Origin of the sequence: Micrococcus luteus (genome assembly GCF_014138885.1) — a bacterium.
GTDB classification, from domain to species: Bacteria; Actinomycetota; Actinomycetes; order Actinomycetales; family Micrococcaceae; genus Micrococcus; species Micrococcus luteus.
Map to the genome: position 1 here is coordinate 2156733 of NZ_JACJIK010000001.1, position 57208 is coordinate 2213940.

Genomic DNA, 57208 nt, shown 5'->3' on the forward strand with positions numbered 1-57208 from the left:
GCAACCACCGGGAGCCGGACATGGAGCTGTTCGTCACGGCCGAGCCGGACGTCGTGTTCAACGGCCAGCGGTTCAACGAGCGCAAGGCCGAGATCGACGAGCTGACCGGCGACGCCGCCGTCGTGGACACGGACTTCGACGTCACGCAGACCCCCATGGACGAGGGCCTGAAGGAGCTGACCACCCTGCTGGGCGAGGCCACCGGCCACGAGGCCGATGCCGAGAAGCTCATCGCCGACTTCGACGCCGCCACCCAGCGCGCCAAGGACGCCTACAACCCCGAGCAGACCGTCATGGGCCTCATCGCCTCGGGCGGCGAGCTGTCGTACGTCGCGCCCAGCACCGGTCGCGCCATCGGCCCGTTCTTCGACATGCTGGGCCTGACCCCGGCCCTCGAGCAGTCGGGCACCGACAACCACCAGGGCGACGACATCTCCGTCGAGGCCATCGCGAAGTCGAACCCGGACTGGCTGATCGTCATGGACCGCGACGCCGCCATCGGCGAGGAGAACGCCACCGCCGCCGAGCTGATCGAGCGCTCCGAGGCCCTCCAGGACGTGACCGCGGTGAAGGAGGGCAACATCGTCTACCTGCCCGCCGACTTCTACGTCGCCGAGGACATCCAGAACCACACCACCGTCATGGAGGACCTCGCGAAGGCCTTCGAAGGCGCGCAGTGATCCTCGACGTGCGTCACCACGTCGCCGACGCCCCGCCCCGGCTCGAGGAGCCGGGGCGGGGCGACCGCGTGTGCTGGGTCCCGCCCGCCGTCCTGCGGCCCGAGCGCACCCGCTGGCAGCGCACCTGGCCGCTGCTGGTCGGCGTCGTGGTGACCGCGGCCCTCGTCGTGGTCTCGCTGTTCGTGGGCGTGTACGACGTCGGCGCGGAGGGCGGACGCGAGATGTTCGCCATCACGCGCGTGCCGCGCACGGTCGCCCTCGTGCTGGCCGGCGCCTCGATGGCGATGTGCGGGCTGATCATGCAGCTCATGACGCAGAACCGCTTCGTGGAGCCCAGCACCACGGGCACCACCGAGTGGGCCGGTCTCGGCCTGCTGGTGACCATGGTGCTCGTGCCGGGGGCGGGCCTGGTGACCCGGATGGCCGGGGCCATCCTCTTCGCCTTCGTCGGCACCCTCGTGTTCTTCCTCTTCCTGCGGCGTGTGCGCCTGCAGTCCTCCCTCATCGTGCCGATCGTGGGCATCATGCTCGGCGCCGTCGTGGGCGCCGCCTCGACGTTCCTCGCCCTCCAGACGGACATGCTGCAGCAGGTGGGCGCGTGGTTCGCGGGCTCGTTCACCTCCGTGGTCCGCGGCCGGTATGAGCTGCTCTTCCTCGTGCTGATCGTGTGCGTGGCGGTCTTCGTCATCGCGGACCGCTTCACCGTGGCCGGCCTCGGCAAGGACGTCGCCACGAACGTCGGCCTCAACTACGACGCCGTGATCCTCACCGGCGTGGCCATGGTGGCCGTGGCCACCGGGGTGGTCACCGTGGTGATCGGGGCCCTCCCGTTCCTGGGGCTCGTGGTCCCCAACCTCGTGTCCATGGTCCGTGGCGACAACCTGCGCACGAACCTGCCCTGGGTGGTCATGGTCGGCGTGTGGATCGTGATCGTCTGCGACCTGATCGGGCGCACCGTGATCGCCCCGTTCGAGGTGCCCATCTCGCTGATCCTGGGCCTCGTGGGCGCGATCGTGTTCCTCGCCCTGCTGCTGAGGCAGGCCAAGCATGGTTGAGCCGCTCGCGACCGCCCCGGGTCGCATCCCCGCCCCGCCCGGCGGCGCCACCGCGGCCGGGCCCGTCGACGCCGACGCCCCGCGCCGGTCCGGCGCGTTCGTCACCGCCGCCGACCGCCGGAGGTATGCGGTCGTCGTCGCGGTGCTGGCCGTCGTCGCCGTGCTCTCCACCGCCGGGGTCCTGCTCTGGGGCAACGGGGCCGAACCCGGTTCGCGCGCGTTCTGGATGATCGCGCGGATGCGCGTGGAGTCCCTGGGCGTGATCGGCATCGTGGCGCTGTGCCACTCCTTCGCGACCGTCAGCTTCCACACGGTGACGGGCAACCGCATCATCACGCCCTCGATCATGGGGTTCGAGGCGCTCTACACCGCCGTGTCGACCGCCGCCGTGTACGTGCTGGGGGCCGCGGGCGTCGCGGTGCTGACCGGGGTGGGGCCGTTCCTCGCCCAGGCCGCGCTCATGGTGGCGCTGGCGACGGCCCTGTACTCGTGGCTGCTCTCCCGGCCCTACGGCAGCGTCCATCTGATGCTGCTCGTGGGCGTGGTGCTGGGCGGCGGGCTGGCCGCGCTGAGCACGTTCATGCAGCGACTGCTGGACCCGAACTCGTTCGACCTGCTGAGCGCGCGGCTCTTCGGCAACATCTCGAACGCCCGGACCGAGTACGTGGCGATCGCCGCGCCCATCGCCGTCGTCGTGTGCGCGCTGCTGTGGCTGCGCTCCCGCCGCCTGAACACGGTGGCGCTCGGCGCCGACGCCGCGACCAACCTGGGCCTGCACCACCGGCGCGAGCTCATGGTGACGCTGCTGCTGGTCTCCGTGCTGATGGCCATGACCACCGCGCTCGTGGGCCCGATGACGTTCCTCGGCTTCCTCGTGGCGACGCTGGCGTACAGCCTCGTCGACACCCACGACCACCGGTTCATCCTCCCGGTGGCGGCGCTGGCCGGGTACGCGGTGCTCACGAGCGCCTACTTCGTGCTGCGGCACGTGTTCTACGCGGGGGGTGCGGTCACGGTGGTCATCGAGCTGATCGGCGGCATCACCTTCCTGGTCGTCGTGATGAGAAAGGGACGTCTGTGATCGAGCTGCGCGGCGTGGTGAAGCGCCACAGCGACGAGGTGTGCATCGGGCCCGTGGACCTGGACATCCAGGCCGGGGGAGTGACCGCGCTCGTGGGGCCCAACGGGGCGGGCAAGTCCACGCTGCTGACGATGATCGGCCGGCTGCAGGACGCCGACGCCGGGACGATCGCCGTGGGCGGGCACGACATCACCACGACGCCGTCCCGGAGGATCGCGCAGACCCTGTCCATCCTGCGGCAGGAGAACCACTTCGTGACGCGGCTGACCGTGCGACAGCTCGTGGGGTTCGGGCGCTACCCGTACACGCGCGGCCGGCTGACCCTGGAGGACGAGCGGCACGTGTCCGACGCGATCGACTTCCTCAACCTCGGCCCGTTCGAGAACCGGTACCTCGACCAGCTCTCGGGCGGCCAGCGGCAGCGCGCGTACGTGGCGATGGTGCTGGCGCAGAACACCGAGTACGTGCTGCTGGACGAGCCGCTGAACAACCTGGACATGCAGCATTCGGTGCAGATGATGCAGCAGTTGCGCCGGGCCGCCGACGAGCTGGGCCGGACCGTGGTGATCGTGCTGCACGACATCAACTTCGCCGCCCACTACGCCGACCGGATCGTGGCCATGGGCGACGGCCAGGTGGTGGAGACCGGCACCCCGGCCGAGATCCTGTGCCCTGAGGTGCTGGAGCGGATCTTCAAGACCCCCTGCAGCGTGGTGGACGGACCGCACGGGCCGCTGGCCGTGTACTACTGAGCGGGGCGACGGTGAGGCCGGCCCGGGTCGGTCCGGGCGGGGGTCGGGTGCCCGGCCGACGCGAGCGTTCCGTGGGCAGAACCCGCCGGGTCTCGCCTTCCGGGGGCAGAACCCGCGTGTTTCCAGGTTCCGTGGGCAGAAGCACCCTCGCTTCTGCCCACGGAACCCCTGCGCATGGACGGCAGGGCCATACGCGACGACGACGTCAGGCATCCCAGCCGTTCGAGACCTGTGCCCGTCGTCTGAGGACGGCCTCGATCACCCGCGCGTATCCCTCGCCGACGTCCCGGCTCGTGACGTGCAGGGTCATCTGCCCACGCTCCGCGTAGTACTGGTCTCGCCGGGCGTCCCGGGCGTGTTGCTCGGCACTCCGGTGCACCTCGCCGTCGTACTGGAGGACGAGCCGGCAGTCCTCGAACCACAGATCGGCCTCGGGGGCGTCCCGCCGCCCGGGGTCGAACACGTGCTGCAGCGTCGGCTCGCCCAGCCCCGCCTCGACGAGCGCCAGCCTCAGCCGGGTCTCCTGCGGCGAGTCGGCACCCACCCGTACGCGCTCGAGCGCCGCCGTCGCCCGCGGTCTTCCGACGAACCGCCCGAGCGGCCGCATCGCCTCGTGCAGCGCGGTGACCGTGGTGATGGGAGGCCGCCGGCCGCGCGGGGACCAGGGGTGACGGACCAGGTGGTCACCCGCCGACACGAGGGATGCCTCGTCCCAGGGGTGGCCGATCGAGCACAGATCGAGCCAGGTCCGTTCCGGCGTCGTCACCCGTAGCCCGAGCACGGAGGTGACGTGGCCGGCGGGCAGGGGTCTGCGGTGCTCCATGACGCCGGGGATCCGCGCCCGTGCGGTGCCGCGGTGCAACGTGATCTCGACGGCGGCGCGTCGCGTGGCCCCGCCCGGGGGAAGCGGGAGGCCGTGGAGGTGCGCCGCCGTCTCGTGGGAGAGAACGGCGTCGGGACGGGACCGCAGGAGGGCGGTCAGCAGGTCGAGGCCGACCCCGTGGTGCGGCGGCGGGAGCCCGGCAGACTCCCAGGTGCGCAGCGGCATGTCACGGCGACGGTGGATGCCGCGGGCGAGGCGGAGGACGTCGGACCGCCGCACCCGGCTGGGCGGCAGACCGCGTTCGAGCACGTCGCGGGTGGTGAAGACGGGGACGAGGGGGAGATCGGGGGCGAAGGACATGGGTCGACCTTGACGCGGTCGGCCTGACGACGGCCGGGCGGGCCGCGTGTCTGTGCACACCGGCGCGGGGTGGGCCGGCTGTGCAGGACTCGGCGGCGGCCGGTTGTCCCGCCGGGACGACGTCGTCATGGCTCGGTGGGCAGAACTGCGAGGAGTTCCGCCCACGCAACATCCGTGGGCAGAAGAGAGGGCGCTTCTGCCCACGGAGATCGAAAACCTGCGGATGCTGCCCACGCGATGGGCGGGGGTGTGGTTTCTGCCCACGGAGGGGGGAGGGGGGAGGGCGGGGAGTGGGGGAGGGACAGGTTGCGGGCCGCAGTCGTGACCACTCCGTATGCTCCCGGGCCCGGGCCCGGAACCCGCCCCGCCCGCCGCCCCACGGCATCCCACCGCACCGCGCCCCGCGCCCTCCGCCCACGGCGGACGGCGGGGACACGGCTGGCACTCATGTTGAAGGAGTGCCAGAACCCGGAGTAGAGTGGGCACTGGCACTCGGGGGTACCGGGTGCCAATGCCCGAGGTGGACCGTCCGGCACCGCGACGACGGAGGGTCTGACGCCCGTGGCGCACCCGCAGACCACAGCATCAGCGGTCCGGCGAGCCCGCCGGAGCCGCACGTCGACGAAGAAGGAGTGTGCAGCATGTCTGTCTCCATCAAGCCCCTTGAGGATCGCATCGTTGTCCGCCCCCTGGAGGCCGAGCAGACCACCGCGTCGGGCCTCGTGATCCCGGACACCGCCAAGGAGAAGCCGCAGGAGGGCCAGGTCGTGGCCGTGGGCCCGGGCCGGGTCGCCGAGAACGGCAACCGCGTGCCGGTCGACGTCGCCGAGGGTGACGTGGTGCTGTACTCCAAGTACGGCGGCACCGAGGTCAAGGTCGGCGGCGAGGAGTACCTGGTGCTCTCCGCCCGCGACGTGCTGGCCGTCGTCACCAAGTGACCCCGCCGCGACGGGCCCGGTGAGCGGCGCGCACCGCACCGGTGCGCGCGCCCCGGGCCCCTCGCGTCCCCGCACCCCCTGACTCCCTGAACGAAAGGAGCGTCCGTCATGGCCAAGCAGCTGGCTTTCAACGACGACGCACGCCGCGCCCTCCAGGCCGGCATCGACAAGCTCGCCGACACCGTCAAGGTCACCCTCGGCCCCAAGGGTCGCAACGTGGTGCTCGACAAGGCGTGGGGCGCCCCCACCATCACCAACGACGGCGTCACGATCGCCCGTGAGGTGGAGCTGGAGGACCCGTACGAGAACATGGGCGCCCAGCTCGCCAAGGAGGTCGCCACCAAGACCAACGACATCGCGGGCGACGGCACCACCACCGCCACCGTGCTGGCCCAGGCCCTCGTGAACGAGGGTATGCGCCAGGTCGCCGCCGGCGCCGCGCCGGGCGAGGTCAAGAAGGGCATCGAGGTGGCCGTGGCCGCCGTCGAGCGGCGCCTGCAGGAGAACGCCCGCCCGGTCGAGGGCCAGGAGGTGGCCCACGTGGCCGCCATCTCGGCCCAGAACGACGAGGTCGGCGAGCTGCTGGCCCGCGCGTTCGACACGGTCGGCACCGACGGCGTCATCACCATCGAGGAGTCCTCCACGACCTCCACCGAGCTGGACGTCACCGAGGGCATGCAGTTCGACAAGGGCTTCCTGTCCCCGTACATGGTCACCGACGCCGAGCGTCAGGAGGCCGTGCTCGAGGACGCCTACGTCCTGATCAACTCGGGCAAGATCTCCAACGTGCAGGAGCTGCTGCCCCTGCTGGAGAAGGTCCTGCAGGCCAACAAGCCGCTGTTCGTGATCGCCGAGGACGTCGAGGGCGAGGCCCTGTCCACCCTCGTGGTCAACAAGATCCGCGGCACCCTGAACGTCGTGGCCGTCAAGGCCCCGGGCTTCGGCGACCGCCGCAAGGCCATGATGCAGGACATCGCGATCCTCACCGGCGCCCAGGTCGTCTCCCCGGACCTCGGCATGAAGCTCGAGCAGGCCGACCTGGACGTGCTCGGCTCCGCCCGCCGCATCACCGTCACCAAGGACGAGACCACCATCGTCGACGGCGGCGGTGCGGCCGAGGACGTCGAGGCCCGGGTCGCCCAGATCAAGGCCGAGGCCGCCGCGACCGACTCCGACTGGGACCGCGAGAAGCTCCAGGAGCGCCTCGCCAAGCTCTCCGGCGGCATCGGCGTGATCCGCGTGGGCGCCGCCACCGAGGTGGAGCTCAAGGAGCGCAAGCACCGCATCGAGGACGCCGTGTCCTCGACCCGCGCCGCCCTCGAGGAGGGCATCGTGGCCGGCGGCGGCACCGCGCTCATCAACGCGCTGACCGCGCTCGACACCGACGCCGACGTCCAGGCCCTGACCGGCGACGCCGCCGTGGGCGTGGACATCGTCCGCAAGGCCCTGAAGCAGCCGCTGCGCTGGATCGCCCAGAACGCGGGCGAGGACGGCTACGTGGTGGTCTCCAAGGTCGCCGAGCTGGAGCCGAACCACGGCTTCAACGCGAAGACCGGCGTCTACGGCGACCTGATCGCCGACGGCGTGATCGACCCGGTCAAGGTGACCCGCTCCGCGCTGGCCAACGCCGCCTCCATCGCGGCCCTCGTGCTGACCACCGAGACCCTCGTGGCGGACAAGCCCGCCGAGGAGGACGAGGCCGACCACCAGCATTGACCCCTGAGTCGGCCTTGACGCGGCCGGTCGACGACGACGGCCCCTCGCCCGCCCGGGTGAGGGGCCGTCGTCGTGCGGGCGGGAGACGACCGCCGTCCGGGGCGCCCTCTATGGTGTGCCCATGGATACACCCACGCCGCCCCGTCCCACCGGGTCCCACACGACCCGGACCCCGGCCCGGCCACGGCTGCGCCGCTTCGTCCGCGAGTTCTCCTATCCGCACGGCATCCACCCGGCCCTCGTGCCGGGCGTGTCCGTGGAGGACCGCCGGGTGCGCTACGGCGTGGACCGGGTGATCCTCGCCGTCGTCGGCCTGCTGGTGGTCGGCTTCGTGGTGTGGGGCGTGCTGCAGCCGGACGCCGTGCTGGCCGTCTCGAGCGCGGCCCTCGACTGGGTGATGGTCCACGCCGGCTGGCTGTTCGCCCTGCTGGCCATCGGGATGGTGGTGTTCCTGCTGGCCCTGGCGTTCTCCCGGTACGGCGAGATCCCGCTGGGCCTGGACGGGGAGAAGCCGGAGTACTCCACGGCGAGCTGGTCGGCCATGCTCTTCGCGGCCGGCATCGGCATCGGCATCATCTTCTTCGGCCCGTACGAGCCGCTGACCTACTACCTGGCCCCGCGCCCGGGGGCGTACGAGCCGGCGAGCGAGGAGGCGGTGACGGGCGCGCTGGCCCAGGCCGCGCTGCACTGGGGCGTGAACGCGTGGGCGATCTACGCGATCGTCGGCCTGTCGGTCGGCTACGTGTCCTACCGCCGGGGCCGGGTGCCGCTGATGAGCTCGATCATCGCGCCGCTGTTCGGCGACTCCCCGCGCAGCGACTCGGTCGGCGCGCGCCTGATCGACGGGCTCGCGATCATCGCCACACTGTTCGGCACGGCGGCCTCGCTGGGCATCGGCGCCCTGCAGATCGGCCGCGGCGTGGAGATCGTCTCGGGCTGGTCGGCGCCGGGGAACACCGTGGCGCTGGGGATCATCGTGGTGCTCACGATCGGCACCATCTTCTCGGCGGTGTCCGGTGTGGCCCGCGGCATCCGGTGGCTGTCCAACATCAACATGCTGCTCGCCCTCGGCCTAGCGCTGTTCTTCTTCGTCGTCGGCCCGACGGCGTTCCTGCTGAACATCGTGCCCGGCGTCCTGATGGACTACGTCTCCTCCGCCCCGGACGCCCTCGGCGCCTCGATGGCCCAGGGGGAGGACATGCAGGAGTTCCTCTCCAGCTGGACGATCTTCTACTGGGCGTGGTGGGTCAGCTGGGCCCCGTTCGTGGGCGTGTTCATGGCGAAGATCTCGAAGGGTCGGACCATCCGCCAGTACGTCCTCGGGGCCCTGTTCATCCCGGCCGCGGTGATCGTCGGCGCGTTCACGATCATCGGCGGCACCACCATCTGGCTGCAGCGGACCCAGGGCTCCGTGGCGCCGGACGGCACAGCCGCGTCGCTGCCCGCGCCGGCGGAGATCTTCTGGGTGGTCCTGGACCAGCTGCCCGGCGGCGGGCTGGTGGCCCCGGTCGTGATCGTCATGCTGGCGGTCTTCTTCATCACGACGGCGGACTCCGCCTCGATCGTGAATTCGCAGCTCTCGCAGCGCGGCGCCCCGGCCCCGCGCCGCACGATCACGGTGTTCTGGGCACTGTGCATGGCGGGCATCGCGGTCGTGATGCTGCTGACCGGCGGCGACACCGCGCTCACCGGCCTGCAGAACCTCATCACCATCACGGCGCTGCCGTTCACCGTGGTGCTCGTCCTCATGGCGGTCGCGCTCCAGCGCGAACTGGCCAACGACCCCTTCGCGATCCGTGACCGGTACCAGCGGGCCGCCGTCGAGAAGGCGACGGTGCGGGGCCTGGTGGAGTACGGGGACGACTTCGCGTTCACGGTGGAGCGCACCCCGCCGGGCAGCTGGTACGCGGCCGGCGAGGGGTTCGACTCCACCGCCGCGGAGATCACCGACTGGTACCGCCGCACGGACGAGGACGGGAACCCCGTGGACTACGACTACGTGCTGGGCGAGTACCTGGACGAGGGGGACGGGGACGGCGCGGACGGGCCCGCCGGAGCAGGCCCGTCCAGCCGCTGACTCAGGCGCGCGGCTCCGGGGTGCCGACGAGCTGGGCGCGGGAGTCGGCGGTCGCGTGGGCGCGGGCCTCGACGATCTCCTCCTCGTCCTCGCCGAAGATGTCGCCGCGCGGGGCGTCGTAGCGGTCCCGGTCGAGGATGCCCTCCTGGGAGGCCACGAGGGCGGGGATGAGGGCCTGGCCGGACACGTTGAGGGCGGTGCGACCCATGTCCACGATCGGGTCGACGGCCAGGAGCAGGGCCATGCCCTCGAGGGGCAGCCCGGCGGTGGACAGCGTGAGCGTGAGCATCACGGTGGCGCCGGTGGTGCCGGCGGTCGCGGCCGAGCCCAGCACGGACACGAGTGCCACGAGGGCGTACTGGCTCAGGCTCATGTCGATCCCGTAGAACTGGGCGATGAACACGGCGGCCACGGCCGGGTAGATCGCGGCGCAGCCGTCCATCTTGGTGGTAGCGCCCAGCGGGACGGCGAAGGAGGCGTAGCCGGTGGGCACGCCGAAGTTGCGCTCGGCCACCCGCTGGGTGACGGGCAGCGTGCCGAGGGAGGAGCGGGAGACGAAGCCGAGCTGGAACGCCGGCCACACGCCGGTGAAGAACTGCTTGACGGAGAGCCCGTGCAGGCGCGCCAGCACCGGGTACACCACGAGCATCACGAGGGCCAGGCCCACGTAGATCGCCACCACGAACTTGGCCAGCGTGCCCATCGTGGACCAGCCGTACGAGGCCACGGCGTTGCCCAGCAGGCCGATGGTGCCGATCGGGGCCAGGCGGATGATCCACCACAGCAGCTTCTGGATGATCGCGAGCACCGAGCGGGAGAACGTGAGGAACGGGGCGGCCTTCTCGCCGACCTTGAGCGCGGCCACGCCCACGACGATCGCGATCACGAGGATCTGCAGCACGTTGAACGTGGGGGAGGAGGCGAGCGCGCCGTCCTCGCCGGCCGTGGTCTTGACGGTCAGGCCGAGGAAGTTCGCCGGCACCAGGGAGGTCAGGAAGTCGAGCCAGCCGACGTCCTTGGCCTGGTACGACGCCGGCGCGGTCTGGCCGGTGCCCACGCCCGGCTGCAGCACGACGCCGACGGCGAGGCCGATGAGCACCGCGATCAGGCTCGTGATGGCGAACCACAGCAGGGTCTTGGCGGCCAGGCGGGCCGCGTTGGTCACCTGGGCCAGGTTGGCGATGGAGGCGACGACGGCGAAGAAGACCAGCGGGACGACCGTGGCCTTCAACAGGCTGATGTAGATGCTGCCGACGGTGGCCAGCGTCTCGCCGAGCCAGGTCGGGTGCTCGGAGGTGTGCCCCGTCGCGCGGGCGATCAGGCCCAGGACGAGGCCGAGGACGAGGGCGGCGGCGATCTGCCAGCCGAAGTTCGACGTCCAGGCGGGAAGCCGGCGTCGGGGCGCCGGTGCGGGGGAGGACTGTGCGGTGCTCATCCGGGGAGGTTAGGCGCTCTAATACCACGACGTCGAAACGGATTGCGCCATGTGACGTCGTGGTGACGCCCGTCTCGCCCTCGCGTGGCCCAGCGCGAGGGCCCTGTGACGTGGCCCGCACCCGGGTCGCCGGTTTGACCCCCGGGCATAGAATCGCGGAAACACCCGTCCCGAAAGGCGCCTTCGTGACCAACACCAGCACCGGTCCCAGCCCCGAGCCCGTCCACTCCTCCTCGGATCCCTTCGGCTTCTTCGGCCTCACCTATGACGACGTCCTGCTGCTGCCCAACGCCACCGACGTGATCCCCGCGGACGCGGACACGGGCACCCGGCTGACCCGCAACATCCGCTTGAACATCCCCATCGTCTCCGCGGCGATGGACACCGTGACGGAGGCCCCGCTGGCCATCGCCATGGCCCGCCAGGGCGGCATGGGCATCATCCACCGCAACCTGTCCATCGAGGACCAGGCCCGCCACGTGGACACCGTGAAGCGCTCCGAGTCGGGGATGATCAAGGACCCCGTGACCATCGGCCCCGACGCCACGCTCGCGGACCTGGACGAGCTGTGCGCCCAGTACCGCGTCTCGGGCCTGCCGGTGGTGGCCGAGGACATGACGCTGCTGGGCATCATCACCAACCGCGACACCCGCTTCATCCCGCGCGAGGAGTGGGCCACCCGCACGGTGGACACCGCCATGACCCGCATGCCGCTGGTCACCGCGCAGGAGGGCATCTCGCGCGCCGAGACCATCCGCCTGTTCTCCCAGAACCGCGTGGAGAAGCTGCCGCTCGTGGACGACGCGGGCCGCCTGACCGGCCTGATCACCATCAAGGACTTCGACAAGGCGGAGCAGTACCCGGACGCCGCGAAGGACGACGAGGGCCGGCTGCTCGTCGGCGGCGCCGTCGGCTTCTTCGGCGACGGCTGGGAGCGCGCCATGGCGCTCGTCGAGGCGGGTGTGGACGCCCTCGTGGTGGACACCGCGAACGGCCACACGCACGGCGTGCTGGACATGATCGCGCGCCTGAAGAAGGAGAAGGCGGCCGCGCACGTCGATGTCATCGGCGGTCAGGCCGCGACCTACGCGGGCGCCAAGGCGATCGTCGACGCCGGCGCGGACGCCGTGAAGGTGGGCGTGGGCCCGGGCTCGATCTGCACGACCCGTGTGGTGGCCGGCGTCGGCGTCCCGCAGATCACCGCCATCTACGAGGCGGCCAAGGCCACGCGCCCCGCGGGCGTCCCGCTGATCGCCGACGGCGGCCTGCAGCACTCCGGTGACATCGGCAAGGCCCTCGTGGCCGGCGCCGACTCGGTGATGCTCGGCTCCCTGCTGGCCGGCACGGCCGAGTCCCCGGGCGACCTCGTGTTCTACCAGGGCAAGCAGTTCAAGACCTACCGCGGCATGGGGTCCCTGGGCGCCATGCAGACCCGCAACGGCACGCGCTCCTTCTCCAAGGACCGCTACTTCCAGGCGGACGTGCCGGACGAGGACAAGCTGATCCCCGAGGGCATCGAGGGCCAGGTGCCCTTCCGGGGCCCGATCGCCTCGGTGGTCCACCAGCTCGTGGGCGGCCTGCGCCAGACGATGTTCTACACGGGCGCGTCCACGGTGGCCGATCTCAAGGAGAACGGCCGCTTCGTGCGCATCACCGCGGCGGGCCTGAAGGAGTCCCACCCGCACGACATCATGATGACCGTCGAGGCCCCGAACTACCGTTCGCGCTGACCCGCACGTCGGGTCCGGGGGGAGCCCCCGGACGGGGCGGCGCCGACGACACGGTCGGCGCCGCCCCCGTGGCGCCTGGGCTAGGCTGGCCCGGTGACGAACCAGATTGAGATCGGCCGCGGCAAGCGCGGCCGCAGGGCCTTCTCCCTCGACGACGTGTCCGTGGTGCCCGCGCGGCGCACCCGGGATCCCCAGGACGTCAGCCTCACGTGGCGCATCGACGCCTACACGTTCGACATGCCCGTGATCGGTGCGCCCATGGACTCCGTGATGAGCCCGGAGACCGCCATCGCGATGGGGCGGCTGGGCGGACTCGGCGTCCTCAACCTCGAGGGCCTGTGGACCCGCCACGAGGACCCGCGCCCGCTGCTCGAGGAGATCGCCGCCCTCGAGGCCGGCCCGGCCGGGACCGAGGCCACCCGCACGCTGCAGGAGGCCTACGCGGCCCCCATCCGCCCCGATCTGATCACCGAGCGCCTCGCGCAGATCCGCGAGGCCGGCGTCGTCGTCGCGGGCTCGCTGACCCCGCAGAACACGCAGGAGTTCTACCGCACCGTCGTGGCGGCGGGCGTGGACCTGTTCGTCATCCGCGGCACCACCGTCTCGGCCGAGCACGTCTCCTCCACCCAGGAGCCGCTGGACCTCAAGCAGTTCATCTACGAGCTGGACGTGCCCGTGATCGTGGGCGGGGCGGCCGGCTACACGCCGGCCCTGCACCTGATGCGCACCGGCGCGGCCGGCGTGCTCGTCGGCTTCGGCGGCGGCGCGTCCACCACCACGCGCCGCGCCATGGGCATCCGCGTGCCGATGGCCACGGCCATCTCGGACATCGCCGAGGCGCGCCGCGACTACATGGACGAGTCCGGCGGCCGCTACGTGCACGTGATCGCCGACGGCGGCGTCTCCACCTCGGGGGAGATCGTCAAGGCGATCGCCATGGGCGCGGACGCGGTCGTCCTGGGCGCCGCCCTGGCCCGCGCCACCGACGCCCCCGGCGGCGGCTGGCACTGGGGCCTCGAGGCCGTCCATCCGGAGCTGCCGCGCGGGCACCGCACCCACGTGGGCCAGGTGGCTCCGCTCGAGGAGGTCCTGTGGGGGCCCGGCCGCCACGCGGACGGCACGTCCAACCTGATGGGCGGCCTGAAGCGCGCCATGGCCACCTGCGGCTACACCGAGCTCAAGGACTTCCAGAAGGTGGAGGTTTTCGTGACCCCCACCCAGACCGTCTGATCCCCGCCGCCGCGTGGCGGCACCCCGACCGGAAGAGTTGATACGGCGTGCTGCGCACCGCCCTCAAGCCCGTCTGGCTGGCCACCCTGGTGCTGGCCCTCGTGGCGGCCGCGGTCTTCGTGGCGCTGTCCAAGTGGCAGTTCGAGTCCGCGGAGACGAATGCGCCGCCGCCGCGCACCCAGACCGAGAACGCCGTGCCGTTCCTGGAGCACGTGCGCCCCTACGAGGCCCTGCTGGGCTCGCAGGCCGACCAGGTGGTCACGGTCGAGGGGGAGTTCGTGCCCGGCACGGACGTCCTGGTCGGCCCGCGCCTGCTGAACGGCCGCGACGGCTACTGGACGGTCACGGCCCTGCGGGTGGCCGGCGCCCCGGACGGCGAGGTCGTCCCGGTGGTCCGCGGCTGGTCGGCCGATGCCGACGTCGTGGACCCCGCGCCCGCCGGGCAGGTCACCGTCACCGGACGCCTGCTGCCCCCGGACGGGCCCCTGCCGCGCGAGGCCGCGGCCGAGGACACCGCCGACCGGCTCCTGTACCGCAGCCTGGCCCCGGCCCAGCTGGTGAACGTGTGGGACGAGCCGTCCTACGCGGCGTTCGTCGCGGCGTTCGAGATGGTCGACGCCGCAGGTGCCGAGACGGGCGCGGCCGGTCCCGGCGGGCTCGAGCCGGTGTGGGTGGCCCCGCAGCCGGAGGAGACCCAGATCATCTGGCTCAACGTCTTCTACGCCGTGGAGTGGATGCTCTTCGCCGGCTTCGCCCTGTTCCTGTGGTGGCGGTTCGTCCGCGACGACCACGTCCGGGACGAGCATGAGCGTCGGCTCGACGAGGAGTGGGCCGCGCAGTGGCGCGCCGAGGAGCTCGAGCGGCGTAGGGCGGCCGCGCGCGAGGCCAAGGAGCGGGCCTTCGCGGCGCAGGCCGCGGCGCACCCACGCCAGGACCACGACGACGACGGGGCCGCGCGCCCCGACCCCCGCGACCCGGGCCCCCGTGGGCCCCGAGAGGAGCAGAGCTGATGAGCACCCAGCACCCCGGCCCCCAGCCGGTGGACCCGGCGAGCCTGCCGGATCCCGAGGACATCACCGAGGCCGACCTGCCCGAGCCGCCCCCGCGGCCGGGCCGGGAGCAGCGCCGTTTCGCCGGCACCCAGCAGCAGATCCGCTCCGCCACCCGCCTCTACGTGGTGTGCGCGTGGATCACCGGCATCATGCTCCTGCTGCTCGTGGCGGAGATGGTGCTGAAGTACGGCATGCACGTGGAGCTCTACGCGGGCGGCACCACCCTGGACGGGGACGCCAACGGCCTGGGGCTGCACCCCACGGACAGCGTGACCGGGGGAGTGAACCTGTCCCTGTTCATCCTCATCGCCCACGGCTGGATGTACGTGGTGTACCTGCTCGCCTCGTTCCGCCTGTGGTCCCTGATGCGCTGGGAGCCGCTGCGCCTGCTGGCGATGGCCGGCGGCGGCGTCGTGCCGTTCCTGTCCTTCGTGGTGGAGAAGCGCATGACCCGCGTGGTCCGGGACGAGCTGCACCGCTTCCCGGACGCCGCGCGGCGCTACTGAGCGCCTCGACTATCCTGGACGGGTGACGCAGAACGCCCCCCACCCCGACACCCCCGCCCCGCTCAGCGACGTGATGCCCACGGTGCTGGTGCTGGACTTCGGCGCCCAGTACGCGCAGCTCATCGCGCGTCGTGTGCGCGAGGCCAACGTCTACTCCGAGGTCGTGCCCGCCTCCACCCCGGCGGCGCAGATCCTCGAGCGTAAGCCCGCGGCGCTGATCCTCTCGGGCGGGCCGTCGTCGGTGTACGAGCCCGGCGCCCCGCAGCTGGACCCGGCGCTGCTCGAGGCCGGGGTGCCCGTGCTGGGCCTGTGCTACGGCTTCCAGTCGATCGCGCACGCCCTCGGCGGCACCGTGGCCAAGACCGGCACCCGGGAGTACGGCTCCACCCGCCTGGACTCGGTGGATGCCGACTCCGTGCTGTTCGCGGACCAGGACCTCGAGCAGGTCGTGTGGATGTCCCACGGGGACGCCGTGACGCAGGCGCCCGAGGGCTTCGCCGTGACGGCCTCCACCGCGGGCGCCCCCGTCGCCGCGTTCGAGGACCGCGAGCGCCGCATCTACGGCGTGCAGTGGCATCCCGAGGTGGGCCACTCCTCCCATGGCCAGCGGGTGCTCGAGCAGTTCCTGCACGTGGGTGCGGGCCTGGGCGCGGACTGGACGGCCAGCGGCGTGATCGAGGAGCAGGTCGAGCGCATCCGTGAGCAGATCGGGGACAAGCGGGCCATCTGCGGCCTGTCCGGCGGCGTGGACTCCGCCGTGGCCGCGGCCCTCGTGCAGCGCGCCATCGGCGACCGCCTCACCTGCGTCTACGTGGACCACGGCCTCATGCGCGAGGGCGAGTCCGCCGAGATCGAGCAGGCCTTCGGCGAGGCCCACGGCGGCGCCCGCCTCGTGATGGTGGACGCGCGCGAGGACTTCCTGTCCGCGCTGGCCGGCGTCACCGACCCCGAGACCAAGCGCAAGATCATCGGCGAGCGGTTCATCCGCACCTTCGAGAAGGCGCAGGCGGACATCGTCCTCGAGTCCGAGCACGACCCGGACGCCACCGAGGTCCGCTTCCTCGTGCAGGGCACGCTCTACCCGGACGTCGTCGAGTCCGGCGGCGGGGACGGGGCGGCCAACATCAAGTCCCACCACAACGTGGGCGGCCTGCCGGACGACATCGAGTTCGAGCTGTGCGAGCCGCTGCGCGAGCTGTTCAAGGACGAGGTCCGCGCCGTGGGCGCCGAGCTCGGCCTGCCCGAGGGCATCGTGCACCGCCAGCCGTTCCCGGGTCCGGGTCTGGGCATCCGCATCATCGGCGAGGTCACCCAGGAGCGTCTGGACCTGTTGCGCCGCGCGGACGCGATCGTGCGCGCCGAGCTCACCGCGGCCGGGCTGGACCGCCAGATCTGGCAGTGCCCGGTGGTGCTGCTCGCGGACGTGCGCTCCGTGGGCGTGCAGGGTGACGGCCGCACCTACGGCCACCCGGTCGTCCTGCGCCCCGTCACCAGCGAGGACGCCATGACGGCGGACTGGGCGCGGATCCCGGACGACGTCCTGTCCCGCATCTCGAACCGCATCACCAACGAGGTCGACGGCGTCAACCGCGTCGTGCTCGACGTGACCAGCAAGCCGCCGGGCACCATCGAGTGGGAGTGAGCGGCGCGTCCGGCGCCGCATCCGGCCGCCCCTGACCGGGGCGGCCGTCCGCACGAAGACCGCCTGGACCCAGGCGACGGAGGAAGGACCGCACGCACGTGACCGAGCAGGAGTTCCCGCGCCTGGCCCGCGCCCGCGCCGCCGCACGCCCCGACGAGGGGCAGACCCGCCCCGACCCGGCCGCCTGGGTGTCCTCCCTGGGCTCGGGCGCCGAGAACGACACGATGCTGCGGTTCGCGCCCTCGGCGGCCAACAGCATCGACCTCACGGAGGCGAGCTCCTCCGGCGTCTCGCAGCTGCTGCTGGGGCGGCGCACCCGCCTGTCCACCCTGCTGCCGGCCGGCCCGGTGCTGGACGCGGCGCACGAGGTCTCCCTCGGCCTGCGCGCCAAGGTCCGCGAGCTGGCGGAGGAGCGCGGCATCGACGTCGGCGCGCTCGCCGTGGGCGTGGCCACGTGGACGGCCGAGGAGGACGGCCGGCGGGAGCGCCGCTCCGCCCCCGTGCTGCTGGCCCGCGTGGCCCTGACGGTGCGCCGCGGCGCCCGGGGCCGGGACGAGCTGGAGGTCCAGATCACCGAGCCGGCCCGCCTGAACCCGGCGCTCGTGCGGAACCTGCGCCGGCACCACGGCATCGCCCTGGACCCCGAGGCGTACCAGCAGGCCGCCTACGCCACGGCGCGCCTCGAGCCCGCCCCCGCGTTCGCCCGCCTGCGCGAGGAGACCGCCGCGATCGCGGACCTGCACATCCAGGATTGCCTGCTCGTCTCCACGTTCGCGGACCTCGGCGAGACCGCCTCCCTGCCCGCCTCCCTCGAGGATCTGCCGGTCGTGCAGGCCCTGTACGACGCCGGGACCGGCATGGTGCCCCGCCCGGCGGCGCTGCAGCCCACGGGCGCGCCCGCGGAGGATGACGTCGCCCCGGCGGACGAGCGCCTCGTCGTCGACGTCGACGCCGCCCAGGCACGCGTGCTCGAGCACGCCGCGGCGGGGGAGTCCCTCGTGGTGGCGGCCGCCCCCGGCACCGGGCAGACCCAGACCGCCGCCGCCCTGGCCGCGCGCCTGGCCTGGGAGGGTCGGCGCGTGCTGGTCGTGGCCGAGCGCTCCGCCGCCCTGGCCGACGTGCTCGACCGCCTCGAGGAGGCGGACCTGCGCTCGATCGCGCTGGATGTGCCCGCCAACGCGGACCCCGAGCTGCTCCGCCGCCAGCTCGTGCAGGCCGTCCTGCGCTCCGAGCGGGCCGTGGACCCCGACACCGCCCGGGACGAGGCCGCCCTGACCGAACGACGGCGCCGGCTGCAGGAGCACGTCGGCTCACTGCACCACGTCCGCCCCCGCTGGGGCTGCTCGCCGTTCCAGGCGATGCAGGCCCTGGCCGCCCTGACCGGGCTCGAGACGCCGCCGGCCACCACCGTGCGCCTCAAGCGCTCCGTGCTGGACTCCACCGTGAACCGGCAGGCCGTGGGCGAGCAGCTCGTGCGCGCCGGGGAGCTCGGCGCGTTCTCGGCCGCCGCCACCGAGAGCCGCTGGTTCGGCGCCCGCGTGCGCAACGTGCAGGAGACCGAGGCCGCCTCGGAGCTGGCCGACGAGCTGGCGGCCGCCCTGCACACCACCCGGCGCGCCGTGGACACCGCCGCCGCCCAGGCCGGCCTGCGCCCCGAGCGCACGGTGGCCGGCTGGGCGGAGCAGGCGGACCTCTACCGCCGTGTGGCCCGCACCCTCACCGAGTTCACCCCCGAGGTGTTCTCCCTCGACGTGCCCCAGCTGGTCGCGGCGACCGCCACCAGCTCGTGGCGGCGCCTCCACCTGGTCGAGATGTCCTCGGTGACCCGGTCCCGCCTGCGCCGCGCGGCGAAGGACGCGGTCCGCCCGGGCGTGCAGCCCACGGACCTGCACGGCGCCCTCGTGGACGCCGCCGCCGTCCTGGAGGACTGGAACCGCCACGCCGCCGAGCCGGGCACGCCCCCGCAGGTGCCGGACCAGGGCGAGCACGTGATGGGCCAGGTCGGCCAGGTGCGCGAGCGCCTACGCCGGCTCGAGGGCGTCCTCGCCCCGGAGGCCGTGGCCGAGGCGCCCTTGGAGGAGCGGGACGTGGACGACCTCGTGGCCGCCGTCGACGGGCTCGTGGCGGACCGCGACACCCTGGCCACGCTGCCCGAGCGCACCCTCGTGCTGGACAGCCTGCGCGACCACGGCCTGGCGGAGCTGCTCGAGGACCTGCGCGACCGCGAGGTGCCCACCGAGGCCCTGACCGCCGAGCTCGAGTTGGCGTGGTGGCAGTCCGCGCTCGAGGCGATGATCTCCGGGGACGACTTCCTGGCCATGATGAGCGGCACGGACCTGGCGGAGGTCGAGCGCGGGTTCCGCGACCTGGACCGCGCCCATCTCGAGCGCGGCGGCGCCCGGCTCTCCGCCGCGCTGGCCGCGCGCTGGCGGGAGGCGCTGCGCACCTATCGCGCGGACGCGGCCGTGCTGCGCACCCTGCTCAAGCAGGGCAGCCCCACGGTCGAGTCCCTGGCCACGATCACCCCCGAGCTCCTGCAGCCGCTCGTGCCGGTGGTCACCACCTCGCCCATGGCCCTGTCCGAGTTCCCCCCGGAGTGGCGCGCCGACGTCGTCGTGCTGCTGGAGGCCGACGCGACCGCCCTGGCCACCGCGATGGGCGCGCTCACCCGCGCCCCCCAGGTGGTGGCCTTCGGCGACCCGGTGATCGGGCGCCCGCAGTCGTTCCAGGTGTCCGTGGACCCGACGGCGACCGCCGGGCCCCTGCGCCCGCTGCGCTCGGCCCACGACGCGCTGGACGAGGTGCTGCCCACCCTGCCGCTGCGCACCGTGCACCGCCCCCTCGAGCGGCGCCTGGTGCGCCTGCTCTCCGCGCTCGCCTATGACGGCGCCCTGGACGCGCTGCCCACCGCGGGCGAGGCCACCGGCCGGGATCGTGCCGTCACGGCCGAGTACCTGCCCGAGGGCACCGGCATCCCGATGACCGGCGGCGACGTGGTCGAGTCCACGAACGCCGAGGTCGCCCGCACCGTGGAGCGGGTGTTCGAGCACATCCGCGACCGGCCCGAACAGTCCCTGGCCGTGGTCACGGTGTCCGAGCAGCACGCCCGCAGGGTGGCCGCCGCCGTGCAGGCCACGGCCGCGCAGGCGCCGTGGGCCCACGAGTTCCTCGCCCGTGGCCGCGGCGAGGACGCCGCCGACGCCGAGCCGTTCGTGATCGTGCCGGTCGTGCGCGCCGCCTCCGTGGTGCGTGACGCCGTGATCCTCACCCCCGGCTACGGCCGCACCCCGCACGGCCGCGTGGTGCACCACTTCGGCGCCTTCTCCGACCCGGACGGCGAGCGCATGGTCACGGTTGCGCTCACCCGCGCCCGCCGGCGCCTGCACCTCGTCTCGGCGCTGCGCGCCGCGGACCTGGACGAGGACCGGCTCGACGGCGGCGCCCTCTGGTTCCTGCGGCTGCTCGAGGCCTACCTGGGCGACGACGCCGCGGACCCCGTGGGCATGGTGGGCGATCCGCTGCTGGCCGATCTGCGCGACCGGCTCGAGGAGCACGGCGCCCGGGTCCTGCCCCGCTACGCCGGCGTCATGGACCTGGCCGTGCTCGATCCGCGCGCGGACGAGGCGCCCCGTCCGCTGGCCCTGGCCGGCGACGGTGGCGAGGTGTACCGCGCCCTCACGGTGCGGCAGCGCTCGCGGACCCTGCCCGAGGGGCTCGAGGCCCGCGGCTGGGAGCCCCGGACCCTGTGGTCGATCGACGTGTTCGCGGACCCGGAGTCCGTGGCCCGCGAGCTGGCCGACCGGCTGGGCGTGGAGCCGGCGGACGAGACGGACGAGACCGACGAGACCGACGACGATGCCCGCTGACGGCGCGCCGCGCCGCCGCGGCCCGCGCCGGGCGGACGCCCCGGGCACCGGCCCGGCCACCGCCGACGGCCGCGAGCCGCGCCTGCCCGGGATGCCCCGGCTGACCGGGCAGGCCGGGACGTCGCCGGCGACCGCGCCGACCGGACATGAGGCCGGGGTCGAGACCGGTGCGGCCGAGGCCGAGCGCGACCGCTGGCTGCGCGAGCAGCGCCCGCCCCACTGGGGCTGAGCCGGCCCGATGCGGCCGGGTCAGTCCGCGGGGGCGGAGGACGAGGACGACGTCGAGGACGTCGAGGACCCGGCGGCCGAGTCCGAGGTCGATCCGCCGGCCGAGCCGGTGCCCCCGGTGCCGGAGCGCGAGTCGGTCCGGTAGAACCCGGAGCCCTTGAAGCTCACGCCGACCGAGCCGTACTGCTTGCGCAGGACGCCGCCGCACGCGGGGCACTCGGTGAGGGCGTCGTCGGTGAAGGCCTGGACGACGTCGAAGGCGTGGCCGCAGTCCTTGCAGCGGTAGGCGTAGGTGGGCATGCTCAGCTCCAGCTCGCTCGGGGCGCGCCGGGGCGCGCGGTTCTGGGGGGATCCGACCCCCGATGCTACTCCGCGCCGCGGGCCGGGCTCAGACCCAGCGCAGCCCGGCCGCGGTGACGACGCCGTCCACGGGCCGGTCCGTGGGCTCGGCAGGGATGGCGCCCGCCGGCAGCAGCTCGTCCTCGAACACGAGGGCCACGGTCGGCACGCTCCGCGGCAGCTCGGCGAGGAAGCGGTCGTAGTAGCCCCCGCCCTGGCCCAGGCGCATCCCGTCCTCGGCCACCGCGAGCGCCGGCATGACCACCGCGGTCGCCGCCGCCAGCGCGTCGGTCCCGAGCCGTTCGCCCACGGGCTCGTCCACGGGGGCGTTCGCCGCGCGCGCCGTCGCGACCTCCGGGTGCCACGGAGTCCAGCTCAGGCGGCGTTCCGGCTCGATCACGGGGACGAGCACCCGCGACCCGGCGGCCAGCAGGCGCGTGCGCAGCACACCGGTGTCCGGCTCGGTGGCCATCGGCAGCACGGTGGCCACCACCGGGGCGGTCCCGTCCGCGGTCGCCGCGGCCACGCGCGGACCCAGCCACGCCCACAGGTGCTCGACGGCCGCCGCGGACTCGGCGGCGCGGCGCGCGGGGGAGCGGTCGCGGCGGGCGGTGCGCAGGCGGGCACGCAGGGCGGCCTTGGCGTCCACGACGTCGTCGACGCCGGCGACGGGGCCCGTGGCGGCGGGCTCGGGCACGGGAGGGGGAGTGCGCATGTCCCCATGATGCCCGCCGCACCGGAGCCGCGCCCGGCCGCGCATAGGATCGACGCCATGTCCTGGCAGCGTTCCCCCTGGCCCGTGACCCTGCGGCACGGCACCCTCGCCCTGCGGCCGCTGCGGAGGCGGGACCGGGAGGCGTGGGAGGAGCAGCGGGCGCACAACCGCGAGTGGCTGACGCCGTGGGATGCGACGAGCCCCGTGCCGGGCGCGGGCCCGGCGTCGTTCGGGCAGATGGTTCGCTGGCACGGCCGGCAGGGCCGGGACGGCAGCGCCTACACGTGGGGCATGGTCCTCGACGACGACCGCCCGGACCGGGACCGCCTGGTGGGGCTGCTGTCCCTGGGCGGGATCCAGTACGGCTCGGTGCTCTCCGGCTCGATCGGCTACTGGATCGACCGTCGCCAGGCCGGCCGGGGGCTGACCCCGACGGCCGTGGCCATGGCGACGGACTGGGCGTTCCGCAGCGCCGGTCTGCACCGGGTCGAGGTCAACATCCGCCCGGAGAACGCGGCCAGCCTGCGGGTCGTGGCGAAGCTCGGCCTGCGCGACGAGGGCCTGCGGCGCGCGTACCTGCACGTGGACGGCGCCTGGCGGGACCACCGGACGTTCGCGGTGACCGCCGAGGAGGTCCCCGACGGCCTGCTGGCCCGGTGGCTGGCCACCCGGCCGCGCCCCTGAACGGCCGACGGGACACGCCGCGTGCGGACACGCCCCGATGGCCGGACTGGTCCGCCCCCGGCGCTAGGCTGACCGCATGGACGAGACCACCGCGCCGACAAGGGCCGTGCAGGCCGCGCTCGACGCGCTGGCCGACGCCCGGGTGAGCGCGTCGCTGGTCATCGTGGCCCTCGTGGCCTTCCTGGCCTGGCGGCTCGTGCTGCGCCGCCATCGTCTCGCGTCCGCCCCCGCCCGCCCGTCGATGCCGAGGTCCTTCATGCACCGCCTGCAGAGCTCGCCCGCCGTCCGTGCCCTGACCGCCCGGTTCTCGGGCCGCCTGGGCGCCGCCGCCGACGCGGCGCGCGCCGCCCGCGGCCGGACCGGCCTGCACATCCGGTGGGGGCGCACGGCGCTGTTCCTCGCCGCCCTCGTGGCCCTGCTCGTGTTCCTCGTGGCCGGGCTGGCCGCCGCGTTCGGCGCGGGCACGCTCGCCCTGGCAGGCTGGTCGCTCCTGTTCGCCGTGGCCGGGCTGGCCGGCCTGCGGGCCCTCGCGGTCCGCGACCGCACCCGTCGCGCCCGGCCCGCCGCCGCCGTCGTCGTCCCGGAGTGCCCCACCGCCCCGGCGGCCGAGGAGCGGCAGGCCCCGCCCGCGGACCCCGAGCGGGACCGCCGCGTGCTGGAGACCGTGCTGGCCTTCGAGACCGAGGCGCCGCGTCCGGCCGCCGCGCCCGCCGCGCCCCGGGTCGAGCCCGTGGTGGTGACCGCCTCCGCCGCCGCCCCCGCAGCGGACCGTGCGGTGACCATCCCCACGGTGCCGCGCCCCACCTACCTGGACGCTCCGGAGATGGCCCGCCCCCTGCCGGCGCCGCTCGAGGCCCCCGCCCCCACCGGCGCGGACGCCCGGCTCCAGGACGCCGCGCGCACGGCGGACGATCAGATCAGCGCCGCCGCCGAGCAGGACATCGCCGCCCTGGACCTGGACAACGTCCTGGCGCGGCGCCGGGCCTGCTGAGCCCCGCCGGGCGGGAGCGCCCGTGAGCATCGACCGAGCCGCCGCGCGCCAGGCCGTCCGCGCGTCGGGCCAGCGCTGGCTGCGCACCCGAGCCGACGCCCTGCACCTGCAGCGGGGACGTCGGCTCGCGCGGGTCCTGGACCTGGACGTGATGACCGGACGCGCCGGCGAGGCTCGCGTGCGATCCCGCACCCTCGTCCTCGCCCGCGACCCCCGACACCTCGCCGCCCCTGCCGCGGCGTGCCCGCCCGTCCCGGGCGAGCGCGGGATCCTGGAGGACGGCACCCTGTGGTGGTGGGCCCCCGCCGACCCCGTCCTGCCGGGCCTCACGCTGACCGCCGATCCGGACGCGCTCGCGGCCCTGATCGGCACGGCGCCGGGCCGGGCCCGCCTCACGTGGCGCGGCTACCGGCCGCGGGACCGGGCGGTCCTGGCCGTCGAGGCGACCGGCGACGACGGCGTCGTGGGCCGCACGTTCCTGAAGGTGCTCCCGCCCGCGCGCGCCGCACGGGTTGCCCGGCGCATGGCCGCGGCGGGGGCGGCCGGGGTGCCGGTGCCCGCCGTCCTCGCGGCGCCGGAGCGCGGGGTGCTCCCGCTCGCGAGCGTGCCGGGCCTGCCCTGGCGGGCGTTGCTGGCCGGGCCCGAGGCCGCCGCGCTCGACCCCGCGCGGGTCGCCGCGCTGCTGGACCGGCTGCCGCCGGTGCCCGAGGAGCCCCCCGGCCCGGCCAGCCCCACGGCCGGGGCGGCCGGGGGCGCCGACGCGGACGACGGCGGACCCGCCGTCCTGCTCGAGCACGCCACGTGGGCCGCCGTCGTGCTGGACCCCGAGGCCCAGGACGAGGCCGCCGCCCGGGCGGACCGGATCCGCGCGGCGCTCGCGGCCGGGGACCCCGGCCCGCGCGTGCCCGTGCACGGCGACCTGCACCCGGGGAACCTGCACGTGGACGCCGCGGGGGAGCGGATCACCGGCGTGCTGGACGCCGACGACCTGGGCACGGGACACCGCGTGGACGACTGGGCCGTCCTGATCGCCCATCTCGAGGCGGGCGCCGCGGACCTCGGCGCCGGCGGCGCCGCGCTGCGCGCCGTGGCCGCACGGTTTCGGCGCCACGCCCGCAGCGAGGTCGACGAGGTGGCGCTGGCCGCCCGCGTCGCGACCGTGCTCGCCGCCCTCGCGGCGCAGCCGACCGCACCCCGCGCGGTGCGGTCCGCCCGCCGTGCCGCCGCCGACGCTGCCCTGGCCCGCGTCGGCCTCTGACCCGCGACGGCGGCCGCCGCAGTCGGGCCGGGCCGCCGGGCCGCCGCCTCGAGCGGCGGTCAGTCCGCGCCGAGCCCCTCGCGGAGCGCGTCGAGCTCGTCCCGGACGCGCGCGGCGCCGTCGTGGTCCCCGAGGGCGGACAGGCACTGGTGCAGGCCCGTGAGCGCGCCGAGGCGCACGAGCGTGGAGTCGGTGGAGTCGCACACCAGGCGGAAGAGCGTCGCGGCCTGCTCGGGGCTGCCGTCCTCGGCCACCACGTAGGCGGCGAAGAGCTCGGCCTGCGCGGCGCCCTCGCGGTCCCCGGCGGCGGTGAACAGGTCGGCGGCCTGCAGCGCGGTGGCGATCGCCTCCGGCCCCCGCTCGAGCGACCACAGGGCCCGGGCGCGGGTGTCCGTGTAGTCGGCCACCTGCCAGTCGGCGCCGGCGTACCGCACGAGGGCGAGCGCCTCCTCGAGGAGGTCGAGGCCCTCCGCCTGGCCGGACTCGCACAGCAGGTACCCGTGCGCGTGCAGCGCGGCCGGCAGTACCGCCGGGTCCTCGTCCACCGCCTGGCGCGCGGCCGCGACCGCCCGCTCGAACAGGTCGAGGGCGGAGGGCCGGGTGCGTTCGTCGCGCTCGCGGTTCACGAGGGCGCCGGCGGCCAGGAGCGTGCGCGCGGCGTCCTCCCACTGGCCGTGGGCCTCGAACAGGCCGGCCGCCTCCCGCCACAGGGGCAGCGCGTTCTCGGCGCGGTCCTGGTCGTGGTGGGCGTGGCCGAGGTCCACGAGGGCGCGGGCCTGCTCGACGTCCCGGCCGTGGGTGGCCTCGCGGCGCACCAACCGGGCGAGCAGGGGCTCGGCCTCGTCGGCGCGGCCGGCGAGCACGAGCTGGTGCGCCCACCAGTAGCTCAGGCTCGAGGCCTCCGGCGCCTCGGCCTTCTCCGCGTGCACGGAGGCCAGCTCCCACGCGGCCACGGCGACCTCCTCGTACCCGTCGAGGTCGCCGGCCACGCGCCCGGCCAGGGCCGCCGCGGAGGCCGCGCCGCGCCGCAGACCGACCGAGGCCATCCGCTCCGCCGCCTCGAGCGCCAGGTCGAGGGCCGCCGTCGGACGGTCCAGCTCATGGGCGGCGATCGCCCGCACCGTGGTGGCGGAGGCCAGGACGGCCCGGGCGGCGGGCAGCGCGGTGACGACGGCGGCCGCCGCGTCCGCCTCGGCGTGCTCGCCCCGCCACAGGTGCAGGCGGGCGAGCAGCAGGTGCGCGCTGGACCACGAGCCGGTGGGCAGCAGGGCACCGGCCGCGCGCAGCCCGCCCAGGACGGCGATGACGCGGCGGGCCAGCTCGAGCGCGGCGTCCAGGTCCCCGGTGTGCACGCGGTGCACGGCCAGGGCCAGGGCGGCCTCGGGCAGGACGGTGTCCCCGGGGTCCTCGCCGGGAGCGCCCGGCTCGTCCTCCACGACGCCGGCCAGCACCGCCGCCTCGACCGTGTCCGGATCGCGCACGAGGGCGGCGCCGAGCTGGGACTCGAGCCCGGCCTGCCGGGGCCGGCCGAGGTGGCGCAGCAGCGCCGCCCGGGCCTCCACCCAGCGGGTCAGGGCGGCCTCGTCCCCGACCTGGCCCGCGGCGACGGCGAGCGCCCGCAGCAGGGCGAGGCGGACGTCGTCCTGGCCGGGCACGAGCGCGGCGAGGCCGGAGTCGGCGAGGCGGGCGGACTCCCGGGGCTCGTCGCGCAGCGCGGCCTCGAGGGAGAGCTCCCACCAGCCGCGGGCGTCCAGGGCGGTCGGGGCGTCGGGCGCCGCGGTGCCGCGGGCCTGCCGGAGCAGGGCGCGCACCCGGTCCAGGGCGGCGTCGACGGCCGGCTCCACGGGGCCGCCGGAGGGGTCGTCCCGGTGGGGCGGGTCCTGCGGGGTGTCCACGGGCGCTGCTCCTTCCGGGGGTGGGACGGGTGGTCATCCAGCCTAGGGCGCGGGTCGGTGGACCGTGCCGCTGTTCGCGGTGGGCGGTGCTCGTAGACTGGCCGGGCCCGCAGCGTCGCCCGCCGCGGGCCGTCCCACTGCCGCCAGGAGTCCGCAGCCATGAGCACCACCCCCGCCGCCCCGGACGCCGCCGGAGCACACCCCGCCGGCCCGTTCCAGACGCGCGCCGGCGCCTACGCCCTGATCGTGGACGGCGGCCGCGTCCTGCTCAGCTCGTGGCAGGGGCCCGAGTTCCTGCAGTGGACGCTGCCCGGCGGCGGCATCGAGCTCGGCGAGAGCCCGGAGGAGGCGTGCCTGCGCGAGGTGTGGGAGGAGACCGGCCACACCGCCGAGCTCACGGGCCTGCTGGGCGTCACGACCGGGACGATCCCGGTGGAGAAGCGCCTGCGGGGCGAGCCGCTGCCCCTGCTCACCGTGCAGGTCCTCTACACCGCCCGCATCACGGGCGGCGTCCTGCGCCCTGAGGTCGGCGGATCCTCGACGGACGCACGCTGGTTCGACCTCGCGGAGCTCAGCGGGCTGCGCACCGCCTCCTGGGTCACCGAGGCGCTCGCCCGTGCCGGGGTGGCCACGTGAGCCGCCCCGCCCACCGCCGCCCGACGGCCCTCGCCGCCTCCGCCCTCGCGCTGTCGCTGGCGCTGGGGGCGTGCGCGCGGCAGGCGGACGCCCCGCCGACGCCCTCCGCGTCAGGCGCACCGATCACGGTCGTGCACGGCGGCGAGGGCCTGGAGGCCGCCGTCGCGGCGGTCCTGGCCCGTCACCTGCGCCTGCACGGCCACGCCGTGGGGGACGAGGACGGCGTCGCCGTGGAGCAGCCCGCGTGGTCCGCCGCCGGCGGGGACACGGTCGCCGTCGTGGACACCCTGGCCCTGGCCGCCGCCGCCGACCCCGCAGCGGCGCTGCCGTCCCCGCCGTCCCCGACGTCGACGCCGACGTCGACCCCGTCGTCGACGCCGACCGGGACGGAGGCCGGCCCGTCCGCGGACGCCGCGCCCACCCCCTCGGCCACCGCCTCAACCGCCGCCCCGAGCCCCACCGCGCTGCCCGTCGGCGACCCCGCGGCCGACGCCCCGGCGGCCGGGCGCGTCCTGGAGACGCTGCTCGCCGAGGAGACGGCCGCGGCGGGGACACCGCAGGCCGAGGCCCCGGCGGTGCTGTCCTCGTCGGCGGGTGTGCTGCGCCTGACCGCGGTCGTCACCCAGCCCACCGCGGCCCGGCTCGAGCTCGAGTCGATCACGGACCTCAACGGCCGGTGCGAGTCGCTCACCGCCGTCGCACCCCCGCCCCTGACCGCCGCGGCGGGCCCGGACGCGGCCACGGCCCTGCGCACCCGCCTGGACCGGCTCGCCGGCTGCCGTCCCGAGACCTGGCTGGCCGACACCGAGGACCCGACCGCCGCCGTCGTCGCGGACGAGGCCCAGGTCGCGCTGCTGACCGGCACGGATCCGGAGATCGACGCGAACACGCTCGTCCCGCTCGAGGACGACGGCCGCGTGCTCCCGGAGGGGCGGCTGACCGCCGTCGGCTCCGCCGCGACGCTGGACGACGACGCCGAACGGCGCATCGCCGAGGTGATGTCCGCCCTCGACGGCGACGGCCTGCGGGAGCTCGAACGGCTCACCACGGGCGCCGACCCGCTTCCGGTCGCCGAGGCCGCGCAGTACTGGCTGGTGGACCATGGCCTGGAGGACGCGCCCGAGGACTGGTTCGTGCCCCGCGGCTCCTGGTTCTGAGCTCGCACGGGGGCGGGGTGCCGGCCCGCGTCGCACGAGCTCGACTGTGACGCACACCGCCCGGGGGGTGCCATGATGGGGGGCATGCCGAGCCCGCATCCCCGCCAGATCCGCCAGTCCGCCAAGCTGCTGAACGTCCGCTACGACGTGCGCGGCCCCATCCTGGAGGAGGCGCAGCGGATGGAGGCCGCGGGCCACCGGATCATGAAGCTGAACATCGGCAACCCGGCCCCGTTCGGCTTCGAGGCGCCGGACGCCGTCCTGGCGGCGATGCACCAGCACCTGCCGCACGCGCAGGGCTACTCGGACTCCAAGGGCATCTACTCGGCGCGCACCGCCGTCTCGCAGTACTACGAGTCCCGGGGCATCCGGGACATCGGCGTGGACGACGTGTTCATCGGCAACGGCGTGTCCGAGATGATCACGATGGTCCTGCAGGCCCTGGTCGACGACGGCGACGAGATCCTCGTCCCCTCGCCCGACTACCCGCTGTGGACCGGCGCCACCACCCTGGCCGGGGGCCGGGCGGTGCACTACCGCTGCGTCGAGGAGGAGGGCTGGGAGCCCGATCTCGAGCACATCGAGTCCCTCATCACGGAGCGCACCAAGGGCATCGTCCTGATCAACCCGAACAACCCCACCGGCGCGGTCTACTCCCGCGCCGTGCTGCAGGGCATCGTGGACGTGGCCCGCCGCCACAACCTCGTCCTCATGGCGGATGAGATCTACGAGAAGATCACCTACGACGGCGCCCGCCACATCAACGCCGCCGGCCTGTCCGACGACGTGCTCACCCTGACGTTCTCCGGCCTGTCCAAGGCGTACCGGGTGGCGGGCTACCGCTCCGGCTGGGTGGCCGTGTCCGGGCCGAAGCACCGGGCCGCCGACTTCCTCGAGGGCCTGACCCTGCTGGCCAACATGCGGATGTGCGCCAACGTGCCGGCGCAGCACGCCATCCAGGTGGCACTGGGCGGCTACCAGTCCATCAACGACCTCGTCCTGCCCGGCGGTCGACTGCTCGAGCAGCGCAACCTCGCCCAGGACCGCCTGAACGCCATCCCCGGCGTGTCCGTGCAGCCGGCTCACGGCGCCCTCTACCTGTTCCCGCGGCTGGACCCGGAGGTCTACGCGATCGACGACGACGAGGCGTTCGTCATCGAGCTGCTGCGGGCGAAGAAGATCCTCGTCTCGCACGGCGGGGCGTTCAACTACCCGCACAGCGACCACTTCCGGCTCGTCACGCTGCCCAGCGTGAAGGACCTGAGCGTGGCCCTGGACCGCCTCGAGGACTTCCTCGAGGACTGGAGGGAGCGCCATGGCTGACACCCCGGCCACCGCGGCGGGCCGGCCCGCCCGCGCCACCGACGACGACGGCGTCTTCGACGCCCCCGCGCGGGAGCTGTTCGCCGCCCGCCGCGGGGACGAGGTCCGGGGCCCGGCCGACGTCGACGCCGCCGCGACGCCCGGCTACGGCGGGGACAAGGCGAAGGGCAAGAAGGACCTGGCCGCGCGCGGCCGGGCGCTCGCCGACCTGCAGGAGCTGCTGTTCGCCCAGTCGGTGCGCGACGCGCCCGTGGGAGAGGTGCCGTCCCTGCTGGTGATCCTGCAGGGCATGGACACCGCCGGCAAGGGCGGGATCATGCGCCACGTGATCGGGGCGATGGACCCGCAGGGCGTCCACCTGCACGCGTTCAAGGTGCCGACCCCGGAGGAGCGCGCCCACGACTTCCTGTGGCGCATCCGACCGCATCTGCCGCGGCCCGGCCTGGTCTCCGTGTTCGACCGCTCGCACTACGAGGACGTGCTCGTGCACCGCGTGCGCGGGCTCTCCCCGCTGGCCGAGGTGGAGGAGCGCTACGGGGCGATCCGCGAGTTCGAGGCGGCCGTGCGCGCCGCGGGGACGCGGATCGTCAAGGTGATGCTGCGGATCTCGCCGGAGGAGCAGGCCGAGCGCCTGCTGGCCCGCCTGGACGACCCCACGAAGCACTGGAAGTTCAGCGAGGGCGACCTCGACGACCGCGCGTACTGGGACCAGTACACGGACGCGTACCGGATCGCGATCGAGCGGACGGACACCGAGGACGCGCCGTGGTTCATCGTGCCGGCGGACCGCAAGTGGTTCGCGCGGCTGGCGGTGCAGCAGCTGATCATCGAGACCCTGCAGGGGATGGGGCTGGACTGGCCGGAGGCCGACTTCGACGTCGCGGCGGCCCGCCGTCGCCTGCTGGCGGGCTGAGCGCCGCCGTCGTCGCGGTGGGCGGGGCAGTGGTGGTCGGACCTTGCCAAGCCCGGGGCCGCGGTGAGTGGATGGAGGAACACCGGGCGCCGCAGAGGCGCGCCGGACCCGATCCGAAAGGTGCACTCATGACTGAGAACGCTGTCCAGAACGCCCCGCTGTCCGGCAAGACCGTCGCGTTCCTCGCGACCGACGGTGTCGAGCAGGTCGAGCTGACCTCCCCGTGGGAGGCCGTGATCGCCGCGGGTGCGACCCCCGTGCTCGTCTCCCCGAAGTCCGGCACCATCACCGCGATGAAGTCCGACTGGGAGCACGGCGAGTCCTTCGAGGTGAACACCACGGTGAAGGACGCCAAGGCCGAGGACTTCCACGGCCTCGTGATGCCGGGCGGCACCCTGAACGCGGACGCCCTGCGCATCGACACGGACGCCCAGGCATTCGTGCGTGCCTTCTTCGAGCAGCACAAGCCGGTGGCGGCCATCTGCCACGCCCCGTGGACCCTGATCGAGGCCGGCGTCGTGGACGGCCGCCGTCTGACCAGCTACGCGTCCCTGGAGTCTGACCTGAAGAACGCGGGCGCCCAGTGGGTGGACGAGGAGGTCGTCGTGGACAGCGGGCTGACCACCTCGCGCACCCCGGACGACCTCGACGCCTTCAACGCCAAGCTCGTGGAGGAGCTGGGCGAGGGCAAGCACGAGGATCAGACCGCCTGACCGACGTCGGGAGCAAGCCGCGTGGGGCGGGGGCCGTTGGCCCCCGCCCCCGCCGTTTCTCGAACGAAAGCGCCGCGGAGGCCGCCGTTTCTCGAACGAAAGCGCCGCGGAGGCCGCCGTTTCCCGAACGAAAGTGGGGGGCGGGATCAGTCGGCGTCGGGGGCGGCCTCGCCGCGCACCTGGTCGAGGCGGGCGCGGGCGCCGTCGAGCCAGGCCTGGCAGCGGTCGGCCAGCGCCTCCCCGCGCTCCCACAGGGCCAGGGACTCCTCGAGGCCGGCGCCACCGGCCTCCAGCCTCCCCACGGTCTCCACCAGCTCGGCGCGCGCCTGCTCGTAGCTCATGCGGGCCACGTCCGAGACGTCCGCGGAGGTGAAGCCCTCCACACCGCTGGGGCGGCCCGCGTCCTGCGTCTGCTCCATGCCCTGTTCACTCATGCCTGTCGTGTCCTCTCGTGGGATGGGGTCGGGGTGGTCCGATGCGTCGCGACGACGTCCGCGGCGATCCGCCCGGCCGCCACGAGGATGTCGAGCCGGTCGTCCGGGGCGACCTGGTCCGCGTCGCGCACGACCTGCCCGGCGTGCTGGACCACGGCGTAGCCGCGGTCGAGAGTGCGCTGCGGGGACAGGGCGCGGACGCGGGCGCGCAGCTGCGTGAGGGCGTCCTCCTCGCGGACGAGCCGGTGGCCCAGGGCGGACCGGCCGCGCTCGCGCCACCGGTCCGTCTCCTCCTGCCGCGTGTCCACCATCACGTGCGGGCGGGCCAGCACGGGCCGGGAGCGCAGGGCCGCGAGCCCCTCGGCCTCGGCGTGCACGCGGCGCTCGACGGCCGAGGCCAGCCGCAGGCGCGCGTCGGCGAGCCCGGCGGCCTCCTGGGCCGCGTCCGGGACGATCCGTTTGGCCGCGTCCGTGGGCGTGGAGGCGCGCAGGTCGGCGACGTCGTCGAGGACCGGGCGGTCCGCCTCGTGGCCGATCGCCGAGACGACGGGCGTGCGCGCCGCCGCCACGGCGCGCACCAGTGCCTCGTCCGAGAAGGGGAGCACGACCTCCTCGAGCGCGCCGCCGCCGCGGGCGATGACGATGACGTCCACGGCCGGGTCGGCGTCGAGCTCGGCGAGCGCGGCGGCCACCTGTCGAGGGGCCTCGGCGCCCTGCACGGCGACCTCGCGGATCTCGAACTCGGCGGCGGGCCAGCGCAGCAGGGTGTTGCGCAGCACGTCCTGCTTCGCGTCCGAGTCGCGGCCGGTGATGAGCCCGATCCGGTGGGGGAGCAGGGGCAGGGGCCGTTTGCGCGCGGGGGAGGTCAGCCCCTCCTCGGCGAGGGCCCGGCGCAGCAGCTCCACGCGGGCCAGCAGATCGCCGAGGCCGACCGGGCGCATCTCCTGCACGTTCATGGACAGGCGCCCGGCCTTGAGCCAGAAGTTCGGCTTCACGCGCGCCACCACGCGGGAGCCCTGCTGGACGGTCCCGTCCAGGGTCATGGCGACGTTCCGCCAGGCGGTGAGCGGCAGGGAGACCTCCTCCTCGAGGTCCCGCATGGTCATGTAGACGTTGCCGCGGTTGTTCTTGAACTCGATGAGCTGGCCCTCGATCCACGTGGCGGGGGCACGCTCGATGTGGGCCTTGAGGTTCTCGGAGAGCCGGCGCAGGGGCCACGGCCGCTCAGCGGAGGTCTCGCCCGCGCGGGCGGGTGCCGAGACGGGCACGTCCGACGTCGCCGAGGCGCCCTCGGTCACGGGCTGGTCCATCCGGGTCCCTCCTGTCCGCGCCCGGTCCGCCCGGGCACGGGCCCACCGTACCGCCCTCGCCGGACGCGCAAGACGGTGCCCCGGTGTCCCCCCGGGGCCGCCGCCGACCCGGTCGGGTGCTCAGACCGGGGAACCTCCGGCCAGGATCGGTACGCTCGACGGGGTCGGAACGGAATGGAAAGGACCCCATGCGCACCACCCTCAGCCTCCTCGTCGCAGCCCTGGCGGGCCTGCTGGCGGTGCTCGCGACGGCCGGCGCCCTCGTCGACGAGGCGACGCACCGCCCGGAGCTGCTGCGCGGGGTGACGGAGCAGGTCGCCGTGGACCCCGAGGTCCGCGCCGCCGTGCCGGGGGTGATCGACGACGTCGTGCACGACGCCGTCCCCGAGCAGGTGCCGGGCCCGCTGGCCCAGACGGCCGAGGACCTGCTGCGCCCGCTGGCCCAGCGCGTGGCGGACGACCCGCAGGTGGTGCAGGGCTGGTCCGACACCGCCGACGAGGCCCGGCGCGCCTGGCTCGCCCAGCTCGAGGACCCGGAGGGCGCGGACGAGCCCGGCTCGGGCGCGGACGTGACCATCCCGTTCGGTCCCGTCGCGCAGTCCGGGATCACCGCCGCCCTGGGCGACATCGAACGTGACCTGCGCGAGGACCGGTTCGACCTGCCCGGGCAGGCGCTGCTGGAGACGATCATGGGCGCGGACGTCGGCGACTGGGCCGCGGACACCCTGCTGGCGCCCCTGTACGACCGCGCCGCGGAGCTGCGGGACAGCACCGCGCTGCGCATGGACGCGCGCATCGACGCCCTGGCCGGCACGGACCGGGCCACCGTGCACCGCTGGGTGGACGCCTCCACGCACTGGCGCTGGGCCGCCGCCGCCTCCGTGCTGGCGCTCGTGGGCGCCCTGCTGCTCGCCCCCCGACGACGGCGGGGCCTCGCCCTGGCCGTGGCGGGTGCGGTCGCCCTGGCCGGCGGGCTGATCGGCGGCGCCCGCCTGGGTCCGGACGCGATCCACCTCACGGCGCCCGAGGGGGCCTCCCCGGGGGTGGCCGCGTTCGTCCAGCAGATGGAGGAGGCCGCGGGCCCGGCGTTCGCGGCCGCCGTCGCCCCCTACCCCCAGACCCTGACCACCCTGGGCTGGATCGTGCTGGCCGCGGGCCTGCTGCTGGCCCTGGCGGAGCTGTGGGTCGCTCGGCGTGGGCGGGTCCGTGCCGCCCGGGTGGACGGTCCCCCCGCGGTGGGCCGCTCCCACACCGCGGCCGACGTCACGTCGCGCTGAGCCCGCGGCGAAGCCCGGGCCCGGTCTGCGTCCCGGCCGATAGCATGGAGGGCATGTCCGCTCCCTCCGTCTCCGCCCGTCCGTCCGCCGTCGGCCTCGGGATGCCGCAGGTCCCGCGCGTCCGTCGTTCCCGTGAGGAGGTGGAGGCGGCCGCGCCCGTGTCCGGTGAGAAGCGCGTGCTGCTGGCCGCCCCCCGTGGCTACTGCGCCGGTGTGGACCGCGCCGTCGTCGCCGTCGAGAAGGCCCTCGAGCACCACGGCGCCCCCGTGTACGTGCGCAAGGAGATCGTCCACAACCGGCACGTCGTGGACACCCTGACCGAGCGTGGCGTGGTGTTCGTCGACGAGCTGGACGAGGTGCCCGAGGGCGCCCTGACCGTGTTCTCCGCGCACGGCGTGTCCCCGGCCGTCGTCGAGGAGGCCGCCCAGCGCAACCTGCGCACCATCGACGCCACGTGCCCGCTCGTGACCAAGGTGCACCGCGAGGCCGTGCGCTTCGCGAAGCAGGACAAGCAGATCCTGCTGATCGGCCACGAGGGCCACGAGGAGGTCGAGGGCACGTTCGGCGAGGCGCCCGAGCACACCACGGTGATCAACGACGTCGCCGAGGCCCAGACCATCCAGGTGGAGGACCCGGACAACCTGATCTGGCTCTCCCAGACCACGCTCTCCGTGGACGAGACCCTCGAGATCGTCTCCGTGCTGCGCGAGCGGTTCCCGAACCTGCAGGACCCGCCCTCGGACGACATCTGCTACGCCACCTCCAACCGGCAGGCGGCCATCAAGTCGATCTCGCCGGAGTGCGACCTGGTGATCATCGTGGGCTCGGCGAACTCCTCGAACTCGGTGCGCCTCAAGGAGGTCGCCGCGGAGTACGGGGCCTCCCGCGCCGAGCGCGTGGACTTCGCCAACCAGGTGGACGAGTCCTGGTTCGAGGGCGTGGCCACCGTGGGCCTGTCCTCGGGCGCGTCCGTGCCCGAGGTGCTGGTCCAGGAGGTGCTCGCGCTGCTGGCCGAGTACGGCTACGGGCAGGTGGACGAGGTGGTGACCGCCGAGGAGGACATCATCTTCTCCCTGCCCAAGGAGCTGCGCGCCGAACTCAAGCGGGTGGGCGACGAGTCCCGCTCGCTCGGCGGACGTCGCCGCGACACCGAGGCCTGAGCGCGCCCCTCGTCTCCTCGCTGAGGCCCGCAGACTCGCCGTCACGACGCCGGCGAAGCGGCGAGTCTGCGGGCCTCGGCTTTCCGGGCCTCGGTGTTCCGGGCCGGCGGGTCAGGGACTCAGAGCCCGAAGACCCAGACGAGCAGGGTCATCGACGCGATGGAGATGAGCACGGCGGCGATGATGTTCAGCCAGACGCCGCCCTTCACCATCTGGCCGATGGTCACGTAGCCGGAGCCGTACGCGATGGCGTTCGGCGGGGTGGCCACGGGCAGCATGAACGCGCAGGTCGCGGCGAGGGCGACGGGCGCGGCTAGCATGAGCGGGGCGACGCCGGTGCCCAGGGCCACGCCGGAGGCGACGGGCAGGAACGTGGCCGCGGTGGCCGTGTTCGAGGTCATCTCGGTCAGCAGCAGGATGCCGACGGCGGCGATCACCACGAGCACCCACACGGGGATGTCGCCGAGGCCCTTGACCTGCTCACCGAGCCACGTGGACAGGCCCGACTTGGAGAACTGACCGGACAGGGCCAGGCCGCCGCCGAACAGCAGGAGCACGCCCCACGGCAGCTCCTTCGCGGCCTCCCAGTCGAGCAGGCGCACGCCGCGCCCGGCCCCGCCGCCGGCCGGCAGGAGGAACAGGACGAGCCCGACGACCATGGCGATGGCCGCGTCCGAGAGCAGCGGAGACGTCAGGTCCAGGACGTACTCGGAGATCAGCGGCACGGTGATCCAGGCCAGCGCGGCGAGGATGAAGACCGCGAGGACCTTGGCCTCGGGGGCGCTCATGCGGCCGAGGCGGGCCAGCTCGGTGGCGATCAGGTCGCGGCCGCCGGGGACCTCGTCGATCTCCGGGCGGAACAGCACGCGGGTGAGCAGGAACCAGCACGCGAAGAGCAGCACGACGGCGATCGGCACGCCGACCAGCATCCACTGGCCGAAGCCGATCTCCACGCCGTGCTCGGCGGCCATGTGGCCCGCGAGCAGGGTGTTGGGCGGGGTGCCGATGATGGTGCCGAGCGAGCCGATGGACGCGGCGTAGGCGATGCCGAGCATGAGCGCGGTGCCGAAGTTCGACTTCGTGAGGGAGCGGATCTCGGCCTGCGTGGGGGCCTCGCCGGGCGCGGGGGTGGCGGGGCGGTCGGCCTGATCGGCTGCCTCATCCGCGGCCAGGGCGTCGTCCGTGCTGTAGCGCTGGACGAGCACGAGGATGGACACGCCGATGGGGAGCATCATCACGGCGGTGGCGGTGTTGGACACCCACATGGAGATGAACCCGGTGGCGATCATGAAGCCCAGGACGAGGTTCACGGTCCTGGCGCCCATGAACGTCAAGACGCCGAGCGCGATGCGCCGGTGCAGGTTCCAGCGCTGCATGGCCAGGGCGAGCATGAAGCCGCCCATGAACAGGAAGATGATGTTGTTGCCGTAGCTCGCGCCGATGGAGTCGAAGGTGATGCCGCCGTCGGACTCCTCGGCGGGCACGCCGAGCGGGAAGATGACGAGCGGCAGCAGGGCGGTGGCGGGGATGGGCAGGGCCTCGGTCATCCACCACACGGCCATGAGCACGGCGGTGGCGGCGACGAGGCGGGGCCAGACGCCGAGGTCGCCCGGCATCAGCAGGAACAGGGCGACGGCGAGCAGGGGGCCGGCCACGAGGCCGATGATGCGCTTGACGTTCTCGCCGCCGGGCAGCGGCTCGTCACGCATGCCCGGGGAGAGCTCGTGTTCGAACTCCTGGGCGGCCGCCCGGGGGTCGAAGCGGGAGACGTGCTCGTTGACGTTGCTCGGCGGGGGGAGCGGGCGGGACTGCATGGGGCCTCCTCATCAGGTCAGGCCCTCGGCGCGGCCTGGCAATTCTCTGTGAGTTTCACGGTAGCAAGTGACCTGGGACACGGAAAGACGACGTCGGGGCCGCGACGGCCCACCCGCCCGGCCCCCGTGCGGCCCCGTTCACGCCTCCCGCGTCGACTCCGCCCGACGACGGCGCAGCTCGTCCTCCTCCACGCCCGCGACCAGTTCCGGGGCGGCCAGGGGCCGGGGCGCGGACTCGAGCGTGCGGATGTCCGGCGTGGGGGCCAGGCCCGGGTCGACGTCGCGGAGGCGCCGGGCGGCGGGGAGCACGCGCGACTCGACGTTGCCGACGAGCTGGTTGTAGCGGTCCACGGCGGTCTTGAGGGAGCCGCCCATGCGGTCCAGGTGGGTGCCGAGCGTGCCGAGGCGCTCGTAGAGGTCCTTCGCGCTGGCCACCACGGTGTGGGCGTTCTCGGCCAGGGTGTCCTGCCGCCACGCGTAGGCCACGGACTTCAGGGCGGTCAGGAGGGAGACGGGGGCGACGAGCGCGACGTTCCGGGAGAACGCGTGGTCCAGCAGCCCGGGGTCCGCGTCCAGGGCCGCGGCCAGGAGCGACTCGGCGGGCAGGAAGCACAGGACCAGCTCGGGGGAGTGCTCGAGGCCGGCCCAGTAGGACTTCGCGGAGAGCTGGTCCACGTGGCGGCGCACGGCCGCGGCGTGCTGGGCGGCCAGCGCCTGGCGCCGTTCGTACGCCTCCTCGCCGAGCTCGTCCGCGAGGGCCTCGGCGGCCAGCGCGTCACCGATGGGGGCCTTGGCGTCCACGGCCATGGCCTTGCCGCCGGGCAGGGACACCACGAGGTCCGGGCGGAGGCGCTCGCCGTCCTTGCCGGACAGCGTGGCCTGCTCCGTGAAGTCCACGTGGTGGAGCATGCCTGCCGCCTCGACGACCCGCCGCAGCTGCGCCTCGCCCCAGTGGCCCCGCGCGGAGGTGGACTTGAGCGTGGCCATGAGCGACGTGGTCTGGTTCAGCAGGTCCCGGTCCGTGGCCGCGGCGGCGCGGAGCTGCTCCCCGAGCCGGCCGAACTGGGACGCCCGATCCCGTTCCAGCACGCTCACCTGCTCCTGGAGCGCCGCCAGCCGCTGGCCCAGCGGCGCGAGCGTGGACATCACCTGGGACTCCGCGCGTTGGCGTTCGGCGTCCTCGGCCCGCGCGGCCGTGAGCGCGCGCTGCTCCGCCCGGGCGGCCGCGAGCTCCTCTCGTGCCCCCTGGTGCTCGGTGCGCAGCGCGGCCAGCTCGGCCTGGGCCCGGCGGGCCTCCTCACCGCCGCCGGCCGCCCGGCGCCACATGAGCCACGCGCCCACCAGGGCGCCCAGCACGAGTCCGAGGATGAGGGCGAGCAGCAGGCTGAGGATCTCCATGACCCCACCCTCGCAGGCCGCAGGGACACGTTAGGCGGCGGCGCGCCGTCGTGGTGGTGGGCGGTTCAGCCGAAGAGCGGGTTGGGGCCGTTGGCCACGACCTGCGGGTCGCCGTCGACGCGGGCGGCGATGCCCGCCGCGGCAACGCCGGGCAGATAGGGGAAGACCATGCGGGTCGAGGCCAGGACGGCGGCGTCGAAGGCCTCCACCGCGACGGCCGGGCGGGGTCCGTCCGCCGTCTCGATCTCGCCGTCGAACACGGCCACCGCCCGCGTGGGGCGCGGGCTGATCTTGGCGACCGTGGCGGCCGCCTGCTCGGGCTCGAGGTCCGGGTGCTCCCACATGCCGCGCTGGCCGTCGGCGGCGACGGCGAGGATCGTGGGGGCGAACACGGGCTGCCGGCCGAGCGTGTCGAACACGTGCTCCACCGCGAGGCTGATCAGCGGCAGCAGCTCGCCGCCGGGAGGCGTGGGGGTCGGTCCGGTGGGCGTCGGGGTGCTCATGGGGCCGAGGCTACCGGCCCTGTCCGACGGCGCCCACCCGCGCCTAGCGTGGGCCCATGCAGCTCACCATCGCCCCCGGGGACATCACGGCCACGCGCGCGGACGCCGTCGTCAACGCCGCCAACTCCACCCTGCTCGGCGGCGGAGGCGTGGACGGCGCCATCCACCGGCGCGGCGGCCCCGAGATCCTGGCCGAGTGCCGCCGCCTGCGCGAGACCGACCTGCCGGAGGGGCTGCCCGCCGGGCAGGCCGTGGCGACGACGGCGGGGCGCCTGCCCGCACGCTGGGTCATCCACACGGTGGGCCCGGTGTGGGCCAAGACGATCGACAAGTCCGACACCCTCGCCTCGTGCTACCGCGAGTCCCTGAAGGTGGCGGCCGGGCTCGGCGCCCGGACGGTCGCGTTCCCGGCGATCTCCGCGGGGATCTACGGCTGGCCCATGGAGGACGCCGCGCGGATCGCCGTCGAGACCTGCCACGCGATGGCGGACGAGGTGGGCGGCACCGTGGACGAGGTGCTGTTCGTGCCCTACGGGAAGGAGGCGGAGACGGCGTTCCGGACCGCCCTGGACAGGGTTGAGCGGGGCTGACTCAACTCCGTGGAATACCCCGTGGGGGGACGGCGTTGCACAGGACAGTCGCCGCTCAACCGGAGCGGCCCGCCCTGCATGAGGAGTGATCGACCATGGCTCGTCCCATTGATCCGTTCCGCGAGATGGAGCGCCTGATGACCGGCTTCGCCCGCACCTCCGGCGCCGCCTCCATGCCCATGAACCTCTACCGCGAGGGCGACGTGTTCGTCGCCGAGGTGGAGCTGCCGGGCGTGGACCCGAGCTCGATCGACGTGGACGTCGAGGAGCGCACGCTCACCGTCCGCGCCGAGCGCAAGGAGGCCCCCGCCGGGGAGGACCGTCGCTGGCTCACCAAGGAGCGTCCGGCCGGCACCTTCGCCCGCCAGCTCAACCTCGGCCAGGGCCTGGCCCTGGACAAGATCGAGGCCGACTACAGCGACGGCGTGCTGCTGCTGACCATCCCGGTGGCCGAGCAGGCCAAGCCGCGCAAGATCCAGGTCAAGCACACCGGCTCCGCCGCCCAGGTGGAGGGCGAGGCCGTAGAGGGTGAGGCAGTGGAGGACTCCGCCGTCGAGACCTCCGGCGAGTGATCGCCCTCTGACGGAGCCGCGCGTGACCGGCGCGCGGCCCGCCCCCGAACGCAGTTGCGGCGGGTCCCCACCGGGGGGCCCGCCGCATCCGCGTGGTGGTCAGGCGCGGTCGGCCAGGATCAGTTGTGCCGCCTTCTCACCGATCATGAAGCACGTGATGTTGGGGTTCACGGTCACGTGCTCGGGCATCACGGAGGCGTCGGCCACGCGCAGACCCGTCACGCCCTTGACGCGCAGGCGGGCGTCCAGGGGGCTCATGGCGTCGTCGTCGGCGCCCATGCGCACCGAGCCCACCGGGTGGTACACGGTGTTGTGGGTGCGGCGCACGTAGTCGGCGATCTCCTCGTCCGTCTGCGCCTCCACGCCCGGGGCGAGCTCCCGGCCGGCCCACTCCGCCATCGCCGGCTGGGAGACGATCTCCCGGGCCAGCCGGATGCCGGCCACCGCGACGGCCATGTCATGGCCCTCCGGGTCGGTGAAGTAGCGCGGGTCCACGGCCGGCTTGTCCCGGTAGTCGTTGGAGCGCAGGCGCACGGTGCCGCGGGACTTCGCGTGGGTGACGTTGGGGGTCAGGCAGAACGTCTCGTCCGCCGTCGGGTACCCCTGCCGGTAGGTGTGCATGTCGAACGGCACGGAGCCGTAGTGCATCATCAGGTCGGGGCGGTCCAGCCCCTCCTTGGTGGGCGAGAAGATCCCGATCTCCCAGTACTGCGTGGCGTCGCGGTACATGGGCTGCTTGGACTCCCAGGAGATGACCGCCTCGGGGTGGTCCTGCAGGTTGGAGCCGACGCCGGGGGCGTCCACGCGCACGTCGAGGCCGTGCTCGGCCAGGTGCTCGGCCGGGCCGATCCCGGAGAGCATCAGCAGCTTGGGCGTGTTGATCGCCCCGGCGGAGAGGATGACCTCGGCGCGGGCATGGATCTCGGCCTGCCGGCCGTGCCGGTCCGCGACGTGACGGACGCCGTAGGCGCGGCGGTCCTCGTCGAAGAGCACCTCGCTCACCCAGTGGTCCGTGAGGATGTCCAGGTTCTCGCGGTCGAGGATCGGGTGGAGATAGGACACCGACGACGACGCGCGGGTGCCGTCCTGCTTGCGGTTGATCTGGAACCAGTTGGCTCCCTTCACGACGGTCTCGCCGGTGTTGAACGTCGTCGTCGGGATGCCGGCCTGGGCGGCGGCCTCGAGCAGGGCGACGCCGGCCGGGTCCTCGGCGGGCACGTCCATCAGCTCGACGGGGCCGTCGTGGCCGTGGTGATCGCCCTCGGCCCGGTTGTTCTCGAGCTTCTTCACCAGCGGCAGGGTGTGCTCGGCGCCCCAGCCGGTGGCGCCCATCGCCTCCCACTGGTCCAGGTCCTCGCGGGGAGGCCAGAAGGCGATGCAGGAGTTGTGGGAGGAGCAGCCGCCGAGCACCTTGGCCCGGGAGTGGCGCATGAAGGAGTTGCCGTTCTCCTGCGGCTCGATGGGGTAGTCCCAGTCCAGGCCGGACTCGAGCAGCTCGGGCCACCGGCGCAGCTCGAGGACCTCGTCCAGGTCCACGTCGGTGGGGCCGGCCTCCAGCAGGGCGACGCTGATCTGGGGGTCCTCGGACAGGCGGGCCGCGAGGGCGGCGCCGGAGGAGCCGCCGCCGACCACGATGTAGTCGTAGACGGGCGTGTCGGGCTGCGGGGTCGAGGCGTCGGGGGTGGTGGTGGTCACGATCCGGGGGTCCTTTCGGTGGTCACGGGCGGGCGCGGGGTCTGGCCCCGCGCCCACGGGGAGGGGGCTCAGCGGCGGTCGGCGAACCAGCCGGTCACCGTGGGCTCGGTGTTCTGGTAGATGTGCTTGTGCTCCACGTACTCGCCCAGCCCGGTGGGGCCGAGCTCACGGCCGATGCCGGAGGCCTTGAAGCCGCCCCACTCGGCCTGGGGGAGGTAGGGGTGGTAGTCGTTGATCCACACGGTGCCGTGGCGCAGGGCGCGGGAGACGCGCTGGCAGGTGCCGGCGTCGGAGCTCCACACGGCCCCGGCGAGGCCGTACTCGGTGTGGTTGGCGATCTCGATGGCCTCGGCCTCGGTGGAGAACGTCTCCACGGTGATCACCGGGCCGAAGCCCTCCTCGATGACGGCGGGGTTGTCCCGGTCGCAGCGGTCCAGCACGGTGGGGGCGTAGAAGAAGCCGTCCTTGTGTTCCTCGCCGCCCCAGTGCCCGCCCACGCGCAGGCGGGCGCCGGCCTCGACACCGCGGCGGACGTAGTCCGTCACCTTGTCCCGGTGGGCCGCGGAGATCAGCGGGCCGGTCTCGGCGTGCTCCTCGAAGGGGCCGCCCATCACGATGTGCCCGGCGCGCTCGACGAGGTCGTCCACGAAACGCTCGGCGATCGACTCGTGGACGATCAGACGCGTACCGGCCGAGCACACCAGGCCCGAGTCGGTGAACGCGGCGTTGAGGGCGTTGTCCAGGGCCGCCTCGTAGTGGGCGTCGGGGAAGATCACGTTGGGGTTCTTCCCGCCCAGCTCGAGGGCGACCTTCTTCACGGTGCCGGCGGCCGCCTGGGCGATGGTCTTGCCCGTGGCCAGCCCGCCCGTGAAGGAGACCAGGTCCACGTCCGGGTGGGAGGAGAGCGGCTCGCCCACGGTGGCGCCGGGGCCCAGCACCAGGTTCGCGACGCCGGCCGGCAGGCCCAGCGACTCGAGGGCGCGCATCGTGAGGATGGCGGTGTGGGGGGTCTGCTCGGCGGGCTTGAGCACGAAGGTGCAGCCGGCGGCCAGGGCCGGGGCGATCTTCCAGGCGGCCTGCAGCAGCGGGAAGTTCCAGGGGGTGATCATGCCGCACACGCCCACCGGCTCGGTGACCACGCGGGACAGGACCGTCGGGTCGCCGGCGTCGACGAGCCGGCCGGGGTTCTGGTCCGCGATCTTGCCGAAGTAGCGGAAGCAGGCGGCGATGTCCGCCATATCGCCCTCGGCCTCCACGAGGCGCTTGCCGGTGTCCAGGGCCTCGGCGCGGGCGAACTCGTCCCGGTGCTCCAGGATGTGATCGGCCAGGCGGAGGAGCAGGTCGCCGCGCTCGGCGGCGGGGGTGGAGGGCCAGGCGCCGCTGTCGAAGGCGCGGCGGGCGGCGGCGATCGCGGCGAGGGTGTCCTCGCGGGTGCCCTCGGCGACGACGCCGACCTCGGAGCCGTCGGCGGGGCAGTGGATGGTGCGGGTGTCGCCGTCCGAGGACGGCACCCAGGCGCCGTCGATGAACTGGGTGGCGGTGGGATCGGTGGTCATGGGGATGGTGCTCCTCACGGGTGGGTGGGATCGGTCTGGGAGGCGGGGGCGGCGTCCACGGCCGGCATGGCGCCCGTGGCGGGCGAGCGGTCGGCGTCGCCCCACTCATCCGGCACCTCGGACTCGAGGCGCTCGGCGAGATGGGAGTCCTCGCCCGTCATGGCGAGGAAGGTCAGGTGGGCCTCGTAGTCGTCCAGGACGTCGGCGCACAGCTGCTCGCGGCTGTAGCCCAGCACGTCCCGGCCGCGCGAGCCCTTGGCGGAGAACACCTCGAGCTGGAAGTGGGTGTCCTGGGCGACGCTGAGGCTGCCCGCGAAGCTCGGCACGGGGTAGGCCACGGGATAGACCTGGTACTTGAAGTCCTCCTGGCCCTCGAAGGCGACGGTGAGGTCCACCCAGGGCACCCCGGACTCGGGGTGGACGCCGTGGGTGACGGCGGCGTCGGCGTCGTGGCCGCGCAGCTCGGCGGCCACCTCCTCCAGGGCGGGGCCGACCTCGCGCTCGATGTAGGCGGCGGCCTGGCGGGCCGTGGCGAAGTTCATCCGCCGGGCCAGGCGTTGGCGCCAGGTGGCGCGGCTGCCGGAGTCGCGGGCCTGGCCGGCGAGGACGGCGGGCAGGGCGGCGGTGCGCGAGTCCATGGCCAGGGACTCGGAGTGCAGCACCCGCCACAGGCTGATCATCACCAGGTACAGCAGCACCGAGAGCGGCAGGCCCACGATCACGGTGGCCTTCTGCAGGGTGTAGACCCCGTCGATGAACAGCATGGACAGCGTCAGCAGGCCGGTGATCACCGCCCACGTGATGCGCAGCCACGGGGCGCCGTCGGAGTCCTCGACCGAGCCCTTGGAGGTCATGTTCGCCATGATGAGCGAACCGGAGTCGGCGCTGGTCACGTAGAAGAACAGGCCGGTGAGCACGGCCAGGCCGATCAGGAACGTGGAGCCGGGGTACTGCTCCAGGAGGCTGAAGAAGCCGGCCTCGGGGGAGTTCACGGCCTCCTCCAGCAGGGCCTGGTCCCCGCCGCGGAAGAAGCCGATGGCGGCGTTGCCCATGACGGACACCCACAGCAGGATGAACGCGAAGGGGATCAGCAGCACGCCCGTGACGAACTCGCGCAGGGTGCGGCCGCGGGAGATGCGGGCCAGGAAGAGGGACACGAACGGCGCCCAGGCGATCCACCAGGCCCAGAAGAACAGCGTCCAGTCGGACATCCACTGCTCCGCCGGGTAGGCGGCCGGACCGTCGGTGTAGGCGAAGGTGCGCATGAGCATCGCGGGGAACCCGGCGAAGAAGTCGCCGATGTTCTGCACCAGGGCGTTGAGCAGGTCCGTGGTGCGGCCGGTGAACAGCACCCAGGCCAGGATGACGACGGCGAGGTAGACGTTCAGCTCGGAGAGGCGGCGGATGCCCTTGTCCACGCCGGAGACGGTGGAGACGATGGTGATGCCCACCGCCAGGGCCATGAGGGCGATCTGCACGCCGGTGCTCACCGGCACGTCCAGGATCAGGGCGAGGCCGGCGTTCAGGAAGACGACGCCGATGCCCAGGGAGACGGCGATGCCGAAGATGGTGCCGACGGTGGCGCCGATCTCCGCGGCGTGGCCGACCGGGCCGTGCACGCGGCGGCCGAAGATGGGGGCGATGGCCGAGCGGATGCTCAGGGGCAGGTGGTAGCGGTACGCGAACAGCCCGAAGGCCATGCCCATCAGGGCGTACATGGCCCACCCGGGGATGCCGTAGTGGAAGATCGTCCACAGCGGGGCCATGCGGGCGGCCTCGTCGGACATGGGCGGCAGGTCCGGTGGGGTGAGCAGGTTGGTGGCCGGGCCGGAGGTGGCGAAGAACATCAGGTCCACCCCGATGCCCGCGGCGAACAGCATGGCCGACCACGAGAACAGGTTGAACTGCGGGACGGCGTGGTCCGGTCCGAGCCGCACGTGACCCAGGCGGCTGAGCGCCACGACGATCACGAAGACGACGACGATGCCCGCCGTGAGCACGTAGTACCAGCCGAAGCTCTCGGCGATCCAGCTCACCGTGGCCGAGATGACGGAGTCTGCCTGGGCGGGCAGGAGCATGGCCCACAGGGCGAAGCCGACGACGATGCCCGCGGTGCCGGCGAACACCGGCCAGTTCACGGGGGAGTGGGGGGCTCCTCCGGCGTCGCGGGGACCCGGTGGCCCTGCGGTCTCGGCTGTCGTCCTCTGGTCGGCAGACACAGGTGTGCTTCCTCTCGTCGGGGTCAGGGCTGCCCGCCCACCCTACAGATCGGTCATCTGGGCGGGGCTGCGTGCTGGGCGGTGCGGGTCTCTGGGTTCCGTGGGCACGCGGGGCTGGGGCTGCCGGGCCCCGTGGCCGCCGGGCCTCCGGGTTCCGTGGGCAGAAGAGCGAAGGTTTCTGCCCCCGGAAGCGAAAACCCTGCCAGTTCTGCCCCCGGAACAGGGGAGAGCGCGCTTTCTGCCCACGGAGCGGGCGGGGCTGCCGGTTCTGCCCACGGAACGGGGCCGGTGCGGGACGCCTCCGCCGCGGTGGGCCCGCCGGTAGACTGCCGGACTGTGGCTTTGACTATCGGATTCGTGGGACTGCCCAACGTGGGCAAGTCGACCCTGTTCAACGCGCTGACGCGCCAGACCGTGCTCGCGGCGAACTACCCGTTCGCGACGATCGAGCCGAACGTGGGCGTGGTGAACCTGCCGGACGAGCGGCTGCCCCAGCTGGCCGAGATCTTCGGCTCCGAGCGCATCCTGCCGGCCACGGTGTCCTTCGTGGACATCGCCGGCATCGTGAAGGGCGCCTCCGAGGGGGAGGGCCTCGGCAACCAGTTCCTGGCGAACATCCGCGAGGCCCACGCGATCGCCCAGGTGGTGCGCGCGTTCGACGACGGCGACGTCGTCCACGTGGACGGCAAGGTGGACCCGGCCTCGGACATGGAGACCATCAACACCGAGCTGATCATCGCGGACATGCAGACCGTGGAGAAGGCGATCCCGCGCGTCGAGAAGGAGGTCAAGGGCAAGAAGAAGGAGCCCGCCGACCTCGAGGCGCTCCAGGCCGCGCTCGCGGTGCTGGAGCGGGGCGAGACGATCTTCGCCGCGAAGGACAAGGACAAGCTGGACATGGACCGGCTGCGGGAGCTGAGCCTGCTCACCGCCAAGCCGTTCATCTACGTGTTCAACTCGGACGAGGGTGTGCTCGGGGACGAGGCCAAGCAGCAGGAGCTGCGCGATCTGGTGGCCCCCGCTGACGCCGTGTTCCTGGACGCCAAGCTCGAGTCCGACCTCGTGGAGCTCTCCGAGGAGGAGGCCGCTGAGATGCTGGAGATGGCCGGGCAGGACGAGTCCGGGCTGGACCAGCTGGCCCGCGTCGGCTTCTCCACCCTCGGCCTGCAGACCTATCTGACGGCCGGGCCGAAGGAGACGCGCGCGTGGACCATCCCTGTCGGCGCAACGGCGCCCGAGGCCGCCGGCGTGATCCACACCGACTTCCAGCGCGGCTTCATCAAGGCGGAGATCGTGAGTTTCGACGACTTGATCGCTGCTGGGTCCATGGCCGATGCCAAAGCCGCCGGCAAGGTGCGCATGGAGGGCAAGGACTACGTCATGAAGGACGGGGACGTGGTGGAGTTCCGGTTCAACGTGTGACGGGGATATTCGCTTCCCACTCAGCGAAGGGTGATAAAGAATGAGGAATCGCCCCAAGATCCCCAATGACGTCAAGCGAGCTGTCCGCCAGCGGTGTGGGTTTGGTTGCATTCTTTGTGGAATGCCCCTATTTGACTATGAGCATATAGTCGAATACAGCCAAGTTAGAACCCACGAGGCCGATAATATAGTTTTACTTTGCCCAAATCACCACGCCCTAAAGACGCGAAAGCAGATGTCCACTGCGGAGCTCCGAGGGGCAAGTGAGGCGCCTTTCAATCGGGGCAAGGGGGTGACGACACCCCGAGACTTCTCTAGTTTTCAGCCCCCTGCAAAACTAATTATTGGGACTAATGTCGCAGTAATAGGCGCAGCTGGCGGATCAGCCCTCCAGGTGGACGGACAGGATCTATTGAGATTTGATTTCGTAGAAGGCCGCCTTGTGCTAGGAGTTGACATTGAAGACTCAAGGGGGCAGCTTCTCCTAAAGGTGGAGTCGGGGGAATTAATCCACTCGACGACAGAGTGGGACTACGAGTATGTAGCGAACCGCCTTAGGATTAGAGCCGCGCCTGGTGAGATTGTCCTGGATATTGTCTTTGACTATGAGTCAAACGCGGTTGAGGTGGTTTCGGGGTTCGTTAGCCGCAACGGAGTAGACATCCTCTTCAACAAGAATGGTCTTGTTGTTCTGAACAATATGGCGCTAATGAGCAACTGTACGAATGTCGCGAGCTCGGTTGCCTACTCGCTAGGCGATCCACTCCCAGCCGAGGGCGTTGGAATTGCAATAGAAATTCCTCGCGGGCCCTATGATCGGGATGCTGCGATAGAAGAGGGCCGTAAGAGGCTAAGTGAGGTGCCCACCCTGACGGCTCCTACTGAGGTACCTGACAGGTTCTCGATGCCCCCACTTCCGCCGGGTGGCGCTTGGCTCCCATTGACGCCTGGGGTTCAGGAAAGTATTCAGCATTCTGCGGTCAAATGTAATATTCCGTGGTATTTGTCCGATAGATCCTAGGGTATTTTCCGTAAATGGTATTGAAAAGTTGTCTTTGCGGGTGAAGTGGAGTGTTCCAATGGGCCTGCGCATCCCGGTCGGCCTATGGCGCCGATTCCTATCGGTCCGAACGTCATAAGGGCTGGGAATCTCGACCATTTGTACTGAATTGCGGATGAATGAATTCCTGGCACCAGTCACCCGTCCCCGTTTCAGGGGCGGTTTCTGTGTTCAGTCTCGAGTCGGGCCCATTAAGGGTATTCGAGCCGTTCCGTTGACGGTCACGCATGCCCCACTAATGGCTGTGGCTGCACGAATCGTCTAGTTCTGAAGAGCTCTGGGGGTGCTGTGACCGCCACCCTCGTCGTCTCAGACCTCGCCAAGGCCACGGCCAACGCACCCTGTTCGACCTCCTCGACCTGACGGCCGCGCCGGGGGACGTCGTCGGCGTCGTGGAGGCGAATGGGGCAGGCGAGTGTACGCTGCTGTGCCACCTAGGTGTTGTGGGTCATGAGGTTCTTAGCACGGGCCCCGGGCTGAGATGAGACGAGTGGGCCTCTCCCGCAGGATGGAAGTTCCTACACAACCCATCCGCGTAAAGAGACCCACTCATGACTCACGCTAACGCACCCCTGACTCCCACCGGCCGACTCAGGATGGTCCAACGCCACCTGCACGAGGGCATCCCCCAGGCCCATGTCGCAGCCGAGTTCCGCGTCAGCCGCCCCACGGTGGCCACCTGGGTGGCCCGCTACCGCGCCGAGGGCGAGGCAGGACTGCAAGACCGCTCCTGCCGGCCACGACGCTCTCCGGCCCAGCTCGACCCGGCCCTGGTCACCCAGATCCTCACCCTGCGCCGGGAGTGCAAGTGGTCAGCCCGCCGCATCCATCACCACCTCGTCTCTCAAGGCCACCAGCTGTGCCTCCGCACGGTGGGCAGGTGGCTGCACCGACTGGGCATCTCCCGGCTACGAGACCTCGCGCCCACGGGTGAGGACCTGCGCCAACGACCCCAGAAGATCACCGCCCGGGCTCCAGGGCACATGGTGCACCTGGACGTGAAGAAGATCGGGCGCATCCCTGAAGGGGGAGGCTGGCGTGCTCACGGCCGGGACTCCGAGAACGCGCGAGCGGCCAAACGCGGGCCTGGCTGCCGGGTCGGGTACACCTACCTGCACTCGGCGATCGACGGGCACACCCGCCTGGCGTACACCGAGGCGTTGCAGGACGAGAAGGCGGTGACCACGATCGGGTTCTTCTGCCGGGCGAGGGCGTTCTTCGCCGCCCACGGCATCACCGTGGACCGGGTGGTCACGGACAACGGGAACAACTACCGGGCCCTGGACTTCACCGCGAAGGTGGTCTCGCTCGGGGGCCGGCACCACCGGATCCGCCCCGGCGTGAGGCGTTGGCAGTGTGGGTGAACCACTACAACTACCATCGGCCTCATACCTCCTGCAGGAACATCCCGCCGGCCTCGCTGGCCCCGGCACGAGTCAACAACGTCATGCCCTCCTACAACTAGCGCCTGGCCTGATCGATGAACTCGCGAACCGTTGCGGCTTCGCCTTCTCCTTCGCAGAATTTGCTACCAGGCCATAGCCCCATGGCGGTCACCGCGTTCTCGTGCTCCCGCCCGAGACGGACGGACCCCTCCAACTGGTCCCTTCGTATGCGCGTCGAGACTCCGTCGCTCGAGTCCTCATGGCGAGTAATTCTCTGCCTCGGGGCCTGTTCGTCAGTGCGAACTCCCCGAGGTTCAAGATCGTGGTAAGCGCGCACTTTCGACCCGCTGGATCGAAGTCTATCGAATCCTTGAAATTGATCCCTTGCATTGGGTGTGCTCATGCAAGGGGCCATGACTTCCGTGTCCGGAGTACAGCATCGGCCACCCTGAGAGTCTGCACTCTTTCGTAATGGCCGAAGAAGTAGTTCACGCCCCCCGCGGGTTGGGCGGTCCCAGTCATGCTGTCGAAGATGTCAGCCAGCCATCGTGCGTGAGACAGGGTGTAAAAGCGACCCCATCGTTGCGTCACCGCGCGTTCATGCGTCATCACCGTCACCTCCTCGAGGTCTTGAACAACTGAGCCGTCTTCGTGGAAGAAGAGAGTAGCCGAGTGTGCATTCATGATGGCCTGCATTGCAGCTGCTTCTTTTCTTGCGACTACCTCACTTGGAGTGCCTGCAAAATGGGCTTTCAAGATGAGTTTGCAGACCTTACTCCACCAAGCTACAACTGGATCGTGAGGCGAAGGCGTACCCGTTAGGGACGCGTGATTTGCATATCGGCCGCGACTGGCGGCAGCGAAATCATCTAAGCAGCTTATGATCGCCGTGCTGATAGGGCCCGTTGGTCGCTCATATGTGAGTTGCAATGCGCGCTGTTTAGAAATATTCTCAACTTCATTGAGGATGGCCGCAATGGAGTGGCCCCTTTTTCGCAGTTCGTTGTCGCTGAGGGGTGCGCCGGTAGCCAATAGACTGTCGCTGGTAAGTATCAATTTCCCCAGTCTTTCTAAGCCATTAGAGAATCCAAACTGTGCCGCCGCGTAATGGCCCTGTTGATAGAATGACGCTCTTCCTATCTCATTTGCTCCGCTACAAATAAGTTGCGTCGAAAGGTCTGCTTCCCGGCCAAGCCCCTGCCAGATGGGGCTGCCAAACGGGCTCTTATTGTTAGTGATCATTCTGACAGCATAGTGCAAATATGGACCCTTGAACAAGGGGTAACGTCTTGGTGTTCTAGGCGTTACGTCCTGTCATTCGAATTTTATGGATCTATGGAAAGCAACCTAAGAAAGGTCGAAGGGGTGGATGTAACACATTCTGACAAGTTCGCCCCTTGTCACCCGCATCAGGGGCGGCGCGGTTGTGACAGGGGCGTTTGGGCCTGTGGCCACGCGACGGTGTGGACGAAAGTAACTCTTAGAACAGCGGCCAAGGCACCGCCGGCGTCAGGCCGCTCGGGGCAGGGAAACGCCCGTCGTCGAGCAACCGGGTGCAGCGTGCGGCCGAGGCTTCGACTTCCTCGGCACTGAGCAACCCCGCCAGCCCCCGCCCCAGCTCACCGTCGAGTCCCGCGACTACCGGGCCGACGCCGTCGCGCTCCTCCTCGCTCAGCGCCCCGCCCAGCCACCCCCACAGCACGGCGCGCAGCTTGTCCTCCACATGGAACGTCGGCCCGTGGCCCACCCCGTAACGGTGACCGCCAGGCATGGTGAGGATGTGGGCGCCCTTGCGGTCGGTGTTGTTGACGATCGCGTCGAACACCGCCATCCCACGCAGGGGGGCACTGAGTCCTCATGGGCCAGCAGGACGAGGCCCTGCCCGTCCTCGCCCTCCTCACCGTGTGAGGTCGGCGGGGGAGCAGGCCATCACCAGCCGCCCGACGTCGCAGGCGGTCGCGGTCAGGTCCTCTGCCGTACGGCGGATCGCTGTCGCCAGGTCCTGGGGCCCGCGGCCAATGGGCACGATCGCGGTGATGCCCTCGTCGTAGAGGGTGTCCGCGTCCTGTCCCACGGAGCCGGCGAGGACGATCACCGGGATCGTACGGCCGGCTGCGCGCACGGCCTGGGCCACACCGATCGGCACTTTCCCGGCCAAGGACTGGCCGTCGATGCGCCCCTCCCCGGTGATGACGAGGTCAGCGGTCTTCACGAGGTCGTGGAAACCCGCCGTCTCGAGGACGACGTCGATACCCGGCTTCAAGGTGGCCCCGATGAAGGCGTGCAGGCCACCGGCGAGACCCCCCGCCGCTCCCGCACCGGGGAGCGCATCGATCGCGACCCCGAGGTCTCGCTCGACGAGGCCCGCGAGATGGACCAGTCCGGTGTCCAGGCTCGCCACTGATGCAGGATCCGCCCCCTTCTGGGGGCCGAACACGTGGGCTGCACCCTGCGATCCCGTGAGGGGGTTGCTGATGTCACACATCACCTCCACGTCGACGTCGCGGAGCCGGTCTCGTGCCGGGGTGGAGTCGATCCGCGCAATCCGGGTGAGGGTGTCGCCGGTCGGGATGAACTCCTCGCCCGCAGCGTCGAGGAACCGGACGCCGAGGGCTGCGGCAGCGCCCGTGCCGCCGTCTGTCGTGGCGCTCCCGCCGGCCCCGACGATGACTCTGCGCGCGCCAGCGGACACGGCGTCGAGGATCTGCTCGCCGATCCCGAACGTCGTCGCCCGTCCCGTGTCCTCGCGTCCGGAGGTGAGAGGGAGCCCGGCACATGAGGCGGTCTCCACCACCGCCACGTCTGGGTCGATCAGTCCGTAGTGGACAGACACGCGTTCGCCGTAGAACACCCCGCAGACTGTCGCGGATCGCAAAACGCCCCCTGCGGCAGCCACGAAGGCCTCGACGGTGCCCTCCCCGCCGTCGGCGATGGGCACCACGAGGACCTCGGCGTCGGTGACCGACGCGAGACCCGCCGCGATCGCGGAGCCCGCCTCCCGCGACGACAGGGCCCCCTTGAACGAGTCTGGGATGACGATGATGCGCTGCACGCGTGGATCTCCTAGGTCAGGTGACGGGGTCAGATGAGGACGAGGCCGAGGATCCAGATGAACACGATGGAGGTGAGCCCCATCAGGAGCGTGACCATCGTCTGGGTGCGGTAACCCTGCGAGGGCGTCATGCCGCTGAAGTTGGTGACCACCCAGAAGTACGAGTCGTTGGCGTGGGAGACGGTCATGGCCCCGGCCGCAATGGCCATGACCACGAGCGCGCTGGCCACCGGGGTCTCGAAGCCCAGTGCAGGCATCATCGGGAAGACCATGGCCGACGTGGTCGTGAGTGCCACTGTGGAGGAGCCCTGCGCGGTCTTCAGGACGGCGGAGACGAGGAAGGGGAAGAACAGTCCGATGACCGACAACTGTGCAGCGTTGCTCTCGATGAAGGTGACGAGGTCGGTGGTGGCGATGACGCGCCCCAGCACACCGCCGGCCGCCGTGATGAACAGAATGGGGCCGACGACCCGGAGGGTCTCCTCCGTCAGGTCGTAGAACGTCTCGCCACGGCGCACGCTGAACAGCAGGCCGACTGCGCAGAGAGTGCCGACGGCGAGCGCGATCATCGGCGTGCCGAGGAATCGGGCGAAGTCACCCGCGGGGCCGGTCCACTTCAGGACGGATGCGAGCGAGCCGAGAGCCATGAGCAGGATGGGGGCGATGATGGGCGCGAAGGACGCAGCCGTCCCAGGCATCCGCCCGTAGGACCGGCGAAGCGCGTCGTAGGCCGCCTCCAGCTCGTCCGCATCCTCCGTGCCGATCTCCTCAGGGGCGGTCACCCGCTTGCCGATGTAGAGGGCGTACAGGTACGCGACGAGGAGTGCGGGGATCGAGACGACGACGCCGAGGCCGATCACCAGCAGGAGGTGGTCGCCGATGCCGAGGTTCTGGGCGGCTGCGATGGGCCCCGGGGTCGGCGGGATGAAGACGTGCGAGGTGTACAGACCTGCCGCCAGGGCCACGGTCATCGCCACGGGTGACGCCCCGGTGCGACGGGCCAGGGCCTTGCGGATGGGATTGAGAATGACGAATCCGGAGTCGCAGAACACGGGGATGGAGACCACCCAGCCCATGAGCTGCATAGCCAGGACGGGGTAGCGCTTGCCGACGACCCTCACGAGCGCATCAGCGATCCTGAAGGCACCGCCGGTGCGCTCCAGGATGAGACCGATGAGCGTGCCCAGGATGATGACGATGCCGATCGACGTGAAGATCCCGGAGAATCCCTCCCCGATCACGTCGGCGATGCCCTTGACGGGCTCTTCCCCTTCGGCGCCGGTCGACTTCACCAGCGGGATCCCACCGATGATCCCCAAGGCGAAGGCGACGACCATGATCGAGAGGAAGGGGTGGATCTTCCATCTGGAGATCATGACGATCATCAGGGCGACGGCGAGGATGAAGACGAGCAGAAACGGTATTCCAGTCATCGGAAGTCCTTTGTGCGGCAGGGGATTCTAGCCAGACTAGGGCGTGTCTCCCTTATGCGCGTAGCCAGGTGAAGATGGCGCAGAGGGTGACGGCGGCGCGGTAGGTGATCGCTAGCTTGTCGTAACGAGTGGCCAAGCCGCGCCATTGCTTGGCTAGGGCGAAGTGGCGTTCCACGACGTTGCGCCCGCGGTAGGCCTGGGCGTCGAAGGCCGGCGGCCGCCCGCCGCGGCTGCCGCGACGGGCTCGGGCCGCGATCTGGTCCCGTTTCTCCGGAATTACCGCGGTGATTCGGCGGCGGCGCAGCTCGTTGCGAATCACTCCGGTGGCATAGGCCCGGTCGGCGATCACCGCCTCCGGGCGGGCTCGGGCGGCGCCGGCGCCGAGTCGGAGAATCTGGATTTCGGCCAGCACCTGCGCCAGCACGGCCTCGTCGTTGCGCTGCCCGCCGGTGACGATCGCGGCCAGCGGCCGGCCGCGGCCATCGACGGCGTGGTGAATCTTGGTCGTCAGCCCGCCGCGGGAACGCCCGATGCCGTGCCCGGGCGGCTCAACCTCATCCAGCGGCAGTTTCTTGTGATTCGCCCCGGCCCCCTGTGTCCTGGTCCGGACGAGTGGTGTTCGTGGCGTGCTGATGGGCCCGGGCGATGGTCGCATCGACCGAGACGGCCCAGTCAATCATCCCGGCCGCATCGGCCTCGGCCAGCACGTGGGTCAGCACCCGATCCCAGGTCCCATCCGCGGCGTAGCGGCGGTGGCGCTTCCACACCGTCTGCCAGGGCCCGAACTGCTCCCGGGGCAGATCCCGCCACGGGACCCCGGTCCGATACCGGTAGGCGATGCCCTCCACCACCCTGCGGTGCTCCCCGAAGGGATGCCCACGCCGGCCCTGATTCGAGGGCAGCAACGGCTCGATCCGCTCCCACTGCTCGTCCGTGAACACCTGATACCGCGACCCTGTCGACCTCACCCGACCAGCCTGCCGCGAGCCTCACCACCGATAAGGGAGACACGCCCTAGGGCTGATGGGACTTCAACGGCGATGTTGTGGCGAACAGGGTTCGGCCGTCTCGATGGTCCTCAGGACAATAGAACGGCCCGCGGGGGCCTGCGTCAGGAGAGCGGGTGTGGACATCTTCGGGAAGCCCAAGGCGCTCCTGGGAGAGCAGGGGACGCCGTCGCCGCGCCCACGGACCACGAGGGCAAGGAGATCTGCATCCCGCACGGCACCCCCCGAGTTCGACAGCCCCAACTGGTACCATAAGCAAGTACCACATCGCACCCGAGGAGGCCAGCATGTCCATCAGCGCCAGTGAAGCCCGCAAGACCCTGTTCCCGCTCATCGAGCGAGTGAATGCGGACCGCGACGCCGTAGAGATCGTCTCCCGCAAGGGGAATGCCGTCCTCATGCCCGCGGACGAGTACGCCGCCTGGCAGGAGACCGCCTACCTGTTCCGCTCCCCGGCCAACGCCCGCCGGCTGCTGGACGCCTACGAGCGCGCCCGCGCAGGGAGCGTCGAGGAGCACGCTCTGGACCGCATGGACGGGGACGCCTGAGTGCGCCTCGTGTGGGACCGCTCGGCCTGGGAGGACTACACGCACTGGCAGACCACGGACCGCAAGGTCCTCAAGCGGATCAACACCCTCATCGACGCCGCCCTGCGTGATCCCTTCGACGGGATCGGCAAGCCCGAGCAGCTGAAGTACGGCGCGCCCGGGGCATGGTCCCGACGCATCACGGAGGAGCACAGGCTCGTCTACCTCGTCGACGGCGAGGACCTGATCATCCTCCAGGCGAGGTATCACTACTGACATGCGCTTCACCCAGGCCGAGCTCCAGCAGTTCCGCGACCGCACCGTCCCCGACCTGCTGCCGGACCCGCTGCGGCTGCTGTTCATCGGCATCAACCCCGGCCTGTGGAGCGCCGCCACCGGTGCGCACTTCGCCCGCCGCGGCAACCGCTTCTACCCGGCCCTGCACCGCGCCGGGCTCACCCGACACCTGATCGACGCCTCCGACGGCTACAAGGCCGAGGACCTCGCCGAGCTGCACGCCCGCGGCATCGGGATCTCCAACCTCGTCCCGCGGGCCTCCGCCCGCGCCGACGAGCTCACCGCGGAGGAGCTCGCCGCCGCCCCCGCCCGCCTGGACGCGCTCGTGGCAGCGCATGCGCCGGCCGTCGTCGCTGTGTTGGGGGTGACGGCCTACCGGCAGGCGTTCGGACGCCCGAAGGCGGTGCTGGGGGAGCAGCAGACGCCGTGGCCGGGCACGCGGCTGTTCGTGGCGCCGAACCCCAGCGGGCTCAACGCTCACGCCACCCTGGACTCGCTCGCCGCGGACTACCGTGCGGCCGGTGCCGCGGCGGGGCTCGTGGACTGAGTGCGCCCGCTGTCCCTGCGGCCGCGCTGACGCCTCAGGCCCGTCAGAAGAGCGGCCAGGGCACGGCCGGCGTCAGCCCGCTCGGGGCAGGGAAGATCCCGTCGTCGAGCAACCGGGTGCAGCGTTCGGCGAGGGCGTCGACTTCCTCGGCACCC

Annotated in this window: 49 protein-coding genes and 2 pseudogenes (2 of these 51 only partly in view); 32 read left to right on the forward strand and 19 right to left on the reverse strand. The window is 72.4% G+C overall.

Annotated features, from left to right (window positions below; translation table 11 throughout):
- The 4 genes in view from HDA34_RS10060 to HDA34_RS10075 are tightly spaced (each overlapping or abutting the next) and all read left to right on the forward strand, a layout consistent with a single transcriptional unit that may run on beyond the window.
- A protein-coding gene (locus tag HDA34_RS10060) for a siderophore ABC transporter substrate-binding protein (RefSeq protein ID WP_123244478.1) crosses the window boundary here: on the forward strand, positions 1-680 show its 3' portion. The gene continues 385 nt to the left of window position 1, outside the view; 680 of the gene's 1065 nt are visible here — the last part of the coding sequence; its start codon lies beyond the left edge, outside the window; it ends in the stop codon at positions 678-680.
- Entirely contained in the window at positions 677-1735 is a 1059-nt protein-coding gene (locus HDA34_RS10065) for an ABC transporter permease (protein ID WP_080981700.1), read from the forward strand. Before HDA34_RS10060 ends, HDA34_RS10065 begins: the two co-directional genes overlap by 4 nt.
- Positions 1728-2816 carry an iron chelate uptake ABC transporter family permease subunit gene (locus tag HDA34_RS10070; RefSeq protein WP_134377077.1) on the forward strand — a complete coding sequence of 363 codons (1089 nt, stop codon included), beginning with the start codon at positions 1728-1730 and terminating at the stop codon, positions 2814-2816. The genes HDA34_RS10065 and HDA34_RS10070 overlap by 8 nt, the downstream gene beginning before the upstream one ends.
- Positions 2813-3568 carry an iron ABC transporter ATP-binding protein gene (locus HDA34_RS10075; RefSeq protein WP_134377076.1) on the forward strand — a complete coding sequence of 252 codons (756 nt, stop codon included), beginning with the start codon at positions 2813-2815 and terminating at the stop codon, positions 3566-3568. The genes HDA34_RS10070 and HDA34_RS10075 overlap by 4 nt, the downstream gene beginning before the upstream one ends.
- 205 nt (positions 3569-3773) lie before the next feature.
- Here the strand turns inward: HDA34_RS10075 and HDA34_RS10080 are convergent, their stop codons facing one another.
- Positions 3774-4751 carry a hypothetical protein gene (locus tag HDA34_RS10080; RefSeq protein WP_036315903.1) on the reverse strand — a complete coding sequence of 326 codons (978 nt, stop codon included), beginning with the start codon at positions 4749-4751 and terminating at the stop codon, positions 3774-3776.
- Between the two features lie 641 nt (positions 4752-5392).
- On the opposite strand from HDA34_RS10080, the gene groES reads away from it, so the two are divergent.
- The 3 genes from groES to HDA34_RS10095 all read left to right on the forward strand — a co-directional run bounded on the left by groES (position 5393) and on the right by HDA34_RS10095 (position 9482).
- Entirely contained in the window at positions 5393-5689 is a 297-nt protein-coding gene (gene groES / locus HDA34_RS10085) for a co-chaperone GroES (RefSeq protein WP_002857590.1), read from the forward strand.
- Positions 5690-5797: 108 nt separating this feature from the next.
- A complete protein-coding gene (gene groL, locus HDA34_RS10090) occupies positions 5798-7405 on the forward strand; it encodes a chaperonin GroEL (RefSeq protein ID WP_123244326.1) in 1608 nt (535 codons plus the stop codon).
- Positions 7406-7526: 121 nt separating this feature from the next.
- Positions 7527-9482: a BCCT family transporter gene (locus HDA34_RS10095; RefSeq protein WP_134377075.1), complete on the forward strand. Its 1956-nt coding sequence runs from the start codon at positions 7527-7529 to the stop codon at positions 9480-9482.
- A gap of 1 nt (position 9483) precedes the next feature.
- Here the strand turns inward: HDA34_RS10095 and HDA34_RS10100 are convergent, their stop codons facing one another.
- Positions 9484-10917: a dicarboxylate/amino acid:cation symporter gene (locus tag HDA34_RS10100; protein WP_061867093.1), complete on the reverse strand. Its 1434-nt coding sequence runs from the start codon at positions 10915-10917 to the stop codon at positions 9484-9486.
- A 185-nt stretch (positions 10918-11102) separates the two neighbouring features.
- Here HDA34_RS10100 and guaB point away from each other — a divergent pair, with 185 nt between their 5' ends.
- From guaB to HDA34_RS10135, 7 genes are all read left to right on the forward strand, one after another.
- Positions 11103-12647: an IMP dehydrogenase gene (gene guaB, locus HDA34_RS10105; RefSeq protein WP_036317607.1), complete on the forward strand. Its 1545-nt coding sequence runs from the start codon at positions 11103-11105 to the stop codon at positions 12645-12647.
- A gap of 93 nt (positions 12648-12740) precedes the next feature.
- Complete coding sequence (locus HDA34_RS10110; protein WP_134377074.1) at positions 12741-13877, forward strand: GuaB3 family IMP dehydrogenase-related protein; 1137 nt, start codon at positions 12741-12743, stop codon at positions 13875-13877.
- A 47-nt stretch (positions 13878-13924) separates the two neighbouring features.
- Positions 13925-14887 carry an SURF1 family protein gene (locus tag HDA34_RS10115; RefSeq protein ID WP_134377073.1) on the forward strand — a complete coding sequence of 321 codons (963 nt, stop codon included), beginning with the start codon at positions 13925-13927 and terminating at the stop codon, positions 14885-14887.
- Positions 14887-15435, forward strand: a complete 549-nt coding sequence (locus tag HDA34_RS10120) for a DUF3817 domain-containing protein (RefSeq protein WP_010080440.1) — start codon at positions 14887-14889, stop codon at positions 15433-15435. The genes HDA34_RS10115 and HDA34_RS10120 overlap by 1 nt, the downstream gene beginning before the upstream one ends.
- Before the next feature lie 22 nt (positions 15436-15457).
- Positions 15458-17077: a glutamine-hydrolyzing GMP synthase gene (gene guaA, locus HDA34_RS10125; RefSeq protein ID WP_166795205.1), complete on the forward strand. Its 1620-nt coding sequence runs from the start codon at positions 15458-15460 to the stop codon at positions 17075-17077.
- Positions 17078-17175: 98 nt separating this feature from the next.
- A complete protein-coding gene (locus tag HDA34_RS10130; RefSeq protein WP_134377072.1) occupies positions 17176-20943 on the forward strand; it encodes a DUF4011 domain-containing protein in 3768 nt (1255 codons plus the stop codon).
- Complete coding sequence (locus HDA34_RS10135; protein ID WP_134377071.1) at positions 20933-21172, forward strand: hypothetical protein; 240 nt, start codon at positions 20933-20935, stop codon at positions 21170-21172. The genes HDA34_RS10130 and HDA34_RS10135 overlap by 11 nt, the downstream gene beginning before the upstream one ends.
- A 20-nt stretch (positions 21173-21192) precedes the next feature.
- Here HDA34_RS10135 and HDA34_RS10140 read toward each other — a convergent pair whose 3' ends face one another.
- Positions 21193-21471, reverse strand: coding sequence for an FmdB family zinc ribbon protein (locus HDA34_RS10140; protein WP_041104378.1), 279 nt, complete (start codon positions 21469-21471; stop codon positions 21193-21195).
- 88 nt (positions 21472-21559) lie between these two features.
- Entirely contained in the window at positions 21560-22225 is a 666-nt protein-coding gene (locus HDA34_RS10145) for a 5-formyltetrahydrofolate cyclo-ligase (protein WP_220482134.1), read from the reverse strand.
- Positions 22226-22282: 57 nt separating this feature from the next.
- Between HDA34_RS10145 and HDA34_RS10150 the strand changes: the two genes are divergently transcribed.
- The 3 genes from HDA34_RS10150 to HDA34_RS10160 all read left to right on the forward strand — a co-directional run bounded on the left by HDA34_RS10150 (position 22283) and on the right by HDA34_RS10160 (position 25158).
- A complete protein-coding gene (locus HDA34_RS10150) occupies positions 22283-22909 on the forward strand; it encodes a GNAT family N-acetyltransferase (RefSeq protein ID WP_134377070.1) in 627 nt (208 codons plus the stop codon).
- A gap of 76 nt (positions 22910-22985) precedes the next feature.
- Positions 22986-23900 carry a hypothetical protein gene (locus HDA34_RS10155; protein ID WP_134377069.1) on the forward strand — a complete coding sequence of 305 codons (915 nt, stop codon included), beginning with the start codon at positions 22986-22988 and terminating at the stop codon, positions 23898-23900.
- A gap of 22 nt (positions 23901-23922) precedes the next feature.
- Positions 23923-25158, forward strand: coding sequence for a phosphotransferase (locus HDA34_RS10160; RefSeq protein WP_134377068.1), 1236 nt, complete (start codon positions 23923-23925; stop codon positions 25156-25158).
- Positions 25159-25217: 59 nt separating this feature from the next.
- Here HDA34_RS10160 and HDA34_RS10165 read toward each other — a convergent pair whose 3' ends face one another.
- Positions 25218-27053 (reverse strand): hypothetical protein, encoded by a 1836-nt coding sequence (locus HDA34_RS10165; RefSeq protein WP_134377067.1) that lies wholly within the window; start codon positions 27051-27053, stop codon positions 25218-25220.
- Between the two features lie 159 nt (positions 27054-27212).
- On the opposite strand from HDA34_RS10165, the gene HDA34_RS10170 reads away from it, so the two are divergent.
- The 5 genes from HDA34_RS10170 to HDA34_RS10190 all read left to right on the forward strand — a co-directional run bounded on the left by HDA34_RS10170 (position 27213) and on the right by HDA34_RS10190 (position 31795).
- Positions 27213-27689 (forward strand): NUDIX hydrolase, encoded by a 477-nt coding sequence (locus HDA34_RS10170; protein WP_101965826.1) that lies wholly within the window; start codon positions 27213-27215, stop codon positions 27687-27689.
- Entirely contained in the window at positions 27686-28846 is a 1161-nt protein-coding gene (locus HDA34_RS10175) for a glycine betaine ABC transporter substrate-binding protein (protein WP_134377066.1), read from the forward strand. Before HDA34_RS10170 ends, HDA34_RS10175 begins: the two co-directional genes overlap by 4 nt.
- 84 nt (positions 28847-28930) lie before the next feature.
- The gene (locus HDA34_RS10180; protein WP_134377065.1) at positions 28931-30169 is read left to right on the forward strand and encodes a pyridoxal phosphate-dependent aminotransferase; all 1239 of its coding nucleotides are present in this window, start codon (positions 28931-28933) and stop codon (positions 30167-30169) included.
- Entirely contained in the window at positions 30162-31082 is a 921-nt protein-coding gene (locus HDA34_RS10185; protein ID WP_049145656.1) for a PPK2 family polyphosphate kinase, read from the forward strand. Before HDA34_RS10180 ends, HDA34_RS10185 begins: the two co-directional genes overlap by 8 nt.
- A gap of 128 nt (positions 31083-31210) precedes the next feature.
- The gene (locus tag HDA34_RS10190) at positions 31211-31795 is read left to right on the forward strand and encodes a type 1 glutamine amidotransferase domain-containing protein (RefSeq protein WP_036383850.1); all 585 of its coding nucleotides are present in this window, start codon (positions 31211-31213) and stop codon (positions 31793-31795) included.
- A 146-nt stretch (positions 31796-31941) separates the two neighbouring features.
- Here HDA34_RS10190 and HDA34_RS10195 read toward each other — a convergent pair whose 3' ends face one another.
- Complete coding sequence (locus HDA34_RS10195; RefSeq protein WP_036316619.1) at positions 31942-32229, reverse strand: exodeoxyribonuclease VII small subunit; 288 nt, start codon at positions 32227-32229, stop codon at positions 31942-31944.
- Positions 32226-33539 carry an exodeoxyribonuclease VII large subunit gene (gene xseA, locus HDA34_RS10200; RefSeq protein WP_134377064.1) on the reverse strand — a complete coding sequence of 438 codons (1314 nt, stop codon included), beginning with the start codon at positions 33537-33539 and terminating at the stop codon, positions 32226-32228. Before xseA ends, HDA34_RS10195 begins: the two co-directional genes overlap by 4 nt.
- Positions 33540-33727: 188 nt before the next feature.
- Between xseA and HDA34_RS10205 the strand changes: the two genes are divergently transcribed.
- Together HDA34_RS10205 and HDA34_RS10210 are read left to right on the forward strand one after the other, a co-directional pair.
- Positions 33728-34816 (forward strand): hypothetical protein, encoded by a 1089-nt coding sequence (locus HDA34_RS10205; RefSeq protein ID WP_134377063.1) that lies wholly within the window; start codon positions 33728-33730, stop codon positions 34814-34816.
- A gap of 53 nt (positions 34817-34869) precedes the next feature.
- Positions 34870-35976 (forward strand): 4-hydroxy-3-methylbut-2-enyl diphosphate reductase, encoded by a 1107-nt coding sequence (locus HDA34_RS10210; RefSeq protein ID WP_049145419.1) that lies wholly within the window; start codon positions 34870-34872, stop codon positions 35974-35976.
- Positions 35977-36095: 119 nt separating this feature from the next.
- On the opposite strand, the gene HDA34_RS10215 is transcribed toward HDA34_RS10210, so the two are convergent.
- The 3 genes from HDA34_RS10215 to HDA34_RS10225 form a co-directional block, all read right to left on the reverse strand.
- On the reverse strand, positions 36096-37790 hold the full coding sequence (locus HDA34_RS10215) for an SLC13 family permease (RefSeq protein ID WP_134377062.1): 1695 nt from the start codon (positions 37788-37790) through the stop codon (positions 36096-36098).
- A gap of 138 nt (positions 37791-37928) precedes the next feature.
- Positions 37929-39188, reverse strand: coding sequence for a DNA recombination protein RmuC (locus tag HDA34_RS10220; RefSeq protein WP_134377061.1), 1260 nt, complete (start codon positions 39186-39188; stop codon positions 37929-37931).
- Positions 39189-39253: 65 nt separating this feature from the next.
- Positions 39254-39691 carry a hypothetical protein gene (locus HDA34_RS10225; protein ID WP_049145411.1) on the reverse strand — a complete coding sequence of 146 codons (438 nt, stop codon included), beginning with the start codon at positions 39689-39691 and terminating at the stop codon, positions 39254-39256.
- Between the two features lie 56 nt (positions 39692-39747).
- Here HDA34_RS10225 and HDA34_RS10230 point away from each other — a divergent pair, with 56 nt between their 5' ends.
- Positions 39748-40281 (forward strand): O-acetyl-ADP-ribose deacetylase, encoded by a 534-nt coding sequence (locus HDA34_RS10230; protein ID WP_060974019.1) that lies wholly within the window; start codon positions 39748-39750, stop codon positions 40279-40281.
- Positions 40282-40376: 95 nt separating this feature from the next.
- Positions 40377-40853 (forward strand): Hsp20/alpha crystallin family protein, encoded by a 477-nt coding sequence (locus HDA34_RS10235; RefSeq protein ID WP_041104345.1) that lies wholly within the window; start codon positions 40377-40379, stop codon positions 40851-40853.
- 99 nt (positions 40854-40952) lie between these two features.
- Here HDA34_RS10235 and HDA34_RS10240 read toward each other — a convergent pair whose 3' ends face one another.
- The 3 genes from HDA34_RS10240 to betT all read right to left on the reverse strand — a co-directional run bounded on the left by HDA34_RS10240 (position 40953) and on the right by betT (position 46242).
- Complete coding sequence (locus HDA34_RS10240) at positions 40953-42548, reverse strand: GMC family oxidoreductase (RefSeq protein ID WP_134377060.1); 1596 nt, start codon at positions 42546-42548, stop codon at positions 40953-40955.
- A gap of 68 nt (positions 42549-42616) precedes the next feature.
- Entirely contained in the window at positions 42617-44104 is a 1488-nt protein-coding gene (locus tag HDA34_RS10245; RefSeq protein ID WP_134377059.1) for an aldehyde dehydrogenase family protein, read from the reverse strand.
- Between the two features lie 14 nt (positions 44105-44118).
- The gene (gene betT, locus HDA34_RS10250; RefSeq protein WP_081097749.1) at positions 44119-46242 is read right to left on the reverse strand and encodes a choline BCCT transporter BetT; all 2124 of its coding nucleotides are present in this window, start codon (positions 46240-46242) and stop codon (positions 44119-44121) included.
- Between the two features lie 417 nt (positions 46243-46659).
- Between betT and ychF the strand changes: the two genes are divergently transcribed.
- From ychF to HDA34_RS10265, 3 genes and pseudogenes are all read left to right on the forward strand, one after another.
- Positions 46660-47745, forward strand: coding sequence for a redox-regulated ATPase YchF (gene ychF / locus HDA34_RS10255; protein ID WP_134377058.1), 1086 nt, complete (start codon positions 46660-46662; stop codon positions 47743-47745).
- Positions 47746-47785: 40 nt separating this feature from the next.
- Positions 47786-48766: an HNH endonuclease gene (locus HDA34_RS10260; RefSeq protein WP_134377057.1), complete on the forward strand. Its 981-nt coding sequence runs from the start codon at positions 47786-47788 to the stop codon at positions 48764-48766.
- A gap of 590 nt (positions 48767-49356) precedes the next feature.
- A pseudogene (locus tag HDA34_RS10265) lies at positions 49357-50270 on the forward strand (helix-turn-helix domain-containing protein).
- Positions 50271-50589: 319 nt separating this feature from the next.
- Here HDA34_RS10265 and HDA34_RS10270 read toward each other — a convergent pair.
- The 5 genes and pseudogenes from HDA34_RS10270 to HDA34_RS10290 all read right to left on the reverse strand — a co-directional run bounded on the left by HDA34_RS10270 (position 50590) and on the right by HDA34_RS10290 (position 55643).
- The gene (locus HDA34_RS10270; RefSeq protein WP_134377056.1) at positions 50590-51432 is read right to left on the reverse strand and encodes a hypothetical protein; all 843 of its coding nucleotides are present in this window, start codon (positions 51430-51432) and stop codon (positions 50590-50592) included.
- Between the two features lie 238 nt (positions 51433-51670).
- Positions 51671-52086 (reverse strand): annotated as a pseudogene (locus HDA34_RS10275) (protein kinase family protein); the annotation flags it as partial.
- A gap of 1 nt (position 52087) precedes the next feature.
- Positions 52088-53242 (reverse strand): glycerate kinase family protein, encoded by a 1155-nt coding sequence (locus HDA34_RS10280; RefSeq protein ID WP_134377055.1) that lies wholly within the window; start codon positions 53240-53242, stop codon positions 52088-52090.
- A gap of 29 nt (positions 53243-53271) precedes the next feature.
- Complete coding sequence (locus HDA34_RS10285) at positions 53272-54675, reverse strand: GntP family permease (RefSeq protein WP_134377054.1); 1404 nt, start codon at positions 54673-54675, stop codon at positions 53272-53274.
- Between the two features lie 52 nt (positions 54676-54727).
- Positions 54728-55643 (reverse strand): IS5 family transposase gene (locus HDA34_RS10290; RefSeq protein WP_267899367.1). Its coding sequence is split into 2 segments (ribosomal slippage): positions 54728-55267 and positions 55269-55643, totalling 915 coding nucleotides; the frame shifts between segments, so codons are not numbered across the junction.
- Positions 55644-55969: 326 nt separating this feature from the next.
- On the opposite strand from HDA34_RS10290, the gene HDA34_RS10295 reads away from it, so the two are divergent.
- The 3 genes from HDA34_RS10295 to HDA34_RS10305 are packed head-to-tail and all read left to right on the forward strand — an operon-like array spanning position 55970 to position 57053.
- On the forward strand, positions 55970-56230 hold the full coding sequence (locus HDA34_RS10295) for a type II toxin-antitoxin system Phd/YefM family antitoxin (RefSeq protein ID WP_036340860.1): 261 nt from the start codon (positions 55970-55972) through the stop codon (positions 56228-56230).
- Positions 56231-56485 (forward strand): Txe/YoeB family addiction module toxin, encoded by a 255-nt coding sequence (locus HDA34_RS10300; RefSeq protein ID WP_041103932.1) that lies wholly within the window; start codon positions 56231-56233, stop codon positions 56483-56485.
- A 1-nt stretch (position 56486) separates the two neighbouring features.
- The gene (locus HDA34_RS10305) at positions 56487-57053 is read left to right on the forward strand and encodes a mismatch-specific DNA-glycosylase (protein ID WP_041103934.1); all 567 of its coding nucleotides are present in this window, start codon (positions 56487-56489) and stop codon (positions 57051-57053) included.
- 43 nt (positions 57054-57096) lie between these two features.
- Here the strand turns inward: HDA34_RS10305 and HDA34_RS10310 are convergent, their stop codons facing one another.
- Positions 57097-57208: the end of an Rv2133c family protein gene (locus HDA34_RS10310; RefSeq protein WP_134377053.1), read on the reverse strand. The gene runs 671 nt beyond the window's last position; the window shows 112 of its 783 coding nt (coding positions 672-783); its start codon lies beyond the right edge, outside the window — the gene reads right to left on this strand; it ends in the stop codon at positions 57097-57099.

Excerpts from the sequence above, each read along its gene's own strand:
- HDA34_RS10070 (WP_134377077.1), top strand. The coding sequence starts at position 1,728 with ATGGTTGAGCCGCTCGCGACCGCCCCGGGTCGCATCCCCGCCCCGCCC.
- HDA34_RS10080 (WP_036315903.1), bottom strand. The coding sequence starts at position 4,751 with ATGTCCTTCGCCCCCGATCTCCCCCTCGTCCCCGTCTTCACCACCCGC.
- groES (WP_002857590.1), top strand. The coding sequence starts at position 5,393 with ATGTCTGTCTCCATCAAGCCCCTTGAGGATCGCATCGTTGTCCGCCCC.
- groL (WP_123244326.1), top strand. The coding sequence starts at position 5,798 with ATGGCCAAGCAGCTGGCTTTCAACGACGACGCACGCCGCGCCCTCCAG.
- HDA34_RS10095 (WP_134377075.1), top strand. The coding sequence starts at position 7,527 with ATGGATACACCCACGCCGCCCCGTCCCACCGGGTCCCACACGACCCGG.
- HDA34_RS10100 (WP_061867093.1), bottom strand. The coding sequence starts at position 10,917 with ATGAGCACCGCACAGTCCTCCCCCGCACCGGCGCCCCGACGCCGGCTT.
- HDA34_RS10120 (WP_010080440.1), top strand. The coding sequence starts at position 14,887 with ATGAGCACCCAGCACCCCGGCCCCCAGCCGGTGGACCCGGCGAGCCTG.
- HDA34_RS10135 (WP_134377071.1), top strand. The coding sequence starts at position 20,933 with ATGCCCGCTGACGGCGCGCCGCGCCGCCGCGGCCCGCGCCGGGCGGAC.
- HDA34_RS10140 (WP_041104378.1), bottom strand. The coding sequence starts at position 21,471 with ATGCCCACCTACGCCTACCGCTGCAAGGACTGCGGCCACGCCTTCGAC.
- HDA34_RS10145 (WP_220482134.1), bottom strand. The coding sequence starts at position 22,225 with ATGCGCACTCCCCCTCCCGTGCCCGAGCCCGCCGCCACGGGCCCCGTC.
- HDA34_RS10150 (WP_134377070.1), top strand. The coding sequence starts at position 22,283 with ATGTCCTGGCAGCGTTCCCCCTGGCCCGTGACCCTGCGGCACGGCACC.
- HDA34_RS10155 (WP_134377069.1), top strand. The coding sequence starts at position 22,986 with ATGGACGAGACCACCGCGCCGACAAGGGCCGTGCAGGCCGCGCTCGAC.
- HDA34_RS10170 (WP_101965826.1), top strand. The coding sequence starts at position 27,213 with ATGAGCACCACCCCCGCCGCCCCGGACGCCGCCGGAGCACACCCCGCC.
- HDA34_RS10180 (WP_134377065.1), top strand. The coding sequence starts at position 28,931 with ATGCCGAGCCCGCATCCCCGCCAGATCCGCCAGTCCGCCAAGCTGCTG.
- HDA34_RS10185 (WP_049145656.1), top strand. The coding sequence starts at position 30,162 with ATGGCTGACACCCCGGCCACCGCGGCGGGCCGGCCCGCCCGCGCCACC.
- HDA34_RS10190 (WP_036383850.1), top strand. The coding sequence starts at position 31,211 with ATGACTGAGAACGCTGTCCAGAACGCCCCGCTGTCCGGCAAGACCGTC.
- HDA34_RS10195 (WP_036316619.1), bottom strand. The coding sequence starts at position 32,229 with ATGAGTGAACAGGGCATGGAGCAGACGCAGGACGCGGGCCGCCCCAGC.
- xseA (WP_134377064.1), bottom strand. The coding sequence starts at position 33,539 with ATGGACCAGCCCGTGACCGAGGGCGCCTCGGCGACGTCGGACGTGCCC.
- HDA34_RS10205 (WP_134377063.1), top strand. The coding sequence starts at position 33,728 with ATGCGCACCACCCTCAGCCTCCTCGTCGCAGCCCTGGCGGGCCTGCTG.
- HDA34_RS10210 (WP_049145419.1), top strand. The coding sequence starts at position 34,870 with ATGTCCGCTCCCTCCGTCTCCGCCCGTCCGTCCGCCGTCGGCCTCGGG.
- HDA34_RS10215 (WP_134377062.1), bottom strand. The coding sequence starts at position 37,790 with ATGCAGTCCCGCCCGCTCCCCCCGCCGAGCAACGTCAACGAGCACGTC.
- HDA34_RS10220 (WP_134377061.1), bottom strand. The coding sequence starts at position 39,188 with ATGGAGATCCTCAGCCTGCTGCTCGCCCTCATCCTCGGACTCGTGCTG.
- HDA34_RS10225 (WP_049145411.1), bottom strand. The coding sequence starts at position 39,691 with ATGAGCACCCCGACGCCCACCGGACCGACCCCCACGCCTCCCGGCGGC.
- HDA34_RS10230 (WP_060974019.1), top strand. The coding sequence starts at position 39,748 with ATGCAGCTCACCATCGCCCCCGGGGACATCACGGCCACGCGCGCGGAC.
- HDA34_RS10235 (WP_041104345.1), top strand. The coding sequence starts at position 40,377 with ATGGCTCGTCCCATTGATCCGTTCCGCGAGATGGAGCGCCTGATGACC.
- HDA34_RS10245 (WP_134377059.1), bottom strand. The coding sequence starts at position 44,104 with ATGACCACCGATCCCACCGCCACCCAGTTCATCGACGGCGCCTGGGTG.
- HDA34_RS10260 (WP_134377057.1), top strand. The coding sequence starts at position 47,786 with ATGAGGAATCGCCCCAAGATCCCCAATGACGTCAAGCGAGCTGTCCGC.
- HDA34_RS10270 (WP_134377056.1), bottom strand. The coding sequence starts at position 51,432 with ATGATCACTAACAATAAGAGCCCGTTTGGCAGCCCCATCTGGCAGGGG.
- HDA34_RS10285 (WP_134377054.1), bottom strand. The coding sequence starts at position 54,675 with ATGACTGGAATACCGTTTCTGCTCGTCTTCATCCTCGCCGTCGCCCTG.
- HDA34_RS10295 (WP_036340860.1), top strand. The coding sequence starts at position 55,970 with ATGTCCATCAGCGCCAGTGAAGCCCGCAAGACCCTGTTCCCGCTCATC.
- HDA34_RS10305 (WP_041103934.1), top strand. The coding sequence starts at position 56,487 with ATGCGCTTCACCCAGGCCGAGCTCCAGCAGTTCCGCGACCGCACCGTC.